This window comes from Pseudomonas sp. GM41(2012) (genome assembly GCF_000282315.2).
Lineage (GTDB): Bacteria > Pseudomonadota > Gammaproteobacteria > Pseudomonadales > Pseudomonadaceae > Aquipseudomonas.
Map to the genome: position 1 here is coordinate 1314581 of NZ_AKJN02000006.1, position 56600 is coordinate 1371180.

Here is a 56600-nt window from a genome sequence, read left to right on the forward strand (position 1 = left end):
CGTTCGAAATCACGCCCACGATCTGCAGCCCCCAGTCGTACTGATCAGACCAAAAACCGGGAATGACCTCGAAGGGCTGCTCGCCGCCCAACAGATTCAGGGCAGCGTGATGGCCCTGGGTCTCGGCATTGCGCCAGGTTTCCTGACGCTGAAAATCGCCTTGCGGGTGCAGCTGAAACTCACAGACATCGCCCGCCGCAAAGATGTCAGGCGCGCTGGTGCGCAACTGGGCATCGACACGGATGCCCTGCCTGACCTCGATCCCAGCGGCGGCGGCCAATTCAATGTTGGGTTGCATACCGATGCCCACTACCACCAGGTCGCAGGGCAGAAGCTGACCGTCGACCAGTTGCACCGCCTCGACGCAAGCGTTGCCTTGCACCGCCTCAATAACCACGTTCAAGCGGACATCCACGCCTTGGCTACGATGCAGTTCCAGCAGGACGCTGGACAGTTGCTCCGGCAACACCCGCCCCGCCAGGCGCGGTCCGGCCTCGAGCAACGTCACCGAGCAACCCAGGGCACGGGCGGTTGCGGCGACTTCAAGTCCGATGAAGCCGCCGCCGATGATCACCAACCGGGCACCGGGCCGCAACGAAGCGCGCAGTGCCAGCGCTTCGTCGTGGGTCCGCAGGTAAAGCACGTTGCCCAGATGCTCGGGCACAGAACTCAGTCGCCGCGAGCGCCCTCCGGTGGCGAGCAACAGACGCGCATAGGTCAGCCAGCTACCGTCGGCCAATTGCAAACGATGCTGTTGCGGGTCCAGGCTTTTTACCGGATTGCCGGCCAGGTGTTCGATCTCCAGTTCGGCGAGCCGAGTGCTGTCGCACAAGCTGTAGCCCGCAAGATCTACCGTGCCCTGCAACAATCCCTTGGACAGCGGCGGACGTTCATACGGAGGGTGGGACTCGTCGCCGATCAGAATCAGGCGACCGCTGTAACCTTCAGCACGCAAGGTCAGGGCCGCTCGGCCGCCCGCATGCCCGGCGCCAACGATGACCAGTGGAGCATTGGCAGAATTCATGGCGCAGACTCCCTGCAATTAAACCGTGATGGCGAGCAGGACACGCCCCGCCTCGACCCGCACCTGATAGGTCTTGAGGTTGACGCACACTGGTGCGCCAAGGGCTTTGCCGGAGCGGTAGTCGAAGCGCCCGTTGTGCTTGGGGCACTCGATGACATGCTCCATCACCAGGCCATCGGCCAGGTGGATGGACTCGTGGGTGCACAGGCCCGCGGTGGCGAAGAACTCGCTGTCGGCGGAGCGGTAGACGGCATAGGTGTGCTGGCCATGGTCGAAACGAATGACGTCTTCTTCATTAATCTCGCCCACGGCACATACGTCGATCCATTGATCGGTCATGGCGCTTTCTCTTGTTAGTGGTACAGACAGGAAGGTGTCAGGCCGGCGTTGATTCAGCTTCCGCCCGGGGGGTTGCGGCAGGCTCTGCACGTTGTGGCAAAGGGCGACGGATGAAGTAAGTCGGGTCTTTGCGCTGCTTCCAGATGGTCGGGAGGATTTCTTTGAAGGCTTCGAACAGGCTGGAGTAAGGCGGCGGGCAGTCGCGGCGGATTTCTTCATGAAGTTGCGCCAGCGCATGAAACGGCACCATCGGATACATGTGATGTTCGAGGTGATAGTTCATGTCGAGGTACATAAAGCGCAGCACTGGGTTCATGTAAATCGTGCGGCAGTTGCTGCGGTGATCGAGCACGTCCTCGGCCAGGCCGACATGCTGGGTCAGGCCGAACAGGTAGGACAGCCAGCCGCCATAGAGGGTTGGCAGACCGATAAACATCAGCGGCAACCAGCTTTGCAGATACAGTGCAGCGCCCACGACAAACCCATAAATCACCAGCCAGACCCGCGCGTCTCTCGCCACCTTGGGCCACTCGGATTCCGGGATGAACGTCTGCTCTTCTTCATCCATTCGCCCGACTGCATGCCGGCAGACCGACCCCATCGTCTTCAACGCGTAGGGCATCCTGAACAGGCTCAGCACCATATTGATCAGGCTCGGCGGACGCGGCTCGACGATCTCCGGATCGCGACCGACGATGATGGTGTCGGTGTGGTGCCGTGCGTGGCTCCAGCGCCAGACCTGAGGTTCGAACATGAACATGAAGCTCGACAGCTGGTAGACCGCATCATTCATCCAGCGGGTTTTGAACGCCGTACCGTGACCCGCTTCGTGCCAGCGGGCATTGGACGCCGTGCCGTAAAGCAGCCCATAGACGAAGAAGAACGGAACGCAGGCCCAGGAGCCCCAGAACCAGTAACCGCCGAAGCCGGTGACGACCATCGATAGCAACCAGATCGCGGTATCGCGCAAGGCCGGGCCGTCGCGGCGCTGCATCAATTCCTTCATGCGTTTACGAGAAATGGGCGATTGGTACCAGGTGGCCGACACCAAGCCTTTTTGCGCCGCTTTGGCGGCTTCGGGACCGGTCAACCGATAATCCCGAGGCACGGGTTTATCGCGGTTTTCATAGGCTGCGTTTTGTTCAGGCATTTTATTGTTCTCCGCAAGCTTGATGGTTTTAGGCACTTGCATCGATGCGGGATCACATCGTTGGAGAAACGATAGAGAGCCCAAAGATTACCCTCAAGCCCTTGAATACATTCCCTATCAAGCTATCATCCAGGCCCAGCAAGGCTTGATAGTTTTCTATCAAGGCGTTTTCGGGACACGCCATGAACCACACTAAACGCCCCACCATCGCCACGGTCGCCGAGCACGCTCGCTTGAGTGTCGCCACCGTGGACCGGGTACTCAACGCCAGGGCACCGGTCAACCCGGCCACTGCCGAGCAGGTATTCCAGGCCGCCGAAGCCGTCGGTTATTTCGCCGCCCGGCTGATCGGGCAGCGGATCCGCGAACGGCGTCCCAGTTATCGTTTCGGCATCCTCTTGCTCGGTACCGCCCAGGCGTTCTATTCCAATGTTGCCGCCGCCATCACCGAGGCGGCGCAGCGTCACACCGGCGCCAACCTGAGCTGTCAGTTCGAGTACGTATTCGATCGCACACCGAGCGCCATCGTTGCTCAGATCGAACAACTGGCGGTGCAGTGCGATGGGCTGGCGGTGGTCAGTTTCGCTCACCCGCTGATCAATGCCGCCATCGCCCAGATCAGAGAGGCCGGCGTGCCGGTGATTGCCCTGCTGTCCGACATCGATGAGGCCGCGAATGAGCCTTACGTCGGCCAGAATAATCATGAGGTCGGGCGCACCATGGGCTGGCTGATGGCTCACACCTGTGGCGCACGCAAAGGCAGCATCGGGGTCCTGCTCGGCGGCCACCGTTTTCTCGGCCATCAGGCTCGGGTGGAAGGGCTGCGCAGTTACCTGGCGGAGCATGCACCCGGGTTGCGGCCGCTTGAAGCGGTGATCAATCTGGATAACTGCGATATCACCGAAGAGGCGACCCTGGAACTGTTGGCACGGCATGACGATTTGCGCGGTTTGTGCGTGGTCGGCGGTGGCGGCGACGGGATCATCAGTGCCCTGTCGCAGCTACCGAAGCAGCCGTCGCTGTGCTGCATTTTGCAGGAATCGACCGAACTGTCGCGCCAGGCTTTGTCCCAGGGTTTGATCAGCCTGGTCATCGATTCCCAGCCGCGATTGCTGGCGGCGGCGCTGGTCGATTTGCTGGTGGAATTGCAGACCGCGCCGGACTTCGATCCGGCCCGGCATCGCATCCATATTCCCTTGCAGATCGTCACGTCAGAGAACGCCCGGCCCTGAACGGAAAGCATCGGCACTCAGCCCGAACCGATTCATCTTGTTGTACAGCCCGCCACGAGAAACGTTCAGCTGTTTGGCGGCCAGGCGGATGTTGCCGCGGGTATCCTTCAGGGCTGCAATGATCGCATTCATTTCATGGGCGCCAAGGTCCAGTGCGGCCCGGGGTTCGGGCACATTTCCCGGCGCCGACGGTCGCTGCCTTTGCTTGATTTCAAGCGGTAGATCACCCGGCTGGATCAGTTCGGTCATCGCCAGGTTGGTCGCCCGTTCAATGGTGTTTTCCAGCTCGCGAACGTTACCCGGCCAGTGGTAGGCCGACAGAATATCCAGCGCCTCTGGCGAGATTCCCTGCACCGATTTGCGCAGTGAGCGGGCGCAACGGCTGAGAAAATGTCGCGCCAATAACGGCACATCTTCGTGGCGCATCCGCAGCGGCGGAACCGTCAGGTTCAGGACATTGAGCCGGTAGTAAAGATCCTCGCGGAAAGCACCCTCGGCCACCGCCTGACTCAGGTTGCGGTGGGTGGCCGCGATGATGCGCACGTTAACCTGCTGCGATTTTTTCGCGCCCACGCGCGTCACCTCACCTTCTTGCAAGACGCGCAGCAGACTGACCTGGGCATCAAACGACATGTCACCGATTTCATCGAGGAAGATCGTTCCGCCATCGGCCAATTCGAACTTCCCGGCGGAGCCTCCGCGCGCTGATCCGGTGAAAGCGCCTTCGACATGACCGAACAGTTCGCTCTGCACCAGATCTCGCGGAATGGCCCCGCAATTGACGGCCACAAAAGGACCGCTGCAACGGTCACTGGCGTTATGGATCGCCTGGGCGAACAGCTCTTTGCCGGTGCCGCTTTCACCCAGGATCAGCGTGGTCGAATCACTGCGACTGGCAATCCGCCCCAGGTGCAGCGCGTCTTGAATGGCTCGCGAACTGCCCTGAATGGTCTCGAAGGTGTAGCTGGCCTGGGTGCCGATGATCCGCCGGGTAATTTCCCGGATGCGCCGGTTCTCGCGCAACGAAACAATGCGGCCACCCTGCTCCAGCGAGCACACGGACACCAGGCACGCCAGTTGACTGCGATCATGCAGCTCGAAGGTGCAATCCAGGTCTCTTATCCCTTCATACTGCTGCCCTTCCCCGCCGCGCAGCAGAATCTCATCGGTCAGTTCGCTCTGGCCCAAACGCTGGAACGGGCTGCCCAGCAGGTCCCGGCCCACGCGAAACAATTGGCGGGCATAACGGTTGAGCGCCTTGATGCAGCCCCGCTCGTCCAGCACCACCAGTCCTTCGTTGAGTACTTCCAGCACGGTTTGTTGTTCTTCCAGCAGTGCTTGCAGCGCCATCTGCCGTGAGACCGCTTCGGCCGCTGCCTGCACGGTGCCCAGCGTATGGAAATGAAACCAGCCCGGCTCGGCGGTCAGGGTCAGCATGGCCAGTGTCCGGCCCTGCGCATCCCGGATCGGTGCGGCGGCACAATGCATGCGCCGCCGACGCAGGCCGATCCCGAAGTTTTCCTCGGCCAGCACATACACCAATCGGTCCTCGGCAAGCGCCAGCCCCGTGCAGTTGGTGCCCTGCACCGACTCCAGCAGCCGACTGCCCACCGGCGTGAGGTCCAGGCCGCAGTAATACAATGTGGTCCCTTCGGCATCGGTCAGGTTGATATGGCCTCTGGGGTTGTAGGCCAGCAACCCGCGCATGACCTCCGCCGCCGCCGTGATCAACACACGATTGGCCGCCAGCGTTGCGGCCAGCACTTCAGGGGCGACAAAACGGTATTGGCCATCATCGGGATCGAGGCCGGCACTGACGCTGCGCAGCCAGGAGTCCCAAATAATCTGCCTGACCCCGGCAGGTCGATCGGTGCGACCGTTCAGGCACGCCAGCCAGGCCTGCTCCAGCTCAGCGATCGGTCCTTCGTTCAACGACGCAGGACCGAGCGCCGTAATGTAATCGAGGTCTTGCACGCTGAAGGCCATTGGCTGGGGGATCACCGTTCGCTCCTATGTTCATATTTTCGACATGTCAGTATAGACATGTCATCGAAATGAACACTTATTTCAAACTGATTTGAATACTTCCTTAAATATCAATGACTTAAATATTGGCACAGCCCTTGCTTCGTGCTTTGTACCAGCGAGGACATTCCTGCTGTCGAGTCATTGAACAACAATAAAAGGGAGTCATTTCATGAGTACGTCCAAGATCATTCGCCTGGGTCTCATCGGTGCTGGCCGCATGGGCAGCTTTCACGGCCTGACGGCCGCCCGGCACATTCCCGGCGCCTGCCTGGCTGCCATCGCCGACCCGACTCCCGGCCAGGCCGCCCGCCTGGCGGCAGAGTTGGGTGTGCAGCGGGTTTATACCGATCCACAGCAATTGCTCGATGACCCGGAAATCGACGGCGTGTTGATCGCCGCCCCGGCCCGCAGCCATGCCGAACTGGTGATCAGTGCAGCCCGCGCCGGCAAAGGGGTGTTTTGTGAAAAACCCATGGCCATCACCCTGGACGAGGCCGACCGCGCCATCGCTGCCGCTGCCGACGCACGGGTGACACTGCAAGTCGGCTTCAACCGGCGCTTTGCCAAAAGCTTCCGCGCGGCTCATCTGGACGTAGTCGCCGGTCGGATCGGCACGCCGCAACTGTTGCGCTCACTGACTCGCGACCCGGCGCTGAACAATCCGGCCGCCTCGCCGCAGTGGGTGATTTTCCTCGAAACCCTGATTCATGACTTCGATACCCTGCGCTACCTGAATCCCGGTGCCGAAGCGGTCGAGGTTTTTGTCATGGCCGATGCCCTGATCGCACCGGACTTCAAGGACAAAGGCTTCCTCGACACCGCCGTGGTCACGATCCGTTTCGACAACGGCGCCATTGCCACGGCCGAGGCCAATTTCCAGGCCGTCTATGGCTACGACGTTCGGGGGGAGGTGTTCGGCAGCGCCGGCATGCTGACCATGGGCAGCGTCAATGAGTCTGATCTGGTTCGCTATCTGGCCAATGGCATCCAGGCCGACACCCAGCGCCTGGACACCGACCTGCTGCGTGATGCCTATGTGGCGGAGCTCAACCACTTTGTCGACTGCCTGCGCACTGGCGAAAAACCACTCGCCAGCGGCGAAGATGCCCGGGCTGCATTGGCCATTGCCCGTGCGTGCATCGAGTCCTTCCAGCAAGGCAAAGCGGTGCGCGTGCAAGGAGCCCGTTCATGAGTTTCATACCGTTCAAACTGGCGATCAGTGCCGAGATGGTCTTCCTCGATTTGCCATTCACCGAGCGCGTCAAACGGATTCACGCGCTGGGCTTCAGCGCCGAACTCTGGGACTGGACGCAGAAAGACATTCCAGCCCTTGTCGCCACCGGCGCTGATTTCACCTCGATGACGGGTTACATCTCGGGCAACCTGACCGATCCCGAAGACATCCAGCACCTGCTCGACAGCGCACGGGAATCGCTGGCCGTCGCCGCCCAACTGAATTGCCCGAGCCTCAACTTGCATGGCACTGGCCTGGGCGACAAAGGTTTGCCGGTCAAACCCGTGGCCCTCACCACGGGACGCATGTGGTTGAGCGCCTGCAAGACCCTGGAAAAAATCGCCCGCCTGGGCGAAGACGCAGGCCGGGTATTCTTGCTGGAAAACCTCAATACCGAAGTGGACCACCCCGGCACTCCTTTCGCTCGCGCCGACGATACCCTGGCGCTGATCGAGGCCGTGGGCAGCCCGCATTTGAAGATGAACCTGGACCTTTACCATGCGCAGATCGGCGAAGGAAACCTGATCGAACTGATCCAGCGCGCAGGCAGCGCCATCGGGGAAATCCAGGTCGCCGATGTGCCCGGTCGCATGGAACCGGGCACCGGTGAAATCCATTATCCGGCCATTGCCAAAGCGTTGTTCGGCATGGGATACACCGGGGTTGTCGGCCTCGAGGGCTGGGCCAGTGGCGACAGCGAAGCAGCACTCGAACGCTTCCGGCAAGCCTTCACGCTGGATTGAGGACACTGGCGCTCTCGGCGGGTTTGATTCAAAGAGCGCCAGCAACTCTCACGTTTGATCTTGATGAATGTGGACTCATAACAACAAAAGGAAAACCATCATGCGTCGTTGCACACTGCTTTTTGCCACGCTGTTATTACTCTTCAGCCAATGGGCCGCCGCCAGCTATCGCATCGGCGTCAGCATTGCCAGGGTCGACGACAACTTCATGACCTACGTGCGCAGCGGCCTGGAAGACGCTGCCAAGAAGGAGAATGTCCAGATCCAGTTCGAGGACGCCCAAGGTGATGTGGTTCGCCAGCTCAATCAGATCGAGGGCTTTCTCAGCCAGAAGGTGGATGCGGTCATCGTCTTGCCCGTGGACACCGCTGCCACCGCCAATATGACGCGCGCCGCCGTCGAGGCGAAGACACCGCTGGTCTACGTCAACCGCCACCCGGACGAACGCGTCTTGCCCAAAGGCGTGGTCACGGTGGCGTCCAATGACATCGAGGCCGGGCAACTGCAGATGCGCTACCTGGCAGACAAGTTAGGGGGCAAAGGCAACATCGCGATCATCATGGGCGACCTGGCGCAAAACTCCACGCACGACCGTACCGAAGGCGTCAAACAGGTGCTCAAGGACTATCCAGGGATCAAGATCGTCGAACAACAAAGTGCCGAGTGGCAACGCAACAAAGGGATGGACCTGACCAGCAATTGGCTGCTGGCCGGTACCCGTTTTGATGCCATCGTTGCCAACAATGACGAGATGGCCATCGGCGCCGCCATGGCATTGCAGCAAGCCGGCAAAACCAAGGGCGAGATTGCGATTGTCGGTATCGACGGACTGCCCGACGGCCTGGCGGCCATCAAGCGCGGGATGCTCGTCGCCTCGGTATTTCAAGACCCCAAAGCGCAAGCGACGAGCGCGCTGCAAGCGGCCATCAAAATGATCAAGGGGGAGCCGGTCGAGGCGGATGTCTGGGTGCCCTTCCAGCTGATCATGCCGGAGCAAGTGGCCGTGTTTGAGCAACGCTACAAATAGCGTCAAACGAGCGCATGGCCTGCGGACGGGAAGTCAGCATGCCATGCGCGTCGTCGTTTACAGATCAGTGATTTCCTTATGGCGCGGCACCAGCGCCTTCATCACGCTCCACGCCACCAGATAGGCCAGTGCACAGATGGCAAACATGATCATGTAGCCGGTATGGATATCTCCGATCAGTTTGTAATGGTCGATCACCCAACCGCCGGTCTTGGTCATCACGACGCCGCCCAAACCGCCGGCCAAACCACCAATGCCAACCACTGACGCAATGGATTTTTGCGGGAACATGTCAGAGACGGTGGTGAAGATGTTGCACGACCACGCCTGGTGCGCCGATGCGCCCACGCCGATCAGCAGCACCGGCACCCAGAAACTGATGTACCCGAATGGCTGCGCCAGCAGTACCAGCAGCGGGAAGAAAGCGATCACCAGCATGGCTTTCATACGACCGTCATACGGCGCATCACCGCGCGACATGAAATAGCTCGGGAACCAGCCACCGCCGATGCTGCCCACCATGGTCATGCTGTACAACACGGCCAGCGGCAACACGATGGCCTGGCCCTTCATGCCGTATTGCGCTGACAGATAGGTCGGAAGCCAGAAAAGGAAGAACCACCACACGCCGTCGGTCATGAATTTGCCGAAGGCAAAGGCCCAGGTCTGGCGGTAGGTGAGCAACTTGAACCACGATACTTTTTTGGCGGCGGCGCCCGAGTCTGTGCCGGTGAGTGCTTGCGCGCCCTGATCGCTGCGGATGTAGGCCAGCTCTTGCACCGACAGGCGTTTTTGCTGCTCCGGTTTTTCGTACAGTGCAATCCACACCACCACCCAAACGAAGCCCAACGCACCGATCACGATGAACGCCGCTTCCCAGCCCCATAGACCGGCGATCAGCGGCACGCTGATCGGCGCAAGGACCGCGCCCACATTGGCGCCGGAGTTGAAGATACCGGTGGCGAAGGAACGCTCCTTCTTCGGGAAATATTCGGCGGTGGCCTTGATCGCAATCGGGAAGTTACCCGCTTCGCCGATCGCCAGCACGGCGCGCGACAGCATGAAACCGGCGATCGAAACCGGGATGACGGCAAGGCCCAAGGCACTGCTGATGCCGGCAATACCCTCGCCCATCGGCACCGCAAAGGCGTGCATGATCGCGCCGGTGGACCAGATGCCGATCGCTATCACATAGGCCTTCTTGGTGCCGATCTTGTCAACGAAGCGGCCGGCGAACAGCATGGAAATCGCGTAGACAAACTGAAAGACAGAGGCGATGTTCGCGTAATCGGTGTTACTCCAGCCAAATTGCGTCGACAGATCCGGCGCCAACAGACTCAGTACCTGGCGGTCCAGGTAATTGACGGTGGTGGCAAAAAACAACAGCGCGCAAATCGTCCAGCGGTACTTGCCGACGGCCTGGCCGATTCGTTGCGGATTGATGGGCTCGTTCAGATTCATGGCATCACTTTATTGTTGGATTATGGTGATGATCTCTCGGTTTCAAGCGAGATCAATTGTGTCGTAGAGCATCGTCAAAACGCGATGGGTCCGCGCCACTGTATTGCGGGCTCGAAAATGGGTACTCCATGCACAGCGGCAGGAGTTGGACATTTGGCAAGAGCTATCGGGCGTTTGGTGGGACAGTTGTATGTGACTGGCCTGACCGTGGGGATGGGCAAGCAGTCGAGGTCGAACCATAAGCAGCGGCAATCTGGGGGATGCGCAGGCGGGTTGTATTCATGATGTGGCCGACACTCTTTTTATTTTTAGGGTTTAACAGTCGGTAATCGTCTGTCGTCGTACAACTTTGCCTTTTATATCGAGTTCGATACCGGGCTGTCAATCTGAAAAAACAGCCGTTCGTCTCGACAAAGGCTGCCCATTAAACGTGCAACTTCGTACAGGTGCCGCTGGTTGCAGGCCCGTCAGGTTTTTATTTTTGGGGTGTTGAGCGCAAGGTCTGGGCGTTTTGACATCAAGCAGAGTCGTACGACAACGCCATCCAGCACGATGACTGACCGAAAGCACCCGGCGCCCATTGCTGCACCTGCTACAACAATGAACTGCAATTACCCTTACTAGTGCTTCACTGGCAACTCAATAGACTCTCAGCACGACCAACGTATCGGGAGTTCCAAATGGTAAGCACCGTAATAATTCAGGAAACTGGCGGGCCTCAGGTTTTGCGGCTCGAAAAAACCACGGCGCAATCACCGGGTGCCGGAGAAGTCTGGCTGGAGCAAGCGGCCATCGGGCTGAACCCTTTGGACGTGAGCCAACGCTCCGGCGCTGCCCGTGTTCCCCTGCCCTCAGGGCTAGGCCTTGAAGGCGCCGGACAGGTGACAGCAATTGGGCCAGGCGTCACCGAAGTTGCCGTTGGGGACCGGGTCGCGTATGCCACCGGCCCGATGGGTGCCTATGCAAGCGGTCGCCTCTATCCGGCTAATCGACTCGTGAAGATTCCCAATGACCTCGGCTTCGACGAAGCGGCCGCCCTGCTCTTCAAGGGCATCACCGCCCACTATTTGTTCAAGACGACCTTCCCCGTTGGCCCAGGTTCCAGAGTGCTTTTATATGGCGCGGCGGGTGCGTTGGGGCAAATCATGGTGCCTTGGGCTAAACACCTGGGTGCCTTCGTGATAGGCGTGGTCTCGAAGCAGGACAGTGTCGAGCGGGCCAAGGCCGCCGGTTGTGATGAAGTGCTGGTGTTTGACCCGGCGACACTGGCCGCCCAGGTTGCGGAGGTCACCCACGGGCAAAAGGTTGACGTCGTGTATGACCCCATCGGGCGGGTGTCTTTCGACGCCTCCCTCGACAGCCTTCGCCCGCGTGGCTTGATGGTGTCTTTCGGCATGGCATCGGGCATCCCGGCGGCTGTCGAGATCAGCACCCTCAACGCCAAAGGCTCTCTGTTCCTGACCCGACCGTCTCTCGCCGCGCATACGGCCACCGCGCACGAGTATCAGCAGCGCGCACAAGAGGTGTTGCAAGCGGTCGCCGCCGGTATCATTCAACCTCGAATCTGGCGTCGCTACCCATTGGCTGACGTAGCACGGGCGCACGCCGATCTGGAAAGTGGACTGTCGCAAGGTGCAATTGTCCTTACGCCCTGAGTAGAACCCGGGACGAAGCCTGCGGCCCGAGCCCTTGTTTCCTTGAATTTGCGAGGTTTGCCGTTGCATGGATCTGTTCAATAGCCGACAGGCAGATGAACTCGCCACCCTCTTGGCGCTGTCCGAACACGGCTCTTTTGCCGCCGCCGGAAAGATGCTGCAACGGCACCCGTCGGTGCTGTCTAAACGCCTCGGCGCGTTGGAACTTCGTCTCGGAATACGTCTGGTGGAACGAACCACAAGGCAACTGCGTTTTACCGACGAGGGACAGCGTCTGGTCTCGCAGCTTCGTCATGCCGTCAGTTTAATTTCCCAAGCGGAGCAAGAGGCAGCCCAAGGCGCGGCACAGGTCAGGGGACGCTTGCGACTCGCCCTGCCAGCCGCGATGGGGCGATTATGGCTCAGCACGATGGTGTCCGAGTTCGCCCTGGCTTACCCCGAGGTGTCGCTAGAGGTTGAGTACTCGGAGCGATTCGTCGACATCGTCGCGGAGGGTTTCGATGCCGCGATCCGGATCGGTGAGCTGTCAGACAATCGACTGGTGGCCAGGAAGTTGTGCGATCACCGCCGAATCCTCTGTGCTGCACCCGCCTACCTGCAACGCCAGGGCGAACCGAAGACGCCGGCAGACCTCGCCGGGCACAATTGCCTGGGCTTCACCGGACTGCATTCGTACCCGGAATGGAAGCTGACCCGCGATGGCGATCAGCAGAGCATCAGGGTGCGCAGCGCCATGGTCAGTAACGACAATGAGGCGCTGCTGTCCGCCGCCCGCATGGGGCTGGGCATTCTTGCCGGCGGTGAGTGGCTCATGACGAGGGACATCGATAGCGGTCAGCTCGTCAGAGTGCTTCCCGACTGGCAGCTCGATGCAGACGCGGGTGTCTATCTCGTGCGCCCGTCAGCCAAGTACAACACGGCAACGACGACGGCGTTCAAGCACTGGATCGAGGCAGCGTTTGCGCGAGGTGCGCCATGGCAGTTGCCCCAACCGTAACGCTTGAAACCGGAACCTGTCAGCAAGGCCGCGTCAGGGTTTCGCACGCCTGCTCGTGTTGAGCGCCACGGCAGCGAGAATGAGCGTCTTCAACGCGTTCTCATCAAGCGTGTCGCCCTCATGCAAATCAATGGCACGTCGGGTGTTGCCTTCGAGGCTGGCGTTGAAGAGGCTGGAAGGGTCTTCCAGCGAGGCGCCCTTGGCAAACGTCAGCTTCACGACTTGCTTGTATGTCTCGCCGGTGCAGATGATTCCGGCGTGCGACCACACTGGAACGCCCCGCCACTTCCATTCCTCGACCACGTCGGGGTCGGCCTGCCGGATGAGCGTTCGAACCCGAGCGAGCGTCTCACCCCGCCAATCGCCCAGCTCGTTGATTCTCGCGTCGATCAGCTGAGAGGCCGAAACTCCCCCCTCTTCTTCTTTTGCACCGGCCTGCTCTTTGTTCATGGTGGTTGTCGCCTTCATGAGGGTGTCCAAAACCGGGCTTTACAGCGTTTTTTGACTGTTGCCGAGGGTCTTGGCCTTTTCGATCCCCCAGTCAAAGGCAGCCTCCATGTCCAGCAGATGCGGTTTTGGATCGTGGTCCTCAAAAATGGCCGTGCCGTCCGGCCGGTAAACACCGATGAACATCCCCAGTGAGCCGTCTTTCAATATCTCGGCTTTGACCTCGATCTTGCATCCGTTCGACAGCGTTTCCTTGTGGTGCATATGGCGTTCAGTCATGGCTGCATTTCTCCCGTCGTTGAAGTCCGAGTAGCGCATTTACCCATTGGCCATGTTAGCTCAGTGCGGCGCACTAAAAGGCCCGCCAGGACAGCGGCGTAATGCCACCTATACTAGAAGCCACCGCCCCCTCGGGGTCTGCACTCCCAACAATAAAAAGCAGAGGTGGAACATGGTCTGGCAGCAAATCTACGATCCGTTCGGTAACCCGATACTTTCAACCCTCATGGCAGCAGTGCCGGTCGTGGTGATGCTGGCAGCCCTGGCGTTTTTCCATGTGAAGGCGCATCTGGCCGCATTGATGGCCCTGGCGTCTGCGCTGGTGATCGCGATCTTCGCCTTCGGCATGCCAGCGAACATGGCCGGCTCGGCCGCCCTGTACGGCGCCGCCAACGGCTTGCTGCCCATTGGCTGGATTGTGCTCAACATCATCTTCCTGCATCGGCTGACCACCGAGAACGGCTCGTTCAAAGTGCTGCAGGATTCCCTGGCGCGCATCACCGACGATCGACGCCTGCAATTGCTGCTGATTGCCTTCTGTTTCGGTGCGTTCTTCGAAGGGGCCGCAGGCTTCGGTACACCGGTGGCGGTGACCGGGGCGATTCTGATCGGGTTGGGCTTCTCGCCACTGGCCGCGTCTGGCCTGGCGTTGATCGCCAACACCGCGCCTGTGGCATTCGGTGCGTTGGGCACGCCGATCATCACCCTCGCCAAGGTGACCGGGCTGGATGAAATGGAGCTGTCGATGATGGTCGGCCGGCAATTGCCGTTCTTCTCGGTGATCGTGCCGTTCTGGTTGATCTGGGCCTTCGCCGGCTGGCGCAAGATGCTGGAAATCTGGCCGGCGATTCTGGTGGCCGGGGTCAGTTTTGCCGTGCCGCAGTTCCTGGTGTCCAACTACCACGGGCCGATGCTGGTGGACGTGATCGCCGCGCTGATTTCGATGGCTTGCCTGACCGGTTTCCTCAGGGTCTGGAAACCGGCCACCGTACACACCTCCGCCGCGCTGTCCGGGCGCGTCGACAACTCCAAAATTGCCGAAGAGCATGACGAAAAACCCGTCGCCAGCAAGACCTTTGCCAGCGATGCCAAACCTGCAGTGATGCGCGCGTGGATGCCTTGGATCATCCTCACCGTGTTCGTGTTCGCCTGGGGCACCCAGGGTTTCAAAAACATGTTCGATACCCGTCCGGCGATTGATCCGGCCACTCATTCGGCCAAGCTCGACCCTCAGGGCAAACCGATGCGCGAAGCGAACCCGATCTTCGCTCCGGTCGTGACGTTCACCACGATCCACCAGCAGATCGAGAAGGTACCGCCGGTGGTCCCTGCGCCTAAAGCCGAGGACGCGGTCTACAAGTTCACCTGGCTCACCAGCACCGGTAGCGGCATCCTGCTGGCGGCGATCCTCGGCGGGTTACTGATGGGCTACTCCATTCCGCAACTGATCCACCAGTACCTGCGAACGATCTGGGTCGTGCGTTACTCGCTGATCACCATCGTCGCGATGCTCGCCCTGGGTTTCCTTACCCGCTATTCAGGCCTGGACGCCACCATGGGCCTGGCCTTCGCCGCGACGGGCATCTTCTACCCCATGTTCGGCACCCTGCTCGGCTGGCTCGGCGTGGCGTTGACCGGCTCGGATACGGCGTCAAACGTGCTGTTCGGCGGCTTGCAACGGGTGACTGCCGAGCAGTTGGGGATCAGCCCGGTGTTGATGGCGGCCGCCAACAGTTCCGGCGGGGTCATGGGCAAGATGGTCGACGCGCAGTCGATCGTGGTGGCCTCGACTGCCACGCGCTGGTATGGGCATGAAGGGGAAATCCTGCGTTATGTGTTTTTCCACTCGATCATCCTGGCCATTCTGGTCGGGGGGTTGGTGACGTTGCAGGCGTATGTGGCGCCGTTCAGTCATATGGTGGTTGGGGGGCATTGATTGATGTCGTTCGGGGTGGGATGGGATGGGGTGGGGTGCATATCCGTTTCTGCGGTCACGGCGGCTTAGGGTTCCGCCCTTACGGCGGGTCACTTGGAGAAGCGCCAAGTAACCAAACGCTCTTGCCCCTGACGTACGGTGCCTCGCCTAGGCTCGGCATGCCCTCGCTCCGGTCCTGCTCCGTGGGCCCGCCGCCATCGGCCATCCATGGCCGGGGGCGGCTACCGCGGCATCCTTGCCGCGGTGCCCACTGCGCAGAACCTGCGCTCGGCCTTCCGACGGGGCAGATCAAGATCAAGATCAAAAGCCTAAGCGAGGCGGCCTGATAGCCGACCTGATGTCTGTCATGGTCATCGGCGGTGGACACCTATGTCATGCCCGCCAAAAATCCAACTGTGGGAGCGAGCCTGCTCGCGAAGGCGGACTTACATTCAACATTGATGTCGACTGACAGGGCCTCATCGCGAGCAGGCTCGCTTGTATGGTAGGACTTGAAGGGAGGAGAAGGGACAAGGCTCGATTCTGACTGTTGACGCAGTACAGACCGTGGGAGAGTTCGCCCCTCCTCCTTTCACCCAAGCGCCGATAAAGAATGCATCGGGCCTAGACCGACGATAGGAACAAGCCTGCGCCCCTGGGTGAGCCCTTCAAGTGCTTAAAACCATATCCCGGAGGAAATCCTATGGCAATGCCGGTTTCTGCTTCAAAGCCGATCGTGGGCGTGGATGTCGCCAAGAATGAGTTGGTGATTTATCACGCCGAACTGAGCCTGCTTGAAGAGATTCCCAACAACAAAACAGCCATCAAGAAGTGGTTGAAGGCCTTGCCGAGCACGGTGGCCATTGCCGTCGAAGCCACCAATATCTACCACTTGGAGTTCGCCGATCTGGCCTACGAGGCCGGATGCGTGATTTACATGGTGGGCGGCTATGAACTCAAGCATTACCGCGAAGGTGTGAAGGTCCGTGCCAAAACCGATGCACTGGATGCCAAGCTGCTTGCTCGGTATCTGAAAAATGAACATGAAGAGCTTCACCCATGGACCCCGCCATCCCCGCTATACCGCCAGCTGCTGAGTCTTTTCCGCCGCCGGGCGGCGTTGGTCCAGGCAAGGGTCGGCCTGGTGCAAAGCTGGGCCAATGAGCCGCTGCTCAAGACCGCTTTTGCCGAACAAGTGAAGTCCATGCAACAGCTTGAGATGCTGATCGAGAAGACGATCAACGATCAGCTCAAAGAAGCCGGTTTGCTGGGCCAGTTAAAACGTTGCCTGAAAGTGGAAGGCATTGGTTTTTTGACAGGTGCGCGTTTGATCACGGCGTTTCAGCGGGGTGACTTCAGAAACGCGGATGCCTTTATCGCCTTTCTGGGAATGGATCTGCGGGTATCAAAATCAGGGCAAAAAGATGGCCGCCGCAGTTTGACCAAGCGCGGTGACCCGGAAGCTCGGCGGCTGCTGCACAATGCGGCAATGTCGGCGAGTCGCACCGAGGCCTGGAAAGATTTTTATCAAGAACAAAGAGCTCGGGGTTTCAGCACGACTCAAGCATTGGTGATGCTGGCTCGAAAGCTCGCTCGGGTGGTATTCGCTCTGCTAAAGGGGCAGGACGAATACCAACCGAAAGTCAGTTGAGGGCTTCCCCTCAACCATAGAATCTCCCACAGGGGAATGCGTACGCTTAAAGACCCGGGCATTACGCCCACCCCTCAAGTCGCAGCGTGGCCCGAACCAACCGCTGTTCCTCGCTTTCAATTTCCTTGAGGTTTTCGCAGATGCTCTGAATGTGCGCAATAGCCGCCTTGCGCGCCTGTTCCGGCATACGGCCGGTGACAGCGTTGTAGAGCCGCGCATGTTGACGGTCGATCTGACGCTTTTGCGGCTCGCGGTGATAAAGGTTGTTCACCGAAGCAAACACCGTGTTCAGCAGCAAGTCCGTCAGCGAGCGCAAGGTCTGCACCAACACCGGGTTGTGCGAGGCCTCACAAATCGCCAGGTGAAACGCATGATCGAGCCGGGCGTGTTCAGACGCCTCCAGCGAACGGCTATGGGCGTCGATCAACGCCTCATAGCTGCGGGTAATGAGAACGAAATCAGCGTCGGTTCCGCGCAACGCCGCCAAGCGTGCGGACTCGCCTTCAAGCAGGCTGCGAACCTCGAACAAATCGTAAAGCGTGCGGGGTTGTGAGCTGAACAAGTGCATCAGCGGCGACGCGGCACCGTGTCCCGAAAGATCGGCAACAAATGAACCTTTGCCCTGCTCTGTCTTGATAATCCCGCGAGCGCGCAACAGCTTCAGGCCCTCGCGAAGTGCCGTGCGGGAAACGCCGAGTTTTTCGGTCAGACGACGCTCCGACGGCAACAGTTGCCCGGTCTTGAGTACCCCGTCCACGATCAGCCGTTCTATACGTTCACAGACCACGTCTGCGACTTGTGGATTACGGCTCGTTTCTGCCCTTTCCATCGACTCTCCAACTGGTATGACCAGCCTCGCTGCCAAAACAGAAAATGTTCAAACACAAACATAAACCAATGTTTTAAAACAGTTTTTTGTCACAAATAAAAAACCACCGAATAAAAAACTGGTTCGACCAGCCAATCAACACATAGACAGTAGAACGCCTCAGGCCAATCATGCAAGTCAGTGGTAAACGGACACAGACCTCCTATAAAAACAACTGAGGGTCGTCAACCGACTATGAACATTCTTTACGATGAACGCGTCGATGGCGTCCTGCCTGATGTCGACAAAACCGCCTTGCTGCAAGCCCTGCAAACACAGTGGCCGGATCTGGAAGTCCTGCATCAAAAGGAAGAGCTCAAACCGTACGAATGCGACGGCCTTTCTGCTTACCGCACCACGCCCATGCTGGTGGTGCTGCCGCGCCACATCGACGAGGTACAAGGCGTGCTTCGACTCTGCCATGAGCGGCAGGTCGCGGTGGTCGCCCGGGGTGCTGGCACCGGTTTGTCCGGCGGTGCATTGCCGCTGGAAAAAGGCGTGCTGCTGGTAATGGCGCGTTTCAACTCTATTCTGCACATCGACCCCGCCGCCCGCACGGCCCGGGTTCAGCCGGGGGTGCGCAATCTGGCGATTTCCCAGGCTGCTGCGCCGTTTGGCTTGTATTACGCGCCGGACCCTTCCTCGCAAATCGCTTGTTCAATCGGCGGCAATGTGGCGGAAAACGCCGGTGGCGTGCATTGCCTGAAGTACGGGCTGACCGTGCACAACCTGCTCAAGGTCGACATCCTCACCGTCGACGGCGAACACCTGACCCTGGGTTCCCAGGCGCTCGATTCTCCGGGCTTCGATCTGCTGGCGTTGTTCACCGGTTCCGAAGGCATGCTGGGTGTCATCACCGAAGTCACGGTCAAACTGCTGCCCAAACCCCAGACCGCCAAAGTGCTGCTGGCGGCGTTCGATTCCGTCGAGAAGGCGGGCCGCGCGGTGGGTGACATTATTGCCGCCGGCATCATCCCCGGCGGCCTGGAAATGATGGACAACCTGGCCATTCGCGCCGCCGAAGACTTTATCCACGCCGGCTATCCGGTCGACGCCGAAGCCATTCTGCTGTGCGAGCTCGATGGCGTTGAAGCCGACGTTCATGATGACTGCGACCGCGTGCGCCAGGTGCTGGAACAGGCCGGCGCCACCGAAGTACGCCAGGCCCGCGATGAAGCCGAACGCGTGCGGTTCTGGGCCGGGCGCAAGAATGCCTTCCCGGCGGTGGGTCGTCTCTCACCGGATTATTACTGCATGGACGGGACGATCCCGCGCCGCGAGTTGCCCGGTGTGCTGCAGGCGATCGCCGCGTTGTCGACCGAGTACGGCCTGCGGGTGGCCAACGTTTTCCACGCCGGTGACGGCAACATGCACCCGCTGATTCTGTTCGATGCCAATCAACCGGGCGAGCTCGATCGCGCTGAAACCCTGGGCGGCAAGATCCTCGAATTGTGCGTGAAGGTCGGCGGCAGCATTACAGGTGAACACGGCGTGGGCCGGGAGAAAATCAATCAGATGTGCGCGCAGTTCAATAGCGACGAATTGACCGTGTTCCATGCCGTCAAAGCCGCTTTCGATCCGAGTGGTTTGCTCAACCCTGGCAAGAACATTCCGACGCTGCACCGCTGCGCCGAATTTGGCGCCATGCACGTTCACATGGGGCAGTTGCCCTTCCCTGAACTGGAGCGTTTCTGATGCGCAGCGAACACGATATCGACGACAGCGCCTCGCTGCTGGAGCAGGTCAACCAGGCGCTGCAAAACGCCACGCCGTTGCGTATTCAAGGCGCCAACAGCAAGGCGTTTCTTGGGCGCATTGTGGCAGGCGAAGTGCTCGACACGCGCAGCCACCGAGGCATCGTCAGCTACGACCCGACCGAATTGGTGATCACCGCTCGCTGCGGCACCCCGCTGGCAGAACTGGCGGAAGTGTTGGACGCGGCACAGCAGATGTTGCCCTGCGAACCGCCCTCCTTCGGCGATGGCGCCACGGTCGGCGGCATGATTGCCAGCGGGCTATCGGGACCACGGCGTCCCTGGTCCGGATCCGTCAGGGACTTTGTCCTCGGGACACGGGTCATCACCGGTCACGGCAAGCATTTACGCTTCGGTGGCGAAGTCATGAAAAACGTCGCCGGCTACGACCTGTCGCGGCTGATGGCCGGCAGCTACGGCTCGTTGGGCGTGATCACCGAAGTCTCGCTCAAGGTCCTGCCCAAGCCGCGTCAAGCGTTAAGCATCAGCCTGGAAATGGACAGTGATCGCGCCTTGCTGCGCCTCGCCGAATGGGGCCAGCAACCGTTGCCGATCAGTGCTGCGTGCCACGATGGGCAGCGCCTGCACCTGCGACTTGAGGGTGGCGAAGGTTCAGTGGCAGCGGCACATGACCGATTGGGCGGCGAGTTGCTCGACGCTTCGTATTGGGAGGATCTCAACGAACATCGATTGAGTTTCTTCGATGAGGACCAGGCACTTTGGCGCCTGTCCGTCCCTCACAGCACGCCTCGGCTTTCCCTGCCTGGCGGTCAGTTGCTCGATTGGGGCGGTGCGCAGCGCTGGCTCAAATCCGATGCAGAGGCAATGTTCATTCGCTCGATCGTCGAAGAAGTCGGCGGGCATGTGACCTGCTACACCCATGGTCTGATCGACAGCCCGTTTCAACCGTTGCCTGACGCATTGATACGCTACCACCGGAACTTGAAGCTACAACTCGATCCCCGGGGCATCTTCAACCCCGGGCGACTGTACGCGGAGCTTTGATCCATGCAGACCACCTTGAGCGAACAAGCCCGCCAACTGCCCCGCGCCGAAGAAGCCGAAAGCATCTTGCGCACCTGCGTGCACTGCGGTTTCTGCAATGCCACCTGCCCGACCTATCAATTGCTCGGCGATGAACTGGATGGACCGCGGGGCCGCATCTACCTGATCAAGCAGGTTCTGGAGGGCAACGAAGTCACGCAGAAGACCCAACAGCACCTGGATCGCTGCCTGTCCTGCCGTAACTGCGAAACCACCTGCCCTTCCGGCGTCGACTATCACAACTTGCTGGACATCGGCCGGGCGGTGGTCGATGCGGCGGTGCCGCGCCCACTTGGTGAGCGCTTGTTGCGTGAAGGTTTGCGCAGCGTCGTCCCCAATCCGGCGCTGTTCAAAGCTCTGGTCAGCAGTGGTCAGGTGTTCCGGGCGTTGTTGCCCAACACCTTGCAGATAAAGCTGCCTCGCCGCGTCTATCCGGCCAAGCCGCGCCCGGTCACTCGCCACGCCCGGCAGGTGCTGATGCTCGAAGGCTGCGTGCAACCGAGTCTGTCGCCCAATACCAACGCCGCCGCTGCGCGAGTACTGGATCGACTGGGGATCAGCGTCATCGCGACCCGCGAGGCCGGATGCTGCGGCGCCGTGGATTATCACCTCGACGCTCAGGCGGCCGGCCTGGATCGTGCCCGTCGCAACATTGACGCGTGGTGGCCAAGCATTGAAAACGGTGCCGAAGCCATTGTGCAAACCGCCAGCGGTTGCGGCGCCTTCATCAAAGATTATGGTCACCTGCTCAGCACCGACCCGGCCTATGCCGAGAAGGCGAAAAAGGTCAGTGCGCTGGCCAAGGATCTGGTCGAAGTGCTGCGCGACGAGCCGCTGGAAAAACTCGGTATCCACAGCGCCCAACGCCTGGCCTTTCATTGCCCCTGCACTTTGCAGCACGCGCAGAAACTGGGGGGTGCGGTGGAAGCGATTCTGACGAGTCTGGGCTTCAACCTCACGCCTGTTGCCGACAGTCACCTGTGCTGCGGCTCGGCGGGCACCTATTCGCTGACCCAACCCGAACTGTCCCGGCAACTGCGCGACAACAAGCTCAATGCGCTGGAAAGCGGACATCCCGAAGTCATTGTCACGGCCAATATCGGCTGTCAGTCCCACCTCGACGGTGCGGGCCGAACCCCTGTCAGGCACTGGATCGAACTGGTCGAAGCCGCCTTGCCCTCACCGAGCACTGGAGTATCCCCATGAAAAGCAAAGCCGTACTGAGCCAGACCGAAGTCAGCCAAATTCTCGCGGCTGCACGCACCGAAGCGCAGAACAACCAATGGGCCGTGACCATCGTGATTGTCGATGACGGCGGTCATCCCCTGGCCCTCGAACGCCTCGACGGTTGCGCTCCGATTGGCGCCTACATCGCCACCGAAAAGGCCCGCACGTCGGCCCTGGGTCGGCGCGAATCCAAAGGTTATGAAGAGATGGTCAATGGCGGGCGCCACGCCTTTTTGTCGGCGCCATTGCTGACGTCGCTTGAGGGCGGCGTGCCAATCATCGTCGACGGTCAGGTGATCGGCGCGGTTGGCGTGTCCGGGGTCAAGGCCGAGCAGGACGCGCAGGTGGCCAAAGCTGGGGCGCAATGCCTGAACTGAACAGGGCGTTATCTGCGCTCGATAAATTCTGTGTGATGGAGATGCAAAAAGTGACCGATTTCGTGAACTGCCAAGGCCTCACGGTCGCGCCTGTCTTGCAACGTTTCGTTGATCTGGACGTGCTGCCGGGAACCGGCCTGGCCCCTCAAGCGTTCTGGAGTGGTTTCGCCGCACTGGTGCATGAACTGGCACCGATCAACCGCGCGCTACTGGCTGAACGCGATCGCCTGCAAACCGAACTGGACACCTGGCACCGCGTCCACCCGGGGCCGGTGACTGACATGCCGGCTTATCGCAGCTTCCTCAGCGGTATCGGTTACCTGCAACCGCAACCCGCAGACGTCAAGGTCAGCACCGCCAACGTCGATACGGAGATCAGTGTGCAGGCCGGACCGCAACTGGTTGTCCCGGCCGTCAACGCGCGTTATGCGCTCAACGCCGCCAATGCGCGCTGGGGCTCGCTGTACGACGCGCTCTACGGTACCGATGTGATTTCCAATGACGGCGGCGCCGAACCGGGCCGGACTTACAACCCGGTACGCGGGGCGAAAGTCATCGCGTTTGCCCGTGGCTTCCTGGATCAGGCATTCCCCTTGAGCAGCGGTTCCCATGCCGAGGTGGCGCGTTACCGAATCGACAACGGCACACTGGAAGCCACCTTGAAAGACGGCAGCCAAACCGGTTTATCGAACGCCGCGCAGTACATCGGCTACCAGGGTTCCCTCGCTGATCCCACGGCCATTCTGCTGAAAAACAACGATCTGCACGTCGAGATTCAGATCGATCGACAGAGCGTTATCGGTCAGGCTGACGCTGCCGGGGTCAAGGATCTGCTGATTGAAGCAGCCCTCTCAACCATCATTGATTGTGAAGACTCGGTGGCGGCGGTCGACGCTGATGACAAGGTGCAGGTGTACCGCAACTGGCTGGGTTTGATGAAAGGCGACCTGAAAGAAGACCTGGAGAAAAACGGTAAAACCATCACCCGGCGGCTGAACCCTGACCGTGAGTACACCGCCGCCGATGGCCGCTCACTGTCGCTGCACGGGCGGTCGTTGTTGTTCATCCGCAACGTCGGACACCTGATGACCAGCCCGGCGATTCTCGACAAGGATGGACTGGAAATCCCGGAAGGCATTCTCGACGGCGTCATCACCAGCCTGATCGCTCTGCATGACCTGCAACGTCGCGGTAACTCCCGCACCGGTAGCGTCTACATCGTCAAACCAAAAATGCATGGCCCCACCGAAGTGGCCTTCGCCGAGCAGTTGTTCAGCCGCATCGAAGACCTGCTCCAGCTCGAACGCCATACCCTGAAAATGGGCATCATGGACGAGGAGCGGCGCACCAGCGTCAACCTCAAGACCTGCATCGCGGCAGCTTCCTCACGGGTCGCGTTCATCAACACTGGTTTCCTGGATCGCACCGGCGACGAAATGCACACCGCCATGGAAGCGGGCGCGATGTTGCGCAAGGGCGACATGAAAAATACCTCGTGGATCGAGGCCTACGAGCGCAACAACGTGCTCGTCGGTCTGGATTGTGGATTGCGTGGGCGGGCGCAGATCGGTAAAGGCATGTGGGCCATGCCGGACCGGATGGCCGATATGCTCAAGCAAAAAATCGCCCACCCGAAAGCGGGGGCGAATACCGCGTGGGTACCCTCGCCGACCGCTGCGACTCTGCACGCACTGCATTACCATCAGGTCAATGTGCGCTCGGTGCAAGAGTCCCTTGAAACAACAGACTTCGGTGGCGCCAGCCCGGCACTTCTGGACGGTTTGCTCAGCGTACCGGTCGTCACCGCCCCATCCTGGTCGGCCGATGAGATTCGTCAGGAAGTCGAAAACAATGCCCAAGGCTTGCTGGGGTATGTGGTGCGTTGGGTCGAACAAGGCATCGGCTGCTCGAAAGTGCCCGACATCCATAACGTGGGGCTGATGGAAGATCGCGCGACCTTGCGCATTTCCAGCCAGCACATGGCCAACTGGCTGCGACACGGGGTGATCAGCAAGGATCAGGTCGTCGAGATATTGCAGCGCATGGCGCGGGTCGTTGATGAGCAAAACGCCGGTGATCCGATCTACACGCCTATGGCACCGGACTTCGAGCAGTCGGTTGCGTTTCAAGCGGCCTGCGCACTGGTGTTTGAGGGATGCGTACAACCTAATGGTTATACCGAACCGCTGCTGCATAAATTCCGGCGCGCGTACAAGCAGTCGAGGGTGTAATCGGAGGAAATAAAAAAAGAAGAGGCTAAGGCCTCTTTTTTTGTGAGCGGCTACGCTCGGTAGGTATCGCTCACCGACCCGCCCAAGAGGAAGCGCACAGATGCCCCGTCTCACTGCGAAAGACTTTGCTCCGGAACTGCTCGAACTGTACGACTACTACGCCCACGGCAAGATCAACCGGCGTGAGTTTCTGGATCGGGCGGCGTTGTTCACTTTGGGTGGTTTGACCGCCAGCGCGCTCCTCGCCGCCCTGAGCCCGAATTATGCGCTCGCCGAGCAGGTTGAATTTACTGACCCGGACATCGTTGCCGAATACATCACCTATCCATCCCCCAAGGGCAACGGGCAAGTCCGTGGCTATCTGGTGCGCCCGGCGAAAGCCACCGGCAAGGTGCCGGCGGTGGTGGTCGTGCATGAAAACCGCGGGCTCAACCCGTATATCGAAGACGTCGCGCGGCGTGTGGCCAAAGCAGGCTTCATCGCCCTCGCCCCTGATGGCCTGACGTCGGTGGGCGGCTATCCCGGCAATGACGACAAGGGCCGGGAGCTGCAGGCGACCGTCGACCCGGAAAAGCTCATGAACGACTTTTTCGCCGCCATCGAATGGCTGATGAAGCATGACGCGACCACTGGAAAAGTCGGGATCACCGGGTTCTGCTACGGCGGTGGCGTCGTCAATGCGGCGGCCGTGGCTTATCCGGAACTGGCGGCTGCCGTGTCTTTTTATGGCCGCCAGCCAGAGTCCAAGGATGTCCCCCGGATCAAGGCGCCGGTGATGCTTCACTACGGCGAACTGGATACCCGCATCAACGAAGGTTGGCCCGCCTATGAGAAGGCACTGAAAGCTGCGGGCAAAACCTATGAGGCGTACATCTACCCCGGCGCCAACCATGGTTTCCATAACGACTCCACGCCTCGATACGACGAAGCCGCGGCCAAGCTGGCCTGGGACCGGACGCTGGGGTGGTTTCGGCGGTACCTGGCTTAATGGTGAGGTTGCTCGCCGGTTGCTAAATAGAGTTGGCGGTACGCGCCCACCAGTTGATCAAGTGTGAACGCGCGATTTCGCCCGCTGGGATTGGGCAGGATCCATACCGAGGCATTGCCGAAGGTCTTTGGCTGAAGCCCCCACGCAATGTCTCGCTGGCCGGATAGCGCGCAATACGCCGCTTTACCGAGAAACGCCACAAAGCGCGGCGCATAGCGCAGGATTTTTTGTTCAAAATCCGCAGCGGCAGCGATGAATTCATGGGCAGACAGCTGATCCGCTCGGGCCGTAGGCCGTTCAACCACGGCCGTTAATCCACACTGATACTGCAAGATCGTCCGATCGTTTTCCGGGCGCACTTCCTCAGGCGTAAAGCCGGCGAGATGCAGCGTGCGCCAGAAGCGATTGCCCCGGCCCGCAAAATGGTGGCCTTGAGCAGCGGCAGTCATGCCTGGGTTGATGCCACAAAAAATCACGGCCAGCTGTTCGGCAAGAATATCGTCGAGTCCTTCACTCACCGGAAACCTCACCCACCGCAAATCACGTTGACCGCACTGCGTGCAAGCTCGGTCAATTCAGCGCGGGATTTGCCCGCCCGCGCACGTATCGAAATGCTATGCAGCAGGGATGACGCGAGCACGGCAAGGGCTGCCGGGTCGACATCGCCTTTCAATTCACCAGAACTGATGGCCGCTCGCAGACGCGTTTCAAGTTCGGCATCGAGCCTGCTGAGCCGGTCCGACAGCACGTCTCGAATTTCAGAATCCTCGACGGCTTCGGTCGTCGCCGTGCCAATCGCAAAGCACCCACGCGGCTGGCCGTCACCCGAGAAGTAGATCGACAGCTGCCCCTCATAAAACCGCATCAATGCCTGGCTCAAGGTCAGTTCGCTGTCCGTCAGCGCCTCCTGCATGGCCGCAGCGGCAAACTCCCAGTACTGCTCCAGCGCTTTTATATACAGCGCGTGCTTGTCGCCGAATGCCGCATAGAGGCTTGGGCGATTCATCCCGGCGGCCGTGGCGATGCTGTCCAGAGAAGCGCCGGAATATCCGGTACTCCAAAAAACATCAAGCGCCTGCAGCAGCGCTGTCTGCGGGTCATACGCGCGTGGGCGGCCGCGGCCTTTCGCCTCTGTAATCTTTTTTTGTGCCATGTCGTACAAAATCCTTGAATGAAGGTGAGCTTGGGGGATATTCTTACACCATCGCACAAAATTAAGGAACCAGAAATTCCTTGGCTTTGAGGTTTGTTGTAGCGGAGCTCGAACTGGGTATTGCGGCGACGAAACAGAGGCGGCGGAGCGATCCTCCTGACCGCACACGGTATGGCTGTTTTTGCGGGTGTTAGCCCGACTTCCCGGTTAATAGGTGCAATCGATCATGACCAAACAGTTCGACATCCCAGCTACACAGACCTTCGAGCATCCAGGGCCGAACCCGTCTGACTCACCGATCAAGAAGCCGCTTAAAGAGAAAATTCGGCCATTGCTGATGGTGGGGTTCCCTGTCCTCTTCGCTGCGGTTGGGTACGCCCACTATGTCGCGGGTGAGCCCTTTGTTTCGACCGATAACGCTTACGCCCGAGTGGCAAAGGCATCGGTCAACGCGCGCATTTCCGGGCAAGTCGTCGAAGTCGCAGTCGAAGACAACCAGCCTGTTCACAAGGGCCAGATTCTGTTCAGGATCGACCCGAAACCGCTGCAGATCGCCGTTGACCGTGCACAAGCGCAGTTGAGCGTCGCGCGGTTGCGCATCGATGGCCTCAAGGCCAGCTACCGCCAGCAGCAGGCTGAACTGCAATCGGCTAAAGAGTCGGCCGATTTCGACCAGCGGGATTTTGCCCGCAAGAAGGCCCTGGTCGCTACAGAGTTTGTCTCGCGCTCGATTTACGAGCGCGCCGACACTGACGTTAAAGTGGCCCGGCAACGAATCGCATCGGTCGAACAACAGATCGCCAGCACGGTCGTTGCCTTGAACGGCAATCCAAACATCGAAGCCGATAGTCACCCGTCGGTTCGCGAGGCCAAGGCTCAGCTCGACGAGGCGCAGCTGTATCTCTCGTACGCGACGGTGTATGCGCCGGACGATGGCATCGTGGCCAAGGTCGACGATTTGCAGGTGGGCAACTATGTGAACAACGGTGCGCCAGCCTTTGCCCTGCTGTCCGATCGCGAGATCTGGGTAGAGGCCAACTTCCGTGAAACCGACGTGACCCACATGCGTCCAGGCCAGGACGCGACCATCAGGATCGATACGTATCCTGATCGCGTCTTCAAAGCCCACGTGACCAGCATGAGCCCCGGTGCCGGGTCAGACTTCGCCCTGCTGCCGCCTGAAAATGCGACCGGCAATTGGGTCAAGGTTGTGCAGCGGGTGCCGGTCCGACTCGAACTCGATGAGGTCGACCCTGCCCTGCCGCTTTTCTCGGGTACCAGCGCCACGGTCAAGGTCGATACCGGTTATCGCACGCCTTGGTGGCATCCGCTCAAGGCCCTGTTAACCGCAGGTAACTTCTGATGAACGCCAAACTTGCCGGACCTCAAGGTGCGCGGACATTAAGGTTCGCCGCGCTGCTCGCGACCTATATGCAGTCGGCGAACCTGCCTTTGCCGAATGCGGTACTCAGGTTGATTCAGGGCAGTCTGTCGATGACCGACGACCAGGCTGGCTGGATATTCACCTCGTACCTCGCGGCGAGCGCCATCACGATGCCGATTGCGCAATGGCTCGCCGGGCGCTATGGCTTGAAACTGGTTTATCAAGCCGCGCTGGCCTTCTTCGTCCTTGGCTTGCTGCTCGCGACGCAGGCAACGACGCCGCTGGAATTCGTCGGCGCACGCATTATTCAAGGCCTGGCGAGTGGCGTGCTGGCACCGCTGTCGATGGCGATTTCCCTGGAGACATTGCCTCTCGAGAAACGTGCGAAATTTGGCGCAACGTGGACGGCCATCGTGCTGTTCGGCATCGTCAGCGGCCCGAGCATCGGCGGCTGGCTCGGCGAACATTTCGGATGGCGCCCGATCTTCTACATCAGCCTTCCGCTGTCGGCATTTATCTTCCTAGTGATGGCGCTGTTGCTTGCCGAGAAAAAGGCCGAGAAACGTCCGTCGTTCGACTTCTTTGGTTTCGGCAGCTTCACGCTGGGTTTGATCAGCCTGCAAATGTTGCTCGACCGCGGAGAGCGCCTGGACTGGTTTTCCTCGACCGAGATCTGGCTGGAAGCGATCGGCTGTGCACTGGGGCTCTACCTGTTCGCTGCGCATGTGCTGACCACGAAGGTGCATTTCCTCAACAAGCGTTTGTTCAACGACCGCAACTTCGTGCTCTCGACGGTCATCTTTTTCGCCGTGGGTTTCGTGCTGTTGTCGACCATGGCGCTGACCTCGCCGATGCTCGACGAGATTCTCGGCTACCCGCCTGACACCACGGGTTCCCTGACGATTCCGCGCGGGATCGGGCTGGTCGGTGCGTTCCTGTTGATGAGCCGTGTTCCCGAGCGTTTCGACCGTCGGTTGTTCGTGGCGGCAGGCGTCGCCGTGGTGATTTATGCCAACTGGCTGATGCTCGGCTATTCGCCGTTGATGGACTGGTCGCCCGTGGCGGTGGCGGGTGCAATCCAGGGCATTGGCATCGGCATCTTGATGCCGTCGCTGACCAAGGTCGCATTCAGCACACTCGACCCGACGTTACGCCCGGAAGGCACCGGCCTGTTCAACCTGTCACGGGTGTACGGCAGCACCCTGGGCGTTGCGATTGTGCAGCTGTTTTTCTTCAACAACACGCAGGCGATGCACATGGCGCTGGCCAGTAACCTGACGCCGTATCGCGCCGCTGCGCATTCCGTGCCGACGTCCCTGCAAGCACTGGCGGGGCTCAACGAAATGATCACCGGCCAGGCAGCGTTTATCGCGGTGGTCGACCAGTTCAAGATTTTGATGTTCGCGATGCTGGTGGTCAGCCCACTGGTTGTCTTTCTTCGCAAGCCCGTTCCGACCAACTAGTTTTCGTGGAGTTTGCCAAATGAAATCCCCTGCACGCTTCATCAACAGACAGATGTTCAAAACCACGTTCGGTGCGGTGTCGGCGCTTGCATTCCTGACCGCCTGCACCGTCGGCCCTGACTATCAAATGCCGCCACCGAGCCTGTCGCAGCACTATGACCAACAGGCCGAGCAGCGTCTTGGCCAAGGCAGCAACAAGCCTGGCGAACAGCGCATCGACCTGGGCAAAAAGGTCAACGGTGACTGGTGGTCCGCGTTTCGTTCGCCGAAGCTCAACAAGCTTGTACGTCGCGCCATTGACGGCAATCTTGAGCTCGTAGCGGCAGACGCAACGATCCGGCAAGCGGCTTCCTCCGTCGCTGCGGCGGAAGGTGCGCTGTATCCGCAGGTCGATTTTGGTGCCCTGGCTGGCCGCCAACGGGTGCACAACGCGAAAGAACCTTCCACCTCCAATTTCTATGCGATTGGGCCACGGGTTGGCTTCGACCTTGACGTTTTCGGCGGTAACAAGCGGCAGGTCGAACAGCAGCAAGCGTTTACCGATCTGCAGAAGCATCGCTACGAAGCGGCGTACCTGACCCTGACGGGCGATGTCGCGAGCCAGGCGTTGTTGCTGGCCTCGGCGAATGCGCAGATGGCAGCCGTCGAGAAGTTGCTCGCCAATGACGCAAAGAACCTCGAACTGGTGCGCATGGCGCACGCCAATGGCAGCACCACGCAGATCGATGTTTCACTGGCCGAAACCCGGCTCGCCCAGGACCGCACGCTGTTGCCGCCCCTCGCCCAGCAGCGCGACTCGGCACGCCATGCGCTCTCGATTTTGACGGGCAAAGGCCCGGCTGACTGGATCGCGCCTGACTTCACGCTCGCCGAGTTTGCCTTGCCGGCAAACGTGCCGGTCAGTCTCCCTTCCGAAATGGCCCACGACCGGCCGGACGTACGGCAAGCAGAGGCAGAACTGCACATGGCCAGCGCCGCGGTTGGGGTGGCGACAGCTAACCTCTATCCGCATGTCGAACTGTCCGCGTCGCTTGCACAAGCGGCTTCAGGCAATGGCGGTGCCGCACTCTGGGGCTTCGCTGCCGGGCTCACGGCGCCCATCTTCAATGGCGGAACGCTGAAAGCTGAACGTCAGGCCGCCGTGGACGGCTACAAGGCAACCCTCGCCGGCTACCAGCAAACCGTCATTAGTTCGTTCGGTCAGGTCGCTGACACGCTGCAGGCGATCAATCATGACGCAGAGGAAAACCTGGCACAGGAGGACGCGTTGCGCGCGGCGGAAACGAGCTTTCGGTTGAACCAGCAAGCCTACGCGCAAGGCGAGAACAGCATTCTCCAGGTGCTGGAGGCGGAACGTGCTTATGAGCAAGCGTTACTGGGTCAAATCAGAGTGAAGACCGCGCAGTACCTCGACACGGTGCGGCTGTACGTGGCACTCGGCGGTAATTCCATCGGTGTGTTTGAGCAACGAGTGGCCAGTCGCGAAGACCAGAAACCTTCCTATCAGTAGCGCCAGACATTGGAGTAAAAGATATGCCTTACGAATCATTTCACGATGCACTTCGCGATACCGGATTCCCACTGACACACGGGTCGGGTGAGATGCCGGCCGTTGGCTTTGGCACGCTGTTTCGGGATCTCTCCGTGACAACACAAGCGGTCAAGGCCGCGCTGGAAGCGGGATTTCGCCATTTCGATTGCGCAGAACGTTATCGAAATGAAGAAATGGTCGGCGTTGCCCTGCAGGAAGTGATTGAGGCAGGCAAGGTCCGGCGCGAGGACGTGTTCATTACCACGAAACTGTGGAACACCAACCATCGCCCCGAGCGCGTCGAACCTGCTTTCGAGGCCAGTTGCCGACGGCTTCAAGTGGATTACATCGACTGCTATCTGATCCACACGCCGTTTGCCTTTAAGCCCGGTGATGATCAGGACCCAAGAGACGAGCACGGTCGAGTCATCTACGATTCAGGCGTGACGTTAATTGAAACCTGGCGGGCGCTTGAGCGCCTGGTGGATGAAGGCCGCTGCAAGTCCATCGGCTTGTCTGATATCACGCTGGAGCGGTTACAAGAGATTGTGGCAGTGGCCCGGATAAAACCCGCCGTCGTGCAGGTTGAATCCCACCCATATTTGCCTGAATGGGAACTGCTTGAGTATTGTCAGCAGCACGGAATTATCGTCCTTGCCTTTGCGCCACTCGGGCATGGCATGGAGCCGAACGTATTGGAAGACTCGGTGATTACAGGGATCGCCAAGCGCATACAGAAAACCCCGGCTCAAGTAGCATTGGCCTGGTCGGTCCAGCGGGGAGTCGCTTTCCTGACCACGTCTGCGACGCCGAGCCATATTCAGGAAAACATTGATATTTCTACCCTGCCGCACAGGGCCATGCTTGAAATCAAGGAAGAGATTACGACCCGGGTTCGATTCAACTCAGTCGTGGAAACGGGTGTACCTGGATTTATTCCGCAGAAGAAGTAATACACCACGAGGGGGCGGTCTTTTTGCAGGGCCGCCCTCTTTATCCATACCCTTGAGGTGGAAACGATGGACGTTTTCCAAACCATGCGTTTTTTTGTTGCGGTCGCTCAAAGCGGTAGCTTTACCGCGGCGGCTGAGGTGTTGGACACCACAACAACCAACGTTTCCAAAGCGGTCTCCAGCCTGGAGGCCAGGCTTCAAACTCGCCTGATTAACCGCACAACCCGACGCCTGGCGCTGACCGAAGCCGGTCTGCGCTACTTGCAGCGATGCGAAAATATTCTGGACGAGGTCCGTGAAGCTGAGGAGGAAGCGGGTACCGCTCACATCATGCCCGTCGGCAGGCTCAAGATTCACGCGATGGGAGCCATTGGTAATCATTACGTGATCGATGCCATTGCCAAATATAGAGAGACTCATCCCTCGGTCATGTTTGATTTGACACTGACTAATCGGTTGCCCGACTTGCTGGAGGAAGGCTATGACATGTCGATTGTTTTGGCCCGGGACTTACCCGATTCCGGATTTGTAGCGCAGCGGCTAGGCACCACTTACAGCATTCTCTGCGCCTCGCCAGCGTATCTGCAGAAACGCGGACACCCCGATTCACCGGGGGCTCTTGGCTCACATGATTGTTTGAGAATTGTGAATACGGTAATGCCGGCTGGAAACTGGGTATTTGAGGGGCCCGAAGGCGTGGAGACCGTCAACACTCCAATGTCTCCCTTTCACGTCAACACCGCGGATGCCATGACCGTCGCTATAACGAACGGGATGGGTATCGGTATTCAGCCTATTGCGTCTGCAGTCGATGGCCTCAGGGCCGGCACGTTAGTGCGCGTATTGCCCGAGTATCATTTTGAAGAATTCAACTTATTTGCAATCTACCCATCACGAAAGTTCGTGGATGCAAAAATAAAAACATGGGTGGAGTTTCTTAAAGGTTATATTCCAGGCGTGTTGGCCTCTGATGAAAAAATCGTCGGATTACGCAGAAAACAATAACAACACTTTTAAAGCTCTGGCGCGGCAGGCATGGAGTGTCGACCCTCCATCTTCCACACACGACTCAACCATTTGAACAGCCAGTGCCCATGACTTGATACTGCAGGATATGCCGTTGCCCTTGAGAGTCTTCATACGTCATTTGCGCCGGGACTGGCCCGCACTGGTCAGGAATATCTGACACTGTAATGACTTTCTGGATATCCAGTTTCATGTCGTAAGTGTACGTGTCTACAGGCGTCTTGCTGTCTGCGGCAGTTGAATGGCTTTCGCCTGCAAAGGCCTGTGTACCTAAAACGCCAAGCGCAAGAAACATCGCAATTTTTGAGATTTTCATCGTATTCACCCTATCGTCAAAAGTTAACCTCGTGAGCGTGTTGACACTGACTCTATTGGCTCACTCGGTAGAGACGATGCTAGGTGTTTACCCCTCCCTCAAACAGCGACCCACTGGACAAACACTGTTGCCAGATTCCGCATGAATGGAGAATTTCGAACAGGCAACGCCAGGAAGACGACGAATGAGCTATACCCGCTAATCTCCCATTGCAGTTCTTCACCAGGAGGTTGGCAATGAAGCGTAGAAACTCACTTGCAGCGCTAATGGTCACCGCAAGCCTTTTCGGCTGCACCACTTCATCAAACCATGGCGTGAGCGTTCCTTTGGTTGCCACCCGGCAGAACACCGGTCAGATCGGCAATGTAACGTTGGCAGACTGGGGCAAAGAAACCGGGCTCAGTTTCTTCATCAGTGGTGCGCCAAGCGGAGCGTCCCTGCCCTTGCGCCTCTTCACCTTCATCAATAAAGGCAGCTGCCAGCACCCCGGGCCAGTCGCTTACGCCATGAATGATCATGTCACCACCGAACGCCAGGCCATACGCGGCTGGGCGTTCTCAAGAAGCGCACCGGTCGCACTGCCGGTCCTGCTTTCCGGTGAGTACTCCATCGTCGTTCGAAGTGCACCGGACAGTGGCAACATCGATATTTTTTGTGGAGATATCAGGCAGAAAGGCCCGGGGAAATAGCTTCGGTTTGATCCGCCAGATTTGCGTGGCCGCAATTTGCTCCGCCCACCACCATGACATCCTCAGCGTCGATTCCGGGCGCCCGACCCCGCCTGTCAACATTGCTCCATCAGTGGATCAGTCATTTCAATTTAACCCGGTTTATCCCGGATTCGGATTGATCAATGATAGCTACATCGATTACTGAGGAGCACCGCAATGAATTCTCTTTTTTCCCAAGTCCAGATCAGTCGTTACACCCTGTCCAACCGCATGGTCATGGCCCCGATGACACGTTCGCGTTCCGACGAGGACGGCGTACCAAGCGAACTGGTTTCAACCTATTACGCACAACGTGCCAGCGCCGGCCTGATCATCAGTGAAGGTGTGTTCCCCGTGGCGATGGGCAAGGGCTATGTCCGCACGCCAGGCATCGAAACCGCCGAGCAGGTCGCCGCCTGGAAGCAAGTTACCGACGCCGTGCATGCTCGCGGCGGACGGATCTTCATGCAGTTGATGCACTGCGGTCGCATCTCGCACCCTTCGTTGTTGCCCAATGGCGCCCAGCCACAGGCGCCCTCCGCGATCAAACCCGCCGGCCAGACCTGGACCGCCACGGGCCTTGAGGATTTCGTCACCCCCCATGCACTGAGCGTGGTTGAAATTGCCGCGGTCATTGAGGGCTATCGCCAAGCGGCGCGCCTGGCCATCGAGGCCGGTTTCGACGGTGTCGAGGTTCACGCCGCGTCGGGGTATCTGCCTGAACAGTTTCTTTCCACGGGCAGTAATCAACGCACGGATGAGTACGGCGGATCGGTGGAAAACCGTGTTCGTTTTGTACTGGACGTGCTGGCTGCCATCTCGACAGAAATCAGTGGTGACCGGGTGGGTCTCAAGATCTCGCCTGAGATGAACTTCAACGACATCGTCGATGCCAATCCGCAAGAAACCTACACCTATTTGGTCGAACAGCTGCACGGGCTGAATCTGGCTTATCTGCACGTTGCCCTGTTTGGCGCCAGCGTCGACTACCACGCGTTGCTGCGTCCACTGTTCGACGGCAGCTACCTGATAGGTGGCGGGCTCGATCAGCGTTCCGCCGAATCCTTGATCGCTGAGGGTCGAGCCGATGCCGCCGTGTTTGGCAGCGCCTTCCTTGCCAACCCCGATCTGCCTGAACGCTTTCGTACAGGCGCTGAGCTTAATGCTCCAGACAAGAACACGTTCTACGCACCGGGCGCGCAAGGGTATATCGATTACCCGGCCATGAACCCGGCACAGAGCGCCTGAGGAGATTGCCATGACAACCGTCGCACGTTTGCAGCGCATGAATCACGGCAGTCAGTTCCGGGCCTTCAGCCTGCGTGGAAATCAGTTCGCCAAGCCTATCGACCCGTTTCTCGCGGTCGATCATGCCTGGATCAGCGGGCCGACGTTTCCACCGCACCCACATGCCGGTTTCTCAGCCGTGTCCTATCTGTTTCTTGATTCCGAGACCGGAATTGATAACCGCGACGCGCTGGGCAACCGCAACCTGATTAAACCCGGTGGGCTGCACTGGACGGCGGCGGGTAAAGGCGTGGTGCACGAGGAGGTGCCGGCCGAGCCGGGCAAGACGGTGCACATGCTGCAGATTTTCATCAACCTGCCGCAGGAGCGCCAAGCGGACGCTCCGTTTGCGCTCAGTCTCGAAGCGCAGGATGTGCCCGTGGTGCGTTTGCCAGGGGTCAAGGTGCGCGTGCCACTGGGCAGTTTCGCCGAGGTGTCGTCGCCGTTATCGGTGCCCACCGAAGTGACCGTGCTGGACATCTCGCTCGAGGACGGCGCTGAAGTCAGCTTCCCGATCCCCGAAGGTCACGTGGCGTTCGTGATGCCGATTGACGGCGAAGTGTGGGTCGACGGCCTCCCCTTCAATCTCATCGAGCTCACGCTACCGGTGAATCTTCCGCTGCGTGACGATCGCGCAGTCAGGTTGAGCGCCCCCAAGGGCAATGCCAAAGCCGTGCTGTTTTCTGGCGTCCCGTTGAATCAACCCGTGTATTGGCAAGGACCGCTGGCGCTCGCCTCTCAGCTTGCGCTGACCGAAGCCATTGATGGCTACCAGCGTGGTGCGTTCGGAAAGCTGCAACCTCGTTAACTCAATGTTGACCGAAAAACGCGCCTCCCCAGGCAGGTAAATGACGCTATGACGACAACTACGCCCTCCCCAGCCGCTACCACTCAACAGCGAACGTCGCACCGCCCCACATTGCTGCTGATCGTGGCCATCGTCCTTATGGTCGTTGCCTTGTGCGTTGCCTACCTGCTGAAACTGGATAGCGAATCCACCGACGATGCCTATGTCGACGGCAACGTTGTTCAGGTGACCTCCCAGGTCAGCGGTACCGTAACGGCAATCAGCGGCGACAACACCGATCATGTCGATACCAACGCGCCATTGGTCACATTGAACGCCGTCGATGCCGAGATCCAGTACGAGCGCGCCCAGTCGAACCTCGCTCGCGCAGTACGCCTGGCACGCACTGAGTACTACCAGGTCCAGCAACTCCTGGCCGAAGTCGAGCAGCGTCGAAACGACGTGCGCAAGGCTCGGGATGATTTGCGTCGGCGCAACCAACTCGGCGCCAGCGGTGCAGTTTCTCGTGAAGAGATCAGTCACACCGCCGACGTACTCAAAAACGCAATCGCAGGGCTTGATGGCACCCAACACGCCCTCTCCATTCGGCGTGCGATGGTCGACGACACCACACTTCGCACTCACCCGGATGTGCTGGTGGCGGCAAGCAACCTGCGTGATGCCTACATCGCCTTGCATCGCACCCAGATCTACTCACCGGTTGCAGGCGTGATCACCAAACGCAATGTGCAGGTCGGACAAAAAATCAGTCCGGGCATCGCGCTGATGTCGGTGGTGCCGGGTGATCAAGTCTGGGTCAATGCCAATTTCAAGGAATCGCAGATTGAAGACCTGCGTATTGGCCAACCCGTTGAGCTGCGCGCGGATGCCTACAGCCGCAGCGTCATATTCCACGGGACCATCATCGGCCTGGATGCCGGTACCGGCAGTGCTTTCTCCTTGATGCCGGCCCAGAACGCTACGGGCAACTGGATCAAGGTGACGCAACGGGTGCCGGTAAGGATCGCCTTGCGGCCGCAGGAAATAGCACAGAACCCCTTGCGACTGGGTTTGTCCATGCGGGTTTCAGTCGACACCTCCGATCGCAATGGCCCTGTCCTGAACAAGACCGGTGCACAGCAACCGGTTTACAGCACCGAGATTTTCAAGAACGAACTTCAGGACGCCAATGAAGTGGTGGAACGCGTGATCAGTGCCAATGAGGGCAGTGACCATGACCCCAAAAACCTGAAATTTTGACGGGGGGATCATGTACAGAAAACACGCTGCCTTGTTGTTCACTGTGGGCCTGCTCTGTGCGCTGGAATATTTGCAGGCGGGCATGATCGCTTTTGCCAATGCACCGATTCGCGGCGAAATCGAGGCCAGCCCTGAAGAATTCAGCCTGGTGGCCGCCCTGTATGCCTGTATCGCAGTGGTGGTGATTTCAAAACAGCATTGGTTGACGGAGCGCCTGGGCTGGCGCAATTTCATGCTCGGCTCAATCAGCGTATTCGTGCTGGGCGCTTTCGTGTGTGGCGTGAGCAGTGATTTGACCAGCTTCACCGTAGGCCGAGTCGTCATGGCCCTGGGTGGGGCCTCGTTCATGACGTCGGCACGCCTCATGATAAATCTGATTCCCCCTGGCCCGGGCCGGTTCACAGGAATCAAAGTATTTGCCACCGGGCTCGCTGGCGGGACGGCTGCGGCGCCTTTTATCTCGTCGTGGATGGTTGCCGAAAATACCTGGCACGCCATCTTCTGGATATTGATCGTCGGTGCCTTGGTTGCAGCAGCACTTTGCGTGCGTTTTCTGCCTACGAGCCCTATCCCCGAGGAGGACCGAACCCCCTCAAGCCTGGCAAGCATTCTGTTGTTGTCGCTCAGCAGTTTCTTTCTGCTCTACATTTTGCAGCGGTCCTACTACGACTTTTATAACGACACCTTCATCATCGTCGGTTGCGCACTCTTGGCCGCACTGGGGATGTACACCTTCTTCCACGCCGAACACAACAAGGCCAAGCCCTTCCTGAAGGTCAGGGACTTGATGCAGCCTCGTTACCTCCAGGGCGTGGCGCTGTTTTGCTACGCCTACGTTGTACTGGGCGCCAATAACTACATCTTGCCGTACTTCCTGCAAACAGGACTGGGCTACTCCTGGGACACCATCGGTACATTCCAGGCCATCGGACTGACCGGCACCCTGGCCACCTGGGTCATCATGGCCACTCTCCTTCCAAAGCACCCTGCCCCGAAGAAGTTCTTCATTCTGGGATTCATCGCGCTGGGTGGCTTTGGCTGGCTGCTGTCCTCGCTGACGCCCAGCGCCAATATGTGGTCGAACATTCTGCCGGCATTGATTCTCAATGGCTGCTTTGTGATGTTGGTGATGTCGACCGCGGCCATGCAGACCTTTCGGGATGTGATGCAAGAAGAGAAGCTGTTCGCGCATGCCTATCAGATCAAAAACATGATGGGACAGATCGCCATGGCGATTGGCACCACGGCCGCCACACTGTTTCTGCAATGGCGCACGACCATGCAATACAACAACCTCAACGTGCATTTCAGCGCCAGCGACCCTCTCTATCTGGAGCAGACTCAACAGCTGGCGCAAGCACTGTCATCCGAAGTGGGCGCCACGACAGCGAACCAAATCTCGGTGGCGATGCACGCACAAATGCTGCAGCAGCAATCGACCCTGGTCGCCAGCATGGAATACTTTTGGGTCGTGATCGGCGTGGCAGTGATCGCGCTGATCATTTCAGTCACGCAGAAGACCTTTAGATGAACCGGCATATTTTCACGAAGGTTGACGCTATGAGTGCTTACACGCGATGAACACCACACACCCGGAAATTATAATTGTCGGCGGATCCCTTGCCGGCCTCACGCTGGCGCTCGCGTGCGCGGCCAGGGGCGTGCCCGTTCGTGTCGTTGAGCGCTCCGTCGGGCGTGTACACGGTGGCGACAGCCTGAGCATCGATCTCGATGTGGTCGCGGCGACAGTTGGCCATGATCCGCGTGCTGCGCCCATTTTGCCCGTGGTCCGCGCCTATCGCGAACTGACGACCTGGCCGGCGCTTTACAGCTGGCTACGGGACCGGGCTGTCGCAACACCCCGCATCGTCCTCGAAGAAGGCAACGCCGTCACCTCGGTCACAGACCTTGGCGATCGGGCACAACTCTCCTTTGCCGACGGAACGCAGAGGGTTGCCGCTGCGGTGATCGGGGCGGACGGATATCGCAGCATTGTTCGCCAGACAATCACGCCCGACGCACCGCTTGCCCGCTACGCCGGTTATCTGGTGTGGCGTGGACTGGTCGAGGAGCGAGCGCTGACGCGTCCCGTCCCCTGGCCATCGGACGGCGGCCTATGGATTGAGTTCGTGGGCGGATATCGTCTGGTTGCTGCGGTACTTCCAGGTCGCGACGGCTCGATGGAGCCAGGTCAGCGTCAAGTCACATTCGCATGGTTCGATGTACATCAGGAGGCATTGCTCCGTCGCACTGGTTGCCTGACTGTCGATGGCCACATCGTGGGCACACTCGGACGCGGGACGATCGATGAAGACGTGAGGTCTGGCTTGGTCGCCCAGGTCCCTCAGGTCTGGCCTGAGATGTGGGCGGAGGCAGTGACTGTCGGCTTGCGCTCAGCGAATGTATTGAGCGGCGCTCCGATTGCCGAGTACAAGCCGCAGCGGTTGGCGCGTGGCGCACTGGCCATCATCGGGGATGCTGCCCACGTCGTTTCACCGATGACCGGGCGCGGTTTTTTGACTGGGGTGGAAGATGCGGCGGTGCTGGCCCGGATGCTCGCAGACCGAGGCGCAGACGAACCCATTGCCGCCGTGCTGGCCCGTTATGAAGCAGCACGATTACCCTTCGTCCGCGGGTTGGTTACCCATTCAAACCGGATCAGCGCCGAATATCTTCGTTATGCGGCAGTGAACTGATCTGAGAACTGTCGCGTTGCCCGAAGAGCCATGCGTTTCGAGCAACGTGACGGGATCGTGGTTTATTGGATGCCAGCACCCAAGGCCGGGAATACGTCGGTGAACAACAAGCCAATCAATTGCTGTCCATTAGGTGTGGACCAATCCTGCCCGATTTCTGCCATGAGCGTATTGGTGGCGGTGAGCACGACGCCGGCGTCGTGCATTCGTTGACGGGCGAATTCTTCGGAAAGATCGCTGGGCGAACCCGAAGCATCCAGCACGGCCTGCACGGCAAAGCCTTCGAGCGCAGCATCGATTGCCGGAAAGATAAGACAAACGTCGGTGGTCACACCGGCCATGATCAGATGCTTGCGCCCTGTGGCGAGCACTGCATCGTGGAAGTCGGCGTATTCCCAGGCGTTGACCACACCGGGACGCTTGATCCGTGCCGCGTGCGCTTCTGGGAGTATCGCGGCGATTTCCGGAAGAATCGGGCCCTGGGCTTGATCTTCCTGGCTGGACGTAATCACGACCGGCATGTTGAGGATCTTCGCCATCTTGGCCAGCGCAATCGACTGCTTGGCGGCAAACTCACGGTCGATGTTTTTGATCAGTTGCATCGTGCCGACCTGATGGTCGATCAGCAACAACGCGGCGTTCTCTGCGGTGAATCGTACGGCAGCCATAGTAGAAATCCTCGTTTCGTTGGGTTCAAACAAAGGGTAGCGGAGGTCCGCTGAACAGCACGACGTTGGCACTGCCCTGCGGGGCTCTTAACTTGACCTCGCGTGGAGCCTCTTGCGCCGGGAACACCGGAAGCTTGAGGTCCTCGCGATTGAAGCGCTGGGCCGCCACTTCCACCGTGCCTTCGATTGGCATGATGAACATGCAGTGGCCTGCGGCAATAGGCACACTCAGTTCGGCACCCTCCTCCAGAGAGATGTCGAGCATCGTTACCTCGGTCGGTGGACTCAGCGGGGAGCGCATCTCACGATAGCTCCCCAACGGCACCCGCACCTTGACACCTGGCTCCTGCATGACTGGCACATCCTGCGCTTCGAGTATCAGCGGGAACGGAGCGATGTCCCTGTTCGACGGAGCGAGAGCGACGAAGATCTGCAGTCCGTGAACCTTTTTGCCGGTTTCGACCGGTACCTCCTCGTGCACCACGCCACGGCCGGCGGTGGTCCAGTGCAGACCGCCCGGTTGAATCACATTCTGAGTGCCGATCGAGTCACGGTTGGCCATCCCTGTCTCGGAATCGGGAAGCAGGTAGGACACCGCCGAAATGCCGACATGCTGGTGTGGCGCAAAGGTCGGCGCATCCATCCAGTAGTGGTCGACCCCGATGAAGGGGGAGATCAACGCTGGTTCGGTGCGCAGACCGTAACCGTGGAAATGGCCGCCGAGGTTGGCGCGACTAAGCTGGGCGATAACAACAGACATGACGGCAGCCTCTGGCACTAGGGGTATCGTTCTCATCGTGCATAGGGTGCGAAAAACGCCTCAAACGCGGCCAGCAATGCCTCCGGGTGTTCTTCCGCCGGATAGTGACCGCAATCCGCAATGACCACGGATTCGACATTGGACGCGACCGTGCGCAACTCGACTTCGACGCTGTCGCCACAGGCAAGCGCACCCGAAAATGCCAACACCGGTAAGGTCAGGCGAGTTGCTTTGCGCGCTTGGTTCTGTGGGATCGACTGATCGATTGCACGGTAATAGTCAAAGCTGGCCCGCAGCGCTTGTGGATCGCGCTTGAGTTGTTCGATGTAGAAGTCGACCGCGTAACGGGGCACCGCCTCTGGCGAGCCTGCTTTGGTCGCGAACTGGTGACCGAAGTAGAGTTCTTCGCGACCACTGACCAGTTGCTCGTTGATGCCCAGCGCCCGATTGAAGTTGAAATGCCAGAGAAAATCACTGAGCCAGCGCTGCTCAGGCAGCAAAGGCGGAGAGTCCGATAAGCCTGGAATAAGCGCCTCGCCCAGCGCAATGCGCTCGACTCGGGCGGGTTGATCGTGTGCCATGGCATAACCGGTCCACATGCCGATGTCATGGCCGGCCATGGCGAAAGACTCATGCCCCAAGGCGTCCATTAGCGCAAACATGTCTTGGGACAAGGTCCTTGAGTCATAACCCTCCTGCGCTTTTTCCGAGAGCCCGACACCCCGCGGATCGACAGCGATCACGGTGAACGTGCGAGCCAGCGGCAGCATCAGGTAACGCCACGCAAACCAGTTTTGCGGCCAGCCCCCAAGCAGTAGCAACGGCTTGCCCTGCCCGCCAATGACGGCATGCAGTTTCACGCCGTTGGCCGCGATCTCGTAGCTTTCGAAGACGTCAGTAAAACCGGTTGGCAGCTTGGGTACGTCGTGCACGGAGCCGAAGCCGCTCAGCGTTTTGAAGTGTTCCTTTTGCTGCATCCCAAAGCCCGCCTGATTGATCTAATCACCAGACCATAAATGAGGCACCAGAGACTGACTAGACAGGAAAATCACCAAGGACTGTAGTGCTGATGCACCAATCACGGCGCAAGGGCCACGACTGGCGCCCCTGCTTCGCAGATGTGGCCAATAGACCAGGCTTAAAAACGCACGACCGCCTGGAGCCAGAGTCGCTCGCCGCGGGCCCGGTTTTCGACAAGCGTTTCATGCTGCCACTTCATCAGTACGCCAAATTCGGGGGTTTGATATTTCACAACAGGGCCATATGCAACGACTTGACCTCGATTGCCGTCCTCCCACACCGACTCACCGTGACGCTCATCATCGCTCACCTGCTTGTACAAATACCCACTGACCCCAACCTGCCAATTTTTATTCAAGCTGTAGCCAAGATGATAGTCAGCATTAATCTCGCGCCCCGACCGGTAATCAGTCGCACGATTCTTGTCGTTTATCATGTAGAGAATCTTGGCGCTTAGCTCCACCTCGTCTATCGGGTTCGCCGTGAAGGAGTACCACGGCGAGTAGGACCACACGTTGGTTCCCACATTGAACAGCCGATCCTTGTCATACGAAGCGGTGGGTGCATAAAAATCCACACCCAGCATCTGATGGAAACGTGGAGAACTCCAACCCAGAAACAGTGGAGTAAACGCCAGATCGGCGAAGCCTTCATCCTTGCCACTGTTGCGGACACGCCCTTGGGGCGTTTCTGTATAAAAACTCACCTGCCCCTTTATATAGGGCAAGGCTGCACGACTGGCCAGTGTTGCGCCCCATAAGGTGTAGTCGGAATAAACGTAGTCCAGGCATACCGCGAGTGACTGGTAACTGAGGTTGAAGTCCTCAATCCCGGCCATGCTGCGCCCATAGGCCCCCTTTAGTTCAGTCGACTCGTAAGCAGAACTGTAAAAAAAGGTGGTTAACCCTGGTGGTGGCATTCGCCCAGCCAATACGGTGTCAAGACCGAGTGGGTAAGCGGTTCCGTTATTTTCAGTAGCGTGAGTTTGGGCACACGTCAGCAGCATGGCCGCCGTGCAGAGCAAGGGAGAACGTTTGCTGAGCCGCAAAGTTTTTACGCGCAACATAAGGATGATCTCGTATGGATTATTATTTTGATTACGAAGATTCATGCGAACAAACAGAACAAACAGAACAACAGGGCCTGCCTCTAAGGGGTATTTATTATTTGCAAGGCAATAGAGCCCCTCCTTGTTTCAGGCAGACCAGTTGAATAATCAAACTTAATGTCAGGTAGAGTTACCAGGCAGTGGTACCACCATCGACCCGAATATCAGTACCCGTAATGAAAGAGCTTTCATCAGAGGCCAGGAATAAAGCAGTGGCCGCAACTTCTTCGGGCTTACCCAAACGCCCCAGCATCACTTTGCCCACCATAGTTTCAGCCCACTCGGGATCCTGCAGCAACGGGATTGTTTGCTTGGACTCAATCAACCCAGGGGAAATGCTGTTGGCGCGCAAGCCATGGACCCGGCCTTCCAGCGCCAGTTGGCGAGTCATGGAAAGCACGGCCCCTTTGGCCGCGCTGTGCGCGATTCCGGGGAGCATGCGGTAGGTCGACCATGCCGAAACCGACGCTGTGTTAATGATGGAAGCACCCGGGGACTTGATTAACTCCGGCCAGGCTGCACGCACGAGATGGAAAACCAGATTCAGTTCCTGATCGATTGTTCGATGCCAGTCCTCGTTTGATATCTGATCAATCCAACCAAAATAGGCCATCGCCGCATTATTGAATAACACATCGACGCGCCCGTATTCCGAAACCGCCAATTCAACTAACCGGGTGCAGTTGGCAGGGTCCGTCAAGTCACAATTGTTTAATGAAACCATCTCCCCACCCATGGACTTCACGGCATCAACCGTCTCCTGAGCCGCCTCATGATAGATGTCACACCCCACTACTTTGGCACCTTGCTGTGCGAACATTAACGCAGCCGCTCGCCCCATTGACCCGCCAGTGCCTGTAATAATGCAAACTTTACCCCGCAGACGATGACTCATAAGCACTCCGTTATTCTTGCTTGTTTTTATAAGAACAGATCTTGCAATAACACACCCGATCAGTCGCGGTGGTTAATGAGTTGCCGAACTGTAGGTAGACCACTACTTATTGACTAGGCACGGAAATCACCAAGGACTGTTGCTCTCAAGCAACAATCGCGGTGAGGGGGTCTAAAGGGAGAAGACAGGCGGGGTTGAAAAAATCAAGTTGCGGTTATATTCGGGTTCTTACCACTCCGGTTTGTCGGGCACGTCACCCATTGAATACCGACATGATCAATCGCCTTAGCCAGACACTTCTAGGCGCTTCGTGAAAGCGTGCATGCCAGTACTGCTTGAGGTCGTAGCGTGGAATGTCCACGGGAGGCTCGACCATTCGCACGTTCAGATTATGCGTGTACATGTTGGCAACGGTCCGGGGCAACACCACGATCAAATCAGAGCGTTCGATGATCGATGGCACACTCATGTAGTGAGACGTCTGCAGCACGATGTTGCGGTGGATACCTGCTTTGGTCAGGTGGGCTTCGAACATTTCCTGGCGTCGGCTGCCATCACGTACCTGCAGATGCTCCAGCCTGATGAAGTCCTCCAGGGACAGTTGCTCCCCCGCCAGCGGGTGATCGAGACGGATCAGACAGACCAGGTCATGAGAGAACAACCGCTGCTGATAGATGTTGGGGGTTGTGAGGTCGGGAAAATAGCCAAGCACCGCATCGACCCGGCCTTCATGCAGGTTCTCCACAAGCTCATCAGGTGCCAGACTGACAGTTCGAATGCGAGTATTCGGTGCCGCGCTGCGCAGGCTCTGGAATAGCGCAGGTAGAAAGACCACTTCACCCACTTCGCTCAGGCAAAAGACGAACTCCTGGTCGCTAGTAGCAGGGTCGAAGGTCGGGCCGCTGAGGATGTCCCGGTCGATTATTTCGATCACTTCGCGGGTGCGCTCAATGATGCCTTGCGCCCGTGGCGTCGCCTCCATCACGTTACCCGAGCGAATGAACAGTGGATCTCCCAGTGAGTGACGCAGGCGGGCCAGTGCAGCACTGGTTGCGGGTTGGCTCATGCCTAGCCGCTTCGCTGCCGCGGTGACATTGCCGGTTTCATAAACGGCTAGCAGGACGCGGAGCAAGTTGAGGTCGGTGCGCATAGGTATAACAAAACCAGATAGTTTGAATAATTAGAATTGGCTTCCTTTATTTAAAGCGCTTGGCGACGATCACGTCCAGATAAAAAAAATAAAAGGTAGCCGCATGAACCCTGACAACGCCCGAATTGGCGAGATCATCGACAGCGCGAAGATCTCGCCGTACCAGATCGTTATCCTTGCCCTGTGCTTCCTCATCGTCCTGGTGGATGGTTTCGATACCGCAGCCATTGGTTACATTGCCCCGTCGCTGCGCGAAGAATGGGGTCTGTTGCCTGCCCAGTTGTCACCGGTTTTCGGGACTGGATTATTCGGCCTGATGGTCGGTAGCCTGATCCTGGGCCCGATCGCCGATGCCATCGGGCGCAAAAGCGTTTTACTGATTTCAGTGCTGGTGTTTGGTCTCGCCACACTGGCCAGCGCCTATACCCAATCGATCGAGTCGCTGACGTTTCTGCGTTTCATCACCGGCATCGGCCTGGGTGGTGCGATGCCGGCGTGCATTGCCTTGAGCGCCGAATACTCCCCCGCCCGCCGGCGCATGATCATGGTGACCTTGAGTTGGAGTGGCTTCACCGCTGGCCTGGCCTTGGGCGGCATGCTCGCCGCGCACATGATTCCTGCACTCGGCTGGCGTTCTGTGCTGGTACTGGGTGGCGTCATGCCGCTGGCGCTACTGCCACTGTTGGCTTGGTTAATGCCCGAGTCAGTTCGGTTCATGGTGTCCTCGGGCAAGCACGCCGACGCCTTGCGCCGGGTGGTCGAACGCATCACCCGAAAAAGCTGGAGCGGTGTAACGATCCTCGATGACGAACGCCCGGCCCACGTCAGGTCGCCGATCTCTCATTTGTTCATCGACGGTCGGTTGGTCCGCACACTGCTGCTGTGGGTGACCTTCTTCTGCTCGCTCTTTGTGTTTTATCTGCTGACCAGTTGGCTGCCTACCCTGCTCAAAGAGGCCGGCTACGATATCGCTTACGCTTCGCGTATTGGCGCCATGGTGCCGCTGGGCGGTACCGTCGGCGCCATTCTCATGGCCCTGCTGATGGATCGCGTCGGTCCCTACCCTGTGCTGACCCTCTCGTACTCGGTGACGGCTGTGGTCATTGCTGTCACGGGCTATCTGATGGGTGATCCCTATCAGCTGGCCGCCATGGTATTTCTCATCGGATTCGGTGTAGCCGGTGCTCAAAACGGACTCAACCTGGTGTCAGCCACCTTGTACCCCACCGCCGCCCGGGTGACCGGGGTGAGTTGGGCAATGGCCGTTGGCCGCTGCGGTTCAATTGTCGGCTCGATGCTGGGCGCCTGGTTTATTTCCACCGCGGGCACATCACAGGTCTTCTTCCATTGGTTGGCGCTTCCTGTGCTGATCGGCGCGACAGCAATAGGTGGCCTTTATTGGCTCAGCACTCGCCGGACTCAGCCAGTCAAGCGTGCTCAAGGTGCTCACGCAGAAACTCAATGAAACGTTGAGTTTTTGCGGGCAAAAGGCGGGTTTCAGTGAGGGCATACACCGGGATCGGATTGGCTTGCCATTGGGGCAGTACCGGTTGCAGCAAGCCAGTGCGCAGATCGTCCGCGGCAATGCCTTCAGGCAGCAGCGCTATCCCCAGATCCAGTGTCGCCAATCGCCGAAGCATCCCGACGCTATTGAGTTGAAACCGTCCACCCACCTCGATTTCCACCACTTTGCCTGCGTGGGAGAGCTGCCACTTGCCAGCCTTTCGCAGTCGCAGGCATTCGTGGTTTATCAGCTCAGACGGATTGCGGGGCGCTCCATTGAGTTCCAGATAACGAGGCGAGGCGTACAAACGACGAGAGAGGCTCGCCAGCTTGCGTGCAATCAAATTCGAATCTGCCGGTTCGCCCATGCGAATAACCACATCGACGGGTTCGCTGACCAGGTCGACCTGGCGCGGCGTGAGGTCGAATTCAAAGCTGATGCCGGGGTACCGTCGGGCGAACTCGGCGATGAGGGGCGCCAGGTAAATGTTGGCGAAATCCACCGGCAATGACGCGCGCAAAAGGCCGCTTGGATGCGCGAGCATTTCACCCAGCTGCTCGTGCGCCAGCCGCGCCTCGTCAACGATTCGCTTGCAGCGGTCAAAGTACAACTGCCCTGCTTCGGTCAATTCGATCTTGCGCGTGGTGCGATTTAACAGCCGCAAGCCAATGGCCTTTTCAAGCCCGCTGATGCGTCGTGACAAGGTCGAATTGGGCATCGCCATCGCTTCTGCTGCCCTGCGAAAGCTGTGGGCTTTGACGACCTCGACGAACAGCGCCATGTCGTTCAGAAGTTCCATGTTGATTGCTCCATCAGTGGATCAGTCATTTCAATTGTAGCCAGTTTATCCCGCATCCACTTTGATCAATGATAGCCACGTCAGCCTTCGAAGCCATTCCACACGCCTCGAACCCAATCAGTACAGCGCCAGGTTCCGTTGACGATTGTTCAACAGTGCCCCGCAGGAGAGCGTCACTGCATGAAAGACCTTAATGACCTTTATTACTTTGTACTGGTGGTCAAACATGGAGGTTTCTCGGCAGCGGCACGGGCAACGGGCATTGAAAAAACGTTGCTCAGTCGTCATATCGCGGATCTTGAATTGCGAATGGGGGCCAGGCTGTTACATCGCACAACGCGCCAGGTTTCGCTGACCGAAGCCGGCCATCATTTCTTTACGCTCAGCCAACCCGTTGTCGAGGGTGCGCATACCGCCTATGAAAGCGTGGAGCATCTTCGACGGGAACCCGTCGGGTTGGTACGGTTGAGCTGTCCTCAGGTGATGGCGCAGAGTTATTTAGCTCCCCTGCTGCCTGGGTACATGGAAAAGTATCCGAAGGTGCGGCTTGAGTTGAATGCTGTAGATCGAGAGGTCGACCTCTTTGAAGAGCGCTTTGACGTGGCCTTGCGATCGCGTGCCCGAATTGAAGAAACAGCCGGGTTGGTCGCAAAGGAATTAGGGGCAACCAGGCAGATTCTGGTCGCTAGCCCGCGCTTTCTCGATCGTGTCGGGCGACCTGCCACGATCCAGGCCCTGTCGGACATCGAGACGCTTTCTCGTCCTGGTGACATCCATGACGGCGTCGGCCGATGGTTCCTCAGCAGTTCGTCAGGTGAGGAGCTGCTGGTCAGCCATCAGCCGCGTCTCATCTTCGATGATCTACGCATGCAACTGGAGGCCGCCGTCAATGGACTGGGCGTCGCGTTGTTGCCGGAACCCATAGCTGCAGCCTCTGTTCGCGCGAAGGCCCTGGAAGTCGTTATCCCCTCCTGGACCGGTGCAACGCATATCATCCATCTGCTCTACCCCAAACCGAAAGGGATGTTGCCATCCGTTCGCAGCTTGATCGATTACCTGAGCCTCCATTTACCCCAAAGCATCCAGGAACGAAGCATCACCATTGAGCGAGTCGCTTGATAAAGGGACAAGCGCCCCGCGCGTTCATGTTTTGAGGTCAGGGACGATGGCTGCGGCTTGTTGAGAACGACTATTGCCAGGCTGATTGTTGGCTGCGCAGTACCTGACCGACCATTTCTCTCAACCACTTGTTCTGAGGGTCTCGGTGAAATCGGTCATGCCAGTACAGATCAATCTCGAACGAGGGTATTTGCAGCGGCAGAGGGTGTATGGCGAGAGGATAAAAGCGCGCCAGGGTTTTACCCAGGGAAATGGGCAGCGTCCATATCATGTCGGTATCCAACAGCAAGTGCGGACCAGACAAGAACTGAGGCGTGCGCATTTTAATGCAGTCTCTACCGCCGGCATCGACCAAGGCACGCTCCAGTGCCAGGTGACCGCTACCACCGGACTCAACCAACAAATGCTCACTGGTGACAAACGCTTCAAGACTCAAGCCGCGTTTTGCCAAGGGGTGGTCTTTGCGCATGGCGCAGACATAGTGCTGAGAAAAAACCGGCGTACGGTGAATGTCAGTCTGAAGGGCCGGCATAAAGCCGAGCGCCAGGTCTATTCTGCCAGTGGACAGGCCATTGAGCGTCTCATCCATCCCACCCAAGACGGTGTGTATCCGCGCTTGAGGTGCAACCCTGGACAATTCGCTCAAGATGGGTGGCAAACAAACGACCTCGCCAATGTCGCGCATTCTAAAGACGAATGATTTTTCGCAATTTTTCGGATCAAACACCGGCATTTGGCTTCCTGCCTCCCTGACCATCGCAAGGGAGGCCAACAGTCGCGGCGCGATATGGACACAAAACGGCGTCGGCTCCATTCGCCGACCGACCAGCGTAAACAACCTGTCTCCATAGTCGTTTCGCAACCGCTTGAGCGAACCGCTGACCGCTGCCTGGGTAACCCCCAGATTCTGCGCCGCAATTGAAGCCGAGTGGTCTCGCCACAACGCCTCAAAGGTATAGAGCAGATTTAAATCCTTCATCACAACGCCTTGACTGATAGTCGCAAATCAAAACACTGCACTTGCCAGCAAAGCGTCGTGGGCTTCGACTGGCAAGTGCAGTTCAACCGGCACTCATTGAGTGGTTATGCAGACGCCTGGATAACATTACCAGCAGGTGCGCTGCTGTACAGGGGTGAAAGATCAATGTGAATTCGATAATCATCAATCAATCGGGAAGCATTGAAATGAACGACGACACAGCAGGGAACATTAACAATCGTGCCGTCATGCTTCGTGTAATACGTATCAAAACGCATTATTGTCGTGTCGCCCTCGCGCCACACGCCTTGAAGAATGTGTTCCATCGAGGATATTTGGGTGAAAAATGACTCAATCGCCTCTTTGACGACCTCTTTCCCCGCTATTTCCGGGGAATTGCCAAACCGAAACACCACGTCATCGGTCAGATAACTCAAAAAACCTTCGACCGACAACCGATCGACACTTTCAAACATACCTGTCAATTCATGGTTCATGGCGCACGCCTCATTTCTTGTTTTTATTTTCTTTGGTTTAAGCTTTGGTTTTGCTTGTTGCACTGAAATCTATGCAGATTTACTGACCTTGTTACGGATGGTTTGCAGCGTGCTTCTCACCGCATCCAGATAGGACTTTTGCATGCCGTTGGCAAACTCGAGTTCTTTTTCGCTACCGGCCGGGACACCTGGCAGAGAAAAATCAAAGGCAAAACGCAAGTACAGTTCGCCGTTCTCTTCCTCGATTACGTTTTTAATGATCCCCCGAGCATTCCCGGAGAGGCGCACGAAATCAACTTGTTGCTCTGTCGTAAGGATCACCAGTTCCTGCAAGCGTTCGCCGTGCAAGACCACTTCACGAATGAAGCGATCGCCCTGGTCCTCGACAATGTTGCACTCGGTGATTGCCGAGACGTAAGGCACGGCGTTGCGCGCCTTGCTCACCAGCCCTTCCCACACCTGGCTTCGATTCAGGCTCACGCCGTTTGCTTCTGATTGCGCATTAACCTGAATGCGGCGACTGATATTAATCATGGAGAACTCCGTTTGATTAGAATTTCAAAACAGCAGGCTTAGACGGTCAAGTACCCGCCATCGACAGCTAACGCTGTACCGGTCACAAAACTGGCGTCATCCGACAGCAACCACAGCGCAGCCTTGGCAATCTCTTCCGGTTGCCCGAGGCGACCGATGGGATGGCGTTCACGTAGCGCGGCAAATTGCTTCGCAAAGTTCGGCTCTTGACTGGCACGCACGATCATCGGTGTTTCGATAACACCCGGCATAATGGCGTTGACCCGAATATTGAGAGTGCCATAGTCAACCGCAGCCGCTTTGGTCAAGCCGATCACACCGTGTTTTGCCGCCACATAATCCGCTGCGGCTGCGATGGCCACGGACCCTAGCGACGAGGCCGTGTTTACAATGGCACCGCCGCCACTGTTTAACATGGCGCGGATCTGATACTTCATGCAGTAGAAAACACCCGTCAAATCGATGCGAATAATTCGCTCCCACGCGGCGGATGAAATTTCATGCAGAGGTAAATTGCTTTGTTCAACTCCGGCATTATTAAACGCGCCATGAAGTTGTCCAAATCGCGTCACCACTTCATCAACGGCTGAAGCGACAGCTTCTTCATTTGTGATATCACAAACAATTGAATGAACCTTGCCTCCCGCCGCCGTAACGACGCTGGCAGTTTCTTCCAGACCTGAGGCATCACGATCCACTAAAACAACGCGTGCACCCGCCTTCGCAAATGCCAATGCGGAAGCACGGCCGATACCGCCTGAGGCGCCCGTAATAATAATATTCCGGTCGTTAAGATCGCTCATGGACACACTCTCTTTTGTGTTTCAGCCACTCTATTTATAGGCACTGCAACGGACAATCCCGTAAAAACACCAAAGACTGGTGCATGTATCCACCAATCAACGGCGTGTCAGGTCCAGCGCCACATCGACAATCATGTCCTCTTGCCCGCCGACCATTTTTCGCCGTCCCAATTCGACCAGGATGTCTACGGTACGCAATCCGTAGCGCTGGGCCGCCGCTTCGGCATGGCGAAGAAAGCTGGAATAAACGCCTGCATAACCCAGCGCCAGCGTCTCGCGATCAACCCGTACCGGTCGGTCCTGAAGGGGGCGGACGATGTCATCGGCGGCATCCATCAAGGTGTAGAGATCAGTGCCATGGTTCCAGCCCAATCGCTCGGCCGCGGCGATGAACACCTCCAGCGGCGCGTTGCCTGCACCGGCGCCCATTCCAGCCAGGCTGGCATCGACACGATCACAGCCCTCTTCCACCGCGGCGATGGAGTTAGCCACCCCCAGGCTCAGGTTGTGGTGGGCGTGCATGCCGGTTTCGGTTTCCGGTTTGAGCACCGCTTTGAACGCACGGAAACGCTCGCGCACATCCTGCATGTTCATCGCCCCGCCGGAGTCAGCCATGTACACGCACGTCGCGCCGTAGCTTTCCATCAGCTTGGCCTGCGCGGCCAACTGCTCGGCCGGGATCATGTGGCTCATCATCAGGAAGCCAACGGTGTCCATGCCCAGCTCGCGGGCGTACTCGATGTGCTGTTTCGACACATCCGCTTCGGTGCAATGGGTGGCGATGCGCACCACCCGGGCACCAGCGTTGTAGGCCGCTTTCAAGTCATGCACCGTGCCGATGCCAGGCAACAACAAGGTCGTGATTTTGGCGTGACTGATGACATCGGCGGCGGCCTCGATCCACTCAAGGTCGGTGTGCGAAGCGAAGCCATAGTTGAAGCTTGAACCTTGCAGACCATCACCATGGGCGACTTCGATCGAGTCGACTTTGGCCTTGTCCAGGGCACGGGCAATGTCCTGCACATTCTGGATCGAATACTGATGGCGAACGGCATGGCTGCCGTCGCGCAGGGTCACGTCGGAAATGTAGAGTTTTTTGCCGGGATTAAAAGTCATGTCGGTCTCCTCAGGCGTTCAGCATCGACTGCGCCATGCGCTCGGCGGTGGCCAAGGCAGCGGAGGTCATAATGTCGAGATTGCCGGCGTAGGCTGGCAGGTAATGGGCAGCACCTTCGACTTCGAGGAACACCGAAGTCTTGAGGCCAGAGAATTTGCCGAGGCCCGGAATATTCAGCGGCGCGTCTTCAGGGATCACGTCGAACTGGACTTTTTGCTTCAGGCGATAGCCCGGCACATAAACCTGTACGGCGGCAGCCATCTCGACGATAGAGGCTTCGACCAGCGCTTGATCGGCGGCTTCGGACAGCACAAACACCGTGTCGCGCATCATCAACGGCGGTTCGGCCGGATTCATCACGATGATCGCCTTGCCCTTGGCAGCGCCGCCGATCACTTCGATGGCCTTGGAGGTGGTTTCAGTGAATTCGTCGATGTTGGCGCGGGTGCCAGGGCCAGCGGATTTGCTGGCGATCGAGGCGACGATTTCGGCGTAGTGCACCTTGGCCACTCGCGATACCGCCGCGACCATCGGGATGGTCGCCTGGCCACCGCAGGTGACCATGTTGACGTTGAGTTGGCCGAGATTCTGCTCCAGATTGACCACCGGCACGCAGTACGGGCCGATGGCCGCGGGCGTCAGGTCGATCAGGCGAATGCCCGGTTTGATCGAGCGCAGGAAGGCGTCGTTCTTCACATGCGCGCCGGCCGAGGTGGCATCGAAGACGAATTCGATGTCCTTGAAGACGTCCATGCGGGTCAGGCCTTCAACGCCTTCATGGGTCACGGCCACTCCCATGCGTTCGGCGCGGGCCAGACCGTCGGAAGCCGGATCGATACCGACCATCGCGGCCATTTTCAGGTGCTTGCCGTGACGCAAAATCTTGATCATCAGGTCAGTGCCGATATTGCCCGAGCCGATGATGGCGACGCTGATTGGATTGCTCATTGTTATTGTGTCCTGTCGTTGCACACAGCCTGGGGATCAGGCGTTACCGCGCCGGCGTTCGGCAAGGGTCTTGCCACCTGCGGCCCACTGGGTTTCGGGAATCTCTTGGAGCAGCACGCGTACGCTTTCTACGGGCACATCGAGGCTTTGCGCGATGGCCTGGGTGACGTTGACCAACAGTGCATGCTTCTTCTCTTCACTGCGGCCCTCGGCGAGGTGGATCATGGCGATAGGCATGGTCGATAGCTCCGGATCAACGCTGGCTGGACGAGGTGAAGCGCATGGAGACGCTGCCCAAATGCTGGTAGCGCACGGTGATGTTGTCCCCGGCAGCAACGGCAATGGCCTCGGTGATGCCACCGGTCATGATGAAACAGCCAGCCGGCAGTTCACGCCCCTTGGCACCGAGCATGTTGGCCAGCATGGCGACGCTCTGCGCCGGGTGCCCAAGCACCGCGGCGCCGGCACCGGTCGCGACCACTTCGCCGTTCTTCTCCAGCACCACGCCGAGGCATTTGAGGTCGATGCCCTGCACGCCGCACATTTGTCCGCCAGTGACGAAGCGTGCCGAAGAGGTGTTGTCGGCAATCACGCTCTTGAGATCGAAGCGAAAGTTCTCGTAGCGAGAGTCGATCACTTCGACCGCCGGCAGGATGAAATCGGTGGCCGCCAATACGTCGCCCACATGGATGCCTGGGCCCTTGAGCGGATACTTGAGGACGAAGGCGATCTCGGCCTCGACTTTGGGATGGATCAACCCGTCGACATCGATAGCCGAGCCGTCCAGGCAAGAACCGTAGTCCGTGAGGAAGCCGTGGATCGGGTCAGTGACCCCCATTTGCTTCATCTTCGCGAAAGAAGTCAGGCCCATTTTCAGGCCGGCAATTCGTACCCCGCGGGACTCCTTGCGCTGGCGAATGGCGTCCTGAATCGCATAGGCGTCTTCCCAGTCCATGTCCGGGTGGGCGTCGGTGATCTTGGCCACCGGCTCACGGTTGAGCTCGGCGTTTTCCAGGTGTTCAGCCAGTTGGGCGATAGTTGCTGCAGAGAGATTCATAAGGGTTTCCTTCAAACAAAACGAACGGAGGCCGAGCCGATACCGCCCAGGCTGATGCGCAATTGATCACCGGCCTTGACCGGCACCATGGCGGCTAGCGAACCGGAGAGAATGACTTCGCCCTTGTTCAGGCCGATGCCCAGTTGGCCGAGTTTGTTGGCCAGCCAGGCCACGGCATTCGCCGGATGGCCGAGGGCTGCGGCGCCCGCGCCGGTCGCGACCACTTCACCATTCTTTTCCAGGGTCATGCCGACACAGGCCAGGTCGACGTCACGCGGGGCCACGCCCTGCCCGCCCAGGACGAAAGCCCCGGCGGAGGCGTTGTCGGCAACGGTGTCCTGGATACGGATTTTCCAGTCACGAATGCGCGAATCGACAATCTCGAAGCACGGCATCACATAGGCCGTGGCCCGCAACACATCAGCCACGGTGATGCCGGGGCCGCGCAGATCTTCCTTGAGCACGAAAGCGATCTCGCCTTCGGCCTTGGGTGCGATCAAGCCGTCGATGGCGATAGCGGCGCCGTCGGCATAGAGCATGTCCGAGAGCAGATGACCGAAGTCCGGTTGATCGACGCCGAGCATGTCCATCACCACTTTGCTGGTGACGCCGATCTTTTTGCCAATGACCTTTTGGCCGTCATCAAGGCGTCGCTGGATCATCGCCAGCTGTACCTGATAGGCCTGCTCCAGGGTCATGTCCGGATAGGTGTCGGTCAACGGCGCCACAGCCTGGCGGTTGCTGAGGGCCTGATGCAGTTGCTGGCCGAGAACGTGGATCTCTTGCTTATTCATGAATGGCTCCTTACAGCCGCACGCAGACATTGCGCAGCTCGGTGTAGAACTCAAGCGAATGAACGCCCCCCTCACGGCCGATACCCGACTGCTTGGCGCCGCCGAAGGCGGTACGCAGGTCGCGCAGGAACCACGAGTTGATCCAGCAGACACCCACGTCCAGCGCGCTGCCCAAACGATGGGCGACCTGCAGGTTGGAGGTCCACACGCTGGCGGCGAGGCCATAGGGGGTGTCGTTAGCCAGGCGGACGACTTCTTCTTCGGTATCAAAGGGTGCGATGTGGCAAACCGGGCCGAAGATTTCCTCGCGCACCACGGCCGAGGTTTCCGCAAGGCCGGTCCAGATCGTCGGCTCGAACCAGGCCCCTTCGGCCAGGTGCTCCGGCACCTGTGCAATGCCACCGCCGTGGACCACCGTGGCACCATCGGCGACAGCCTGGCGGCAATAGGAAAGGATCTTCTCGCGGTGACCGAGCGAGATCACCGGCCCCATGGTGCTGTCGTGCTGATTGGGATCACCCACCTTGATGCCTTCGGCGTGGGCCTTGAATGCAGCGACGAAGCGTTCAAACAGCGGACGTTGCACGTAGATGCGCTCGGTCCCCAGGCAC

Annotated in this window: 55 protein-coding genes (2 of these 55 running past the window's edge); 27 read left to right on the forward strand and 28 right to left on the reverse strand. The window is 58.8% G+C overall.

Going from position 1 to position 56600, the window contains the following annotated elements:
- The 3 genes in view from PMI27_RS20000 to PMI27_RS19990 are tightly spaced (at most 37 nt apart) and all read right to left on the reverse strand, a layout consistent with a single transcriptional unit that may run on beyond the window.
- Nucleotides 1–1024 carry the 5' portion of an NAD(P)/FAD-dependent oxidoreductase gene (locus tag PMI27_RS20000; protein WP_008151780.1) on the reverse strand. Its footprint begins 218 nt before the window's first position, so only the first 1024 of its 1242 coding nucleotides appear in the window; it begins with the start codon at nt 1022–1024; the stop codon falls past the left edge of the window.
- Between the two features lie 18 nt (nt 1025–1042).
- Entirely contained in the window at nt 1043–1363 is a 321-nt protein-coding gene (locus tag PMI27_RS19995) for a MocE family 2Fe-2S type ferredoxin (RefSeq protein WP_008151778.1), read from the reverse strand.
- 37 nt (nt 1364–1400) lie between these two features.
- Complete coding sequence (locus tag PMI27_RS19990; RefSeq protein WP_008151776.1) at nt 1401–2513, reverse strand: fatty acid desaturase family protein; 1113 nt, start codon at nt 2511–2513, stop codon at nt 1401–1403.
- 182 nt (nt 2514–2695) lie between these two features.
- On the opposite strand from PMI27_RS19990, the gene PMI27_RS19985 reads away from it, so the two are divergent.
- Nucleotides 2696–3745, forward strand: coding sequence for a LacI family DNA-binding transcriptional regulator (locus tag PMI27_RS19985; protein ID WP_008151775.1), 1050 nt, complete (start codon nt 2696–2698; stop codon nt 3743–3745).
- Here the strand turns inward: PMI27_RS19985 and PMI27_RS19980 are convergent.
- On the reverse strand, nt 3725–5731 hold the full coding sequence (locus PMI27_RS19980) for a sigma-54-dependent Fis family transcriptional regulator (RefSeq protein ID WP_033053138.1): 2007 nt from the start codon (nt 5729–5731) through the stop codon (nt 3725–3727). The genes PMI27_RS19985 and PMI27_RS19980 overlap by 21 nt on opposite strands.
- Nucleotides 5732–5942: 211 nt before the next feature.
- On the opposite strand from PMI27_RS19980, the gene PMI27_RS19975 reads away from it, so the two are divergent.
- From PMI27_RS19975 to PMI27_RS19965, 3 genes are all read left to right on the forward strand, one after another.
- The gene (locus tag PMI27_RS19975) at nt 5943–6965 is read left to right on the forward strand and encodes a Gfo/Idh/MocA family oxidoreductase (RefSeq protein WP_008151771.1); all 1023 of its coding nucleotides are present in this window, start codon (nt 5943–5945) and stop codon (nt 6963–6965) included.
- Complete coding sequence (locus PMI27_RS19970; protein WP_008151768.1) at nt 6962–7750, forward strand: TIM barrel protein; 789 nt, start codon at nt 6962–6964, stop codon at nt 7748–7750. Before PMI27_RS19975 ends, PMI27_RS19970 begins: the two co-directional genes overlap by 4 nt.
- A 100-nt stretch (nt 7751–7850) precedes the next feature.
- Entirely contained in the window at nt 7851–8777 is a 927-nt protein-coding gene (locus PMI27_RS19965) for a sugar ABC transporter substrate-binding protein (protein ID WP_008151766.1), read from the forward strand.
- A 57-nt stretch (nt 8778–8834) separates the two neighbouring features.
- Here the strand turns inward: PMI27_RS19965 and PMI27_RS19960 are convergent, their stop codons facing one another.
- Nucleotides 8835–10238, reverse strand: coding sequence for an MFS transporter (locus tag PMI27_RS19960; RefSeq protein WP_008151764.1), 1404 nt, complete (start codon nt 10236–10238; stop codon nt 8835–8837).
- Between the two features lie 680 nt (nt 10239–10918).
- On the opposite strand from PMI27_RS19960, the gene PMI27_RS19955 reads away from it, so the two are divergent.
- Together PMI27_RS19955 and PMI27_RS19950 are read left to right on the forward strand one after the other, a co-directional pair.
- Nucleotides 10919–11893: a quinone oxidoreductase family protein gene (locus PMI27_RS19955; RefSeq protein WP_008151761.1), complete on the forward strand. Its 975-nt coding sequence runs from the start codon at nt 10919–10921 to the stop codon at nt 11891–11893.
- Between the two features lie 67 nt (nt 11894–11960).
- Nucleotides 11961–12890, forward strand: coding sequence for a LysR family transcriptional regulator (locus PMI27_RS19950; protein WP_008151759.1), 930 nt, complete (start codon nt 11961–11963; stop codon nt 12888–12890).
- A 33-nt stretch (nt 12891–12923) separates the two neighbouring features.
- On the opposite strand, the gene PMI27_RS19945 is transcribed toward PMI27_RS19950, so the two are convergent.
- Together PMI27_RS19945 and PMI27_RS19940 are read right to left on the reverse strand one after the other, a co-directional pair.
- Complete coding sequence (locus PMI27_RS19945; protein ID WP_033053317.1) at nt 12924–13340, reverse strand: DUF1801 domain-containing protein; 417 nt, start codon at nt 13338–13340, stop codon at nt 12924–12926.
- A 39-nt stretch (nt 13341–13379) separates the two neighbouring features.
- A complete protein-coding gene (locus PMI27_RS19940; protein WP_008151753.1) occupies nt 13380–13616 on the reverse strand; it encodes a hypothetical protein in 237 nt (78 codons plus the stop codon).
- A gap of 172 nt (nt 13617–13788) precedes the next feature.
- Here PMI27_RS19940 and PMI27_RS19935 point away from each other — a divergent pair, with 172 nt between their 5' ends.
- Both PMI27_RS19935 and PMI27_RS19930 read left to right on the forward strand, forming a co-directional pair.
- On the forward strand, nt 13789–15552 hold the full coding sequence (locus PMI27_RS19935) for an L-lactate permease (protein ID WP_008151752.1): 1764 nt from the start codon (nt 13789–13791) through the stop codon (nt 15550–15552).
- Between the two features lie 682 nt (nt 15553–16234).
- Nucleotides 16235–17182 (forward strand): IS110 family transposase, encoded by a 948-nt coding sequence (locus tag PMI27_RS19930; protein ID WP_024164553.1) that lies wholly within the window; start codon nt 16235–16237, stop codon nt 17180–17182.
- Nucleotides 17183–17243: 61 nt separating this feature from the next.
- Here the strand turns inward: PMI27_RS19930 and glcC are convergent, their stop codons facing one another.
- Nucleotides 17244–18011 carry a transcriptional regulator GlcC gene (gene glcC / locus PMI27_RS19925; RefSeq protein WP_008157088.1) on the reverse strand — a complete coding sequence of 256 codons (768 nt, stop codon included), beginning with the start codon at nt 18009–18011 and terminating at the stop codon, nt 17244–17246.
- Nucleotides 18012–18245: 234 nt separating this feature from the next.
- On the opposite strand from glcC, the gene glcD reads away from it, so the two are divergent.
- The 6 genes from glcD to yghX all read left to right on the forward strand — a co-directional run bounded on the left by glcD (nt 18246) and on the right by yghX (nt 25671).
- Nucleotides 18246–19745 (forward strand): glycolate oxidase subunit GlcD, encoded by a 1500-nt coding sequence (glcD, locus tag PMI27_RS19920; protein WP_008157090.1) that lies wholly within the window; start codon nt 18246–18248, stop codon nt 19743–19745.
- A complete protein-coding gene (gene glcE / locus PMI27_RS19915) occupies nt 19745–20809 on the forward strand; it encodes a glycolate oxidase subunit GlcE (RefSeq protein WP_008157091.1) in 1065 nt (354 codons plus the stop codon). Before glcD ends, glcE begins: the two co-directional genes overlap by 1 nt.
- Nucleotides 20810–20812: 3 nt before the next feature.
- The gene (gene glcF / locus PMI27_RS19910; protein WP_008157092.1) at nt 20813–22054 is read left to right on the forward strand and encodes a glycolate oxidase subunit GlcF; all 1242 of its coding nucleotides are present in this window, start codon (nt 20813–20815) and stop codon (nt 22052–22054) included.
- On the forward strand, nt 22051–22452 hold the full coding sequence (locus PMI27_RS19905) for a heme-binding protein (RefSeq protein WP_008157093.1): 402 nt from the start codon (nt 22051–22053) through the stop codon (nt 22450–22452). Before glcF ends, PMI27_RS19905 begins: the two co-directional genes overlap by 4 nt.
- Nucleotides 22453–22502: 50 nt before the next feature.
- Nucleotides 22503–24683, forward strand: coding sequence for a malate synthase G (locus tag PMI27_RS19900; RefSeq protein WP_033053318.1), 2181 nt, complete (start codon nt 22503–22505; stop codon nt 24681–24683).
- Nucleotides 24684–24783: 100 nt separating this feature from the next.
- Nucleotides 24784–25671, forward strand: a complete 888-nt coding sequence (yghX, locus tag PMI27_RS19895) for a YghX family hydrolase (protein WP_008157095.1) — start codon at nt 24784–24786, stop codon at nt 25669–25671.
- Here the strand turns inward: yghX and mug are convergent.
- Complete coding sequence (mug, locus tag PMI27_RS19890; protein ID WP_008157096.1) at nt 25668–26189, reverse strand: G/U mismatch-specific DNA glycosylase; 522 nt, start codon at nt 26187–26189, stop codon at nt 25668–25670. The two genes, yghX and mug, sit on opposite strands and share 4 nt — an antisense overlap.
- Before the next feature lie 8 nt (nt 26190–26197).
- Nucleotides 26198–26824: a TetR/AcrR family transcriptional regulator gene (locus PMI27_RS19885; RefSeq protein WP_008157097.1), complete on the reverse strand. Its 627-nt coding sequence runs from the start codon at nt 26822–26824 to the stop codon at nt 26198–26200.
- 226 nt (nt 26825–27050) lie between these two features.
- Here PMI27_RS19885 and PMI27_RS19880 point away from each other — a divergent pair, with 226 nt between their 5' ends.
- From PMI27_RS19880 to PMI27_RS19860, 5 genes are all read left to right on the forward strand, one after another.
- Complete coding sequence (locus PMI27_RS19880; RefSeq protein WP_008157098.1) at nt 27051–28187, forward strand: HlyD family secretion protein; 1137 nt, start codon at nt 27051–27053, stop codon at nt 28185–28187.
- On the forward strand, nt 28187–29671 hold the full coding sequence (locus PMI27_RS19875; protein WP_008157099.1) for a DHA2 family efflux MFS transporter permease subunit: 1485 nt from the start codon (nt 28187–28189) through the stop codon (nt 29669–29671). The genes PMI27_RS19880 and PMI27_RS19875 overlap by 1 nt, the downstream gene beginning before the upstream one ends.
- A gap of 19 nt (nt 29672–29690) precedes the next feature.
- Nucleotides 29691–31181: an efflux transporter outer membrane subunit gene (locus PMI27_RS19870; RefSeq protein WP_008157100.1), complete on the forward strand. Its 1491-nt coding sequence runs from the start codon at nt 29691–29693 to the stop codon at nt 31179–31181.
- A 23-nt stretch (nt 31182–31204) separates the two neighbouring features.
- A complete protein-coding gene (locus PMI27_RS19865) occupies nt 31205–32155 on the forward strand; it encodes an aldo/keto reductase (protein WP_008157101.1) in 951 nt (316 codons plus the stop codon).
- Between the two features lie 66 nt (nt 32156–32221).
- On the forward strand, nt 32222–33160 hold the full coding sequence (locus tag PMI27_RS19860) for a LysR family transcriptional regulator (protein WP_008157103.1): 939 nt from the start codon (nt 32222–32224) through the stop codon (nt 33158–33160).
- Nucleotides 33161–33224: 64 nt separating this feature from the next.
- On the opposite strand, the gene PMI27_RS19855 is transcribed toward PMI27_RS19860, so the two are convergent.
- A complete protein-coding gene (locus PMI27_RS19855) occupies nt 33225–33497 on the reverse strand; it encodes a DUF2790 domain-containing protein (protein ID WP_008157105.1) in 273 nt (90 codons plus the stop codon).
- 236 nt (nt 33498–33733) lie between these two features.
- Here PMI27_RS19855 and PMI27_RS19850 point away from each other — a divergent pair, with 236 nt between their 5' ends.
- The 6 genes from PMI27_RS19850 (at nt 33734) to PMI27_RS19825 (ending at nt 40237) form a co-directional block, all read left to right on the forward strand.
- The gene (locus PMI27_RS19850; RefSeq protein WP_008157107.1) at nt 33734–34186 is read left to right on the forward strand and encodes a hypothetical protein; all 453 of its coding nucleotides are present in this window, start codon (nt 33734–33736) and stop codon (nt 34184–34186) included.
- A 198-nt stretch (nt 34187–34384) separates the two neighbouring features.
- Nucleotides 34385–35455 (forward strand): alkene reductase, encoded by a 1071-nt coding sequence (locus PMI27_RS19845; RefSeq protein WP_008157109.1) that lies wholly within the window; start codon nt 34385–34387, stop codon nt 35453–35455.
- Nucleotides 35456–35465: 10 nt separating this feature from the next.
- Nucleotides 35466–36302, forward strand: a complete 837-nt coding sequence (locus PMI27_RS19840; protein WP_008157110.1) for a pirin family protein — start codon at nt 35466–35468, stop codon at nt 36300–36302.
- A gap of 48 nt (nt 36303–36350) precedes the next feature.
- A complete protein-coding gene (locus PMI27_RS19835; protein ID WP_008157112.1) occupies nt 36351–37541 on the forward strand; it encodes an efflux RND transporter periplasmic adaptor subunit in 1191 nt (396 codons plus the stop codon).
- Between the two features lie 10 nt (nt 37542–37551).
- On the forward strand, nt 37552–39072 hold the full coding sequence (locus PMI27_RS19830) for an MFS transporter (protein ID WP_008157114.1): 1521 nt from the start codon (nt 37552–37554) through the stop codon (nt 39070–39072).
- A gap of 46 nt (nt 39073–39118) precedes the next feature.
- The gene (locus PMI27_RS19825; RefSeq protein ID WP_008157116.1) at nt 39119–40237 is read left to right on the forward strand and encodes an FAD-dependent monooxygenase; all 1119 of its coding nucleotides are present in this window, start codon (nt 39119–39121) and stop codon (nt 40235–40237) included.
- 62 nt (nt 40238–40299) lie between these two features.
- On the opposite strand, the gene PMI27_RS19820 is transcribed toward PMI27_RS19825, so the two are convergent.
- The 6 genes from PMI27_RS19820 to PMI27_RS19795 form a co-directional block, all read right to left on the reverse strand.
- Nucleotides 40300–40905 carry an isochorismatase family protein gene (locus PMI27_RS19820; RefSeq protein WP_008157119.1) on the reverse strand — a complete coding sequence of 202 codons (606 nt, stop codon included), beginning with the start codon at nt 40903–40905 and terminating at the stop codon, nt 40300–40302.
- A gap of 25 nt (nt 40906–40930) precedes the next feature.
- Nucleotides 40931–41665, reverse strand: a complete 735-nt coding sequence (locus PMI27_RS19815; RefSeq protein ID WP_008157120.1) for a pirin family protein — start codon at nt 41663–41665, stop codon at nt 40931–40933.
- 32 nt (nt 41666–41697) lie between these two features.
- Nucleotides 41698–42642, reverse strand: coding sequence for an alpha/beta fold hydrolase (locus tag PMI27_RS19810; RefSeq protein WP_008157121.1), 945 nt, complete (start codon nt 42640–42642; stop codon nt 41698–41700).
- A gap of 161 nt (nt 42643–42803) precedes the next feature.
- On the reverse strand, nt 42804–43751 hold the full coding sequence (locus PMI27_RS19805) for a SphA family protein (protein ID WP_008157122.1): 948 nt from the start codon (nt 43749–43751) through the stop codon (nt 42804–42806).
- A 172-nt stretch (nt 43752–43923) separates the two neighbouring features.
- Complete coding sequence (locus tag PMI27_RS19800) at nt 43924–44688, reverse strand: SDR family NAD(P)-dependent oxidoreductase (RefSeq protein ID WP_008157123.1); 765 nt, start codon at nt 44686–44688, stop codon at nt 43924–43926.
- A 253-nt stretch (nt 44689–44941) separates the two neighbouring features.
- Nucleotides 44942–45838: a LysR family transcriptional regulator gene (locus tag PMI27_RS19795; protein WP_008049895.1), complete on the reverse strand. Its 897-nt coding sequence runs from the start codon at nt 45836–45838 to the stop codon at nt 44942–44944.
- Between the two features lie 103 nt (nt 45839–45941).
- On the opposite strand from PMI27_RS19795, the gene PMI27_RS19790 reads away from it, so the two are divergent.
- On the forward strand, nt 45942–47303 hold the full coding sequence (locus PMI27_RS19790; RefSeq protein WP_008157125.1) for an MFS transporter: 1362 nt from the start codon (nt 45942–45944) through the stop codon (nt 47301–47303).
- On the opposite strand, the gene PMI27_RS19785 is transcribed toward PMI27_RS19790, so the two are convergent.
- Nucleotides 47266–48141, reverse strand: a complete 876-nt coding sequence (locus PMI27_RS19785) for a LysR family transcriptional regulator (RefSeq protein ID WP_008157131.1) — start codon at nt 48139–48141, stop codon at nt 47266–47268. The two genes, PMI27_RS19790 and PMI27_RS19785, sit on opposite strands and share 38 nt — an antisense overlap.
- A gap of 180 nt (nt 48142–48321) precedes the next feature.
- Between PMI27_RS19785 and PMI27_RS19780 the strand changes: the two genes are divergently transcribed.
- Complete coding sequence (locus PMI27_RS19780) at nt 48322–49260, forward strand: LysR family transcriptional regulator (protein ID WP_008157133.1); 939 nt, start codon at nt 48322–48324, stop codon at nt 49258–49260.
- A gap of 70 nt (nt 49261–49330) precedes the next feature.
- Here the strand turns inward: PMI27_RS19780 and PMI27_RS19775 are convergent, their stop codons facing one another.
- The 10 genes from PMI27_RS19775 to PMI27_RS19730 all read right to left on the reverse strand — a co-directional run.
- Nucleotides 49331–50239 carry a LysR family transcriptional regulator gene (locus tag PMI27_RS19775; RefSeq protein ID WP_008157135.1) on the reverse strand — a complete coding sequence of 303 codons (909 nt, stop codon included), beginning with the start codon at nt 50237–50239 and terminating at the stop codon, nt 49331–49333.
- A 104-nt stretch (nt 50240–50343) separates the two neighbouring features.
- Nucleotides 50344–50736 (reverse strand): nuclear transport factor 2 family protein, encoded by a 393-nt coding sequence (locus PMI27_RS19770; protein WP_008157136.1) that lies wholly within the window; start codon nt 50734–50736, stop codon nt 50344–50346.
- 69 nt (nt 50737–50805) lie between these two features.
- Nucleotides 50806–51270: an SRPBCC family protein gene (locus tag PMI27_RS19765; RefSeq protein WP_008157137.1), complete on the reverse strand. Its 465-nt coding sequence runs from the start codon at nt 51268–51270 to the stop codon at nt 50806–50808.
- Between the two features lie 38 nt (nt 51271–51308).
- Nucleotides 51309–52073 (reverse strand): SDR family NAD(P)-dependent oxidoreductase, encoded by a 765-nt coding sequence (locus tag PMI27_RS19760; RefSeq protein WP_008157138.1) that lies wholly within the window; start codon nt 52071–52073, stop codon nt 51309–51311.
- A gap of 96 nt (nt 52074–52169) precedes the next feature.
- Complete coding sequence (dmpG, locus tag PMI27_RS19755; protein ID WP_008157140.1) at nt 52170–53189, reverse strand: 4-hydroxy-2-oxovalerate aldolase; 1020 nt, start codon at nt 53187–53189, stop codon at nt 52170–52172.
- 10 nt (nt 53190–53199) lie between these two features.
- Nucleotides 53200–54138, reverse strand: coding sequence for an acetaldehyde dehydrogenase (acetylating) (locus tag PMI27_RS19750; RefSeq protein ID WP_008157142.1), 939 nt, complete (start codon nt 54136–54138; stop codon nt 53200–53202).
- Nucleotides 54139–54174: 36 nt separating this feature from the next.
- Nucleotides 54175–54375 (reverse strand): 2-hydroxymuconate tautomerase family protein, encoded by a 201-nt coding sequence (locus PMI27_RS19745; RefSeq protein ID WP_008157144.1) that lies wholly within the window; start codon nt 54373–54375, stop codon nt 54175–54177.
- A gap of 16 nt (nt 54376–54391) precedes the next feature.
- Nucleotides 54392–55195, reverse strand: coding sequence for a 2-oxo-3-hexenedioate decarboxylase (gene dmpH / locus PMI27_RS19740; RefSeq protein WP_008157146.1), 804 nt, complete (start codon nt 55193–55195; stop codon nt 54392–54394).
- Nucleotides 55196–55206: 11 nt separating this feature from the next.
- Nucleotides 55207–55989, reverse strand: a complete 783-nt coding sequence (gene dmpE / locus PMI27_RS19735; RefSeq protein WP_008157147.1) for a 2-oxopent-4-enoate hydratase — start codon at nt 55987–55989, stop codon at nt 55207–55209.
- A 10-nt stretch (nt 55990–55999) separates the two neighbouring features.
- Nucleotides 56000–56600 carry the end of a 2-hydroxymuconic semialdehyde dehydrogenase gene (locus PMI27_RS19730; protein ID WP_008157149.1) on the reverse strand. The gene runs 860 nt beyond the window's last position, so only the last 601 of its 1461 coding nucleotides appear in the window; its start codon lies beyond the right edge, outside the window; the stop codon is at nt 56000–56002.

Bases quoted from the DNA above. Each gene is read 5' to 3' on its own strand.
- PMI27_RS19995 (WP_008151778.1), bottom strand. From the start codon at position 1,363: ATGACCGATCAATGGATCGACGTATGTGCCGTGGGCGAGATTAATGAA.
- PMI27_RS19990 (WP_008151776.1), bottom strand. From the start codon at position 2,513: ATGCCTGAACAAAACGCAGCCTATGAAAACCGCGATAAACCCGTGCCT.
- PMI27_RS19985 (WP_008151775.1), top strand. From the start codon at position 2,696: ATGAACCACACTAAACGCCCCACCATCGCCACGGTCGCCGAGCACGCT.
- PMI27_RS19980 (WP_033053138.1), bottom strand. From the start codon at position 5,731: ATGGCCTTCAGCGTGCAAGACCTCGATTACATTACGGCGCTCGGTCCT.
- PMI27_RS19975 (WP_008151771.1), top strand. From the start codon at position 5,943: ATGAGTACGTCCAAGATCATTCGCCTGGGTCTCATCGGTGCTGGCCGC.
- PMI27_RS19970 (WP_008151768.1), top strand. From the start codon at position 6,962: ATGAGTTTCATACCGTTCAAACTGGCGATCAGTGCCGAGATGGTCTTC.
- PMI27_RS19965 (WP_008151766.1), top strand. From the start codon at position 7,851: ATGCGTCGTTGCACACTGCTTTTTGCCACGCTGTTATTACTCTTCAGC.
- PMI27_RS19960 (WP_008151764.1), bottom strand. From the start codon at position 10,238: ATGAATCTGAACGAGCCCATCAATCCGCAACGAATCGGCCAGGCCGTC.
- PMI27_RS19955 (WP_008151761.1), top strand. From the start codon at position 10,919: ATGGTAAGCACCGTAATAATTCAGGAAACTGGCGGGCCTCAGGTTTTG.
- PMI27_RS19950 (WP_008151759.1), top strand. From the start codon at position 11,961: ATGGATCTGTTCAATAGCCGACAGGCAGATGAACTCGCCACCCTCTTG.
- PMI27_RS19945 (WP_033053317.1), bottom strand. From the start codon at position 13,340: ATGAACAAAGAGCAGGCCGGTGCAAAAGAAGAAGAGGGGGGAGTTTCG.
- PMI27_RS19940 (WP_008151753.1), bottom strand. From the start codon at position 13,616: ATGACTGAACGCCATATGCACCACAAGGAAACGCTGTCGAACGGATGC.
- PMI27_RS19935 (WP_008151752.1), top strand. From the start codon at position 13,789: ATGGTCTGGCAGCAAATCTACGATCCGTTCGGTAACCCGATACTTTCA.
- PMI27_RS19930 (WP_024164553.1), top strand. From the start codon at position 16,235: ATGGCAATGCCGGTTTCTGCTTCAAAGCCGATCGTGGGCGTGGATGTC.
- glcC (WP_008157088.1), bottom strand. From the start codon at position 18,011: ATGGAAAGGGCAGAAACGAGCCGTAATCCACAAGTCGCAGACGTGGTC.
- glcD (WP_008157090.1), top strand. From the start codon at position 18,246: ATGAACATTCTTTACGATGAACGCGTCGATGGCGTCCTGCCTGATGTC.
- glcE (WP_008157091.1), top strand. From the start codon at position 19,745: ATGCGCAGCGAACACGATATCGACGACAGCGCCTCGCTGCTGGAGCAG.
- glcF (WP_008157092.1), top strand. From the start codon at position 20,813: ATGCAGACCACCTTGAGCGAACAAGCCCGCCAACTGCCCCGCGCCGAA.
- PMI27_RS19905 (WP_008157093.1), top strand. From the start codon at position 22,051: ATGAAAAGCAAAGCCGTACTGAGCCAGACCGAAGTCAGCCAAATTCTC.
- yghX (WP_008157095.1), top strand. From the start codon at position 24,784: ATGCCCCGTCTCACTGCGAAAGACTTTGCTCCGGAACTGCTCGAACTG.
- PMI27_RS19885 (WP_008157097.1), bottom strand. From the start codon at position 26,824: ATGGCACAAAAAAAGATTACAGAGGCGAAAGGCCGCGGCCGCCCACGC.
- PMI27_RS19880 (WP_008157098.1), top strand. From the start codon at position 27,051: ATGACCAAACAGTTCGACATCCCAGCTACACAGACCTTCGAGCATCCA.
- PMI27_RS19875 (WP_008157099.1), top strand. From the start codon at position 28,187: ATGAACGCCAAACTTGCCGGACCTCAAGGTGCGCGGACATTAAGGTTC.
- PMI27_RS19870 (WP_008157100.1), top strand. From the start codon at position 29,691: ATGAAATCCCCTGCACGCTTCATCAACAGACAGATGTTCAAAACCACG.
- PMI27_RS19865 (WP_008157101.1), top strand. From the start codon at position 31,205: ATGCCTTACGAATCATTTCACGATGCACTTCGCGATACCGGATTCCCA.
- PMI27_RS19860 (WP_008157103.1), top strand. From the start codon at position 32,222: ATGGACGTTTTCCAAACCATGCGTTTTTTTGTTGCGGTCGCTCAAAGC.
- PMI27_RS19855 (WP_008157105.1), bottom strand. From the start codon at position 33,497: ATGAAAATCTCAAAAATTGCGATGTTTCTTGCGCTTGGCGTTTTAGGT.
- PMI27_RS19850 (WP_008157107.1), top strand. From the start codon at position 33,734: ATGAAGCGTAGAAACTCACTTGCAGCGCTAATGGTCACCGCAAGCCTT.
- PMI27_RS19845 (WP_008157109.1), top strand. From the start codon at position 34,385: ATGAATTCTCTTTTTTCCCAAGTCCAGATCAGTCGTTACACCCTGTCC.
- PMI27_RS19840 (WP_008157110.1), top strand. From the start codon at position 35,466: ATGACAACCGTCGCACGTTTGCAGCGCATGAATCACGGCAGTCAGTTC.
- PMI27_RS19835 (WP_008157112.1), top strand. From the start codon at position 36,351: ATGACGACAACTACGCCCTCCCCAGCCGCTACCACTCAACAGCGAACG.
- PMI27_RS19830 (WP_008157114.1), top strand. From the start codon at position 37,552: ATGTACAGAAAACACGCTGCCTTGTTGTTCACTGTGGGCCTGCTCTGT.
- PMI27_RS19825 (WP_008157116.1), top strand. From the start codon at position 39,119: ATGAACACCACACACCCGGAAATTATAATTGTCGGCGGATCCCTTGCC.
- PMI27_RS19820 (WP_008157119.1), bottom strand. From the start codon at position 40,905: ATGGCTGCCGTACGATTCACCGCAGAGAACGCCGCGTTGTTGCTGATC.
- PMI27_RS19815 (WP_008157120.1), bottom strand. From the start codon at position 41,665: ATGTCTGTTGTTATCGCCCAGCTTAGTCGCGCCAACCTCGGCGGCCAT.
- PMI27_RS19810 (WP_008157121.1), bottom strand. From the start codon at position 42,642: ATGCAGCAAAAGGAACACTTCAAAACGCTGAGCGGCTTCGGCTCCGTG.
- PMI27_RS19805 (WP_008157122.1), bottom strand. From the start codon at position 43,751: ATGTTGCGCGTAAAAACTTTGCGGCTCAGCAAACGTTCTCCCTTGCTC.
- PMI27_RS19800 (WP_008157123.1), bottom strand. From the start codon at position 44,688: ATGAGTCATCGTCTGCGGGGTAAAGTTTGCATTATTACAGGCACTGGC.
- PMI27_RS19795 (WP_008049895.1), bottom strand. From the start codon at position 45,838: ATGCGCACCGACCTCAACTTGCTCCGCGTCCTGCTAGCCGTTTATGAA.
- PMI27_RS19790 (WP_008157125.1), top strand. From the start codon at position 45,942: ATGAACCCTGACAACGCCCGAATTGGCGAGATCATCGACAGCGCGAAG.
- PMI27_RS19785 (WP_008157131.1), bottom strand. From the start codon at position 48,141: ATGGAACTTCTGAACGACATGGCGCTGTTCGTCGAGGTCGTCAAAGCC.
- PMI27_RS19780 (WP_008157133.1), top strand. From the start codon at position 48,322: ATGAAAGACCTTAATGACCTTTATTACTTTGTACTGGTGGTCAAACAT.
- PMI27_RS19775 (WP_008157135.1), bottom strand. From the start codon at position 50,239: ATGAAGGATTTAAATCTGCTCTATACCTTTGAGGCGTTGTGGCGAGAC.
- PMI27_RS19770 (WP_008157136.1), bottom strand. From the start codon at position 50,736: ATGAACCATGAATTGACAGGTATGTTTGAAAGTGTCGATCGGTTGTCG.
- PMI27_RS19765 (WP_008157137.1), bottom strand. From the start codon at position 51,270: ATGATTAATATCAGTCGCCGCATTCAGGTTAATGCGCAATCAGAAGCA.
- PMI27_RS19760 (WP_008157138.1), bottom strand. From the start codon at position 52,073: ATGAGCGATCTTAACGACCGGAATATTATTATTACGGGCGCCTCAGGC.
- dmpG (WP_008157140.1), bottom strand. From the start codon at position 53,189: ATGACTTTTAATCCCGGCAAAAAACTCTACATTTCCGACGTGACCCTG.
- PMI27_RS19750 (WP_008157142.1), bottom strand. From the start codon at position 54,138: ATGAGCAATCCAATCAGCGTCGCCATCATCGGCTCGGGCAATATCGGC.
- PMI27_RS19745 (WP_008157144.1), bottom strand. From the start codon at position 54,375: ATGCCTATCGCCATGATCCACCTCGCCGAGGGCCGCAGTGAAGAGAAG.
- dmpH (WP_008157146.1), bottom strand. From the start codon at position 55,195: ATGAATCTCTCTGCAGCAACTATCGCCCAACTGGCTGAACACCTGGAA.
- dmpE (WP_008157147.1), bottom strand. From the start codon at position 55,989: ATGAATAAGCAAGAGATCCACGTTCTCGGCCAGCAACTGCATCAGGCC.